The sequence below is a fragment of the Methanosarcina sp. 1.H.T.1A.1 genome (genome assembly GCF_000979295.1).
Lineage (GTDB): Archaea > Halobacteriota > Methanosarcinia > Methanosarcinales > Methanosarcinaceae > Methanosarcina.
This window is the reverse complement of the sequence record NZ_JJQY01000157.1, coordinates 1-41,050: the sequence shown is the minus strand read 5'-3', so window position 1 is coordinate 41,050 and position 41,050 is coordinate 1. Positions and strand designations below refer to the sequence as shown.

The 41,050-nt window shown below is 46.4% G+C and carries 31 protein-coding genes and 3 tRNA genes; 23 read left to right on the top strand and 11 right to left on the bottom strand.

Going from position 1 to position 41,050, the window contains the following annotated elements:
* The first annotated feature begins 162 nt into the window (after positions 1 to 162).
* The 9 genes from EO95_RS16270 (at position 163) to rpsJ (ending at position 10,345) form a co-directional block, all read left to right on the top strand.
* Positions 163 to 2,805: a DNA-directed RNA polymerase subunit A' gene (locus EO95_RS16270; RefSeq protein WP_048136455.1), complete on the top strand. Its 2,643-nt coding sequence runs from the start codon at positions 163 to 165 to the stop codon at positions 2,803 to 2,805.
* Positions 2,805 to 4,004, top strand: a complete 1,200-nt coding sequence (gene rpoA2 / locus EO95_RS16265) for a DNA-directed RNA polymerase subunit A'' (protein ID WP_048136454.1) — start codon at positions 2,805 to 2,807, stop codon at positions 4,002 to 4,004. The genes EO95_RS16270 and rpoA2 overlap by 1 nt, the downstream gene beginning before the upstream one ends.
* A 255-nt stretch (positions 4,005 to 4,259) precedes the next feature.
* Complete coding sequence (locus EO95_RS16260; RefSeq protein ID WP_082106093.1) at positions 4,260 to 4,556, top strand: 50S ribosomal protein L30e; 297 nt, start codon at positions 4,260 to 4,262, stop codon at positions 4,554 to 4,556.
* 20 nt (positions 4,557 to 4,576) lie between these two features.
* Positions 4,577 to 5,002: a NusA-like transcription termination signal-binding factor gene (locus EO95_RS16255; RefSeq protein WP_048136452.1), complete on the top strand. Its 426-nt coding sequence runs from the start codon at positions 4,577 to 4,579 to the stop codon at positions 5,000 to 5,002.
* A 107-nt stretch (positions 5,003 to 5,109) separates the two neighbouring features.
* Complete coding sequence (locus EO95_RS16250) at positions 5,110 to 5,538, top strand: 30S ribosomal protein S12 (protein WP_048136451.1); 429 nt, start codon at positions 5,110 to 5,112, stop codon at positions 5,536 to 5,538.
* Positions 5,535 to 6,104, top strand: a complete 570-nt coding sequence (locus tag EO95_RS16245) for a 30S ribosomal protein S7 (protein WP_048136450.1) — start codon at positions 5,535 to 5,537, stop codon at positions 6,102 to 6,104. Before EO95_RS16250 ends, EO95_RS16245 begins: the two co-directional genes overlap by 4 nt.
* 72 nt (positions 6,105 to 6,176) lie before the next feature.
* Positions 6,177 to 8,369, top strand: coding sequence for an elongation factor EF-2 (locus tag EO95_RS16240; RefSeq protein WP_048136449.1), 2,193 nt, complete (start codon positions 6,177 to 6,179; stop codon positions 8,367 to 8,369).
* A gap of 360 nt (positions 8,370 to 8,729) precedes the next feature.
* On the top strand, positions 8,730 to 9,998 hold the full coding sequence (gene tuf, locus EO95_RS16235; RefSeq protein ID WP_048136448.1) for a translation elongation factor EF-1 subunit alpha: 1,269 nt from the start codon (positions 8,730 to 8,732) through the stop codon (positions 9,996 to 9,998).
* A gap of 38 nt (positions 9,999 to 10,036) precedes the next feature.
* A complete protein-coding gene (gene rpsJ, locus EO95_RS16230; protein ID WP_048136447.1) occupies positions 10,037 to 10,345 on the top strand; it encodes a 30S ribosomal protein S10 in 309 nt (102 codons plus the stop codon).
* Positions 10,346 to 10,657: 312 nt separating this feature from the next.
* Here the strand turns inward: rpsJ and EO95_RS16220 are convergent, their stop codons facing one another.
* Entirely contained in the window at positions 10,658 to 12,148 is a 1,491-nt protein-coding gene (locus EO95_RS16220; RefSeq protein WP_052733614.1) for a DUF4139 domain-containing protein, read from the bottom strand.
* Between the two features lie 235 nt (positions 12,149 to 12,383).
* On the bottom strand, positions 12,384 to 13,883 hold the full coding sequence (locus tag EO95_RS16215; RefSeq protein WP_048136445.1) for a DUF4139 domain-containing protein: 1,500 nt from the start codon (positions 13,881 to 13,883) through the stop codon (positions 12,384 to 12,386).
* A 252-nt stretch (positions 13,884 to 14,135) separates the two neighbouring features.
* Here EO95_RS16215 and EO95_RS16210 point away from each other — a divergent pair, with 252 nt between their 5' ends.
* A complete protein-coding gene (locus EO95_RS16210; protein ID WP_048136458.1) occupies positions 14,136 to 15,632 on the top strand; it encodes a PGF-pre-PGF domain-containing protein in 1,497 nt (498 codons plus the stop codon).
* Positions 15,633 to 15,867: 235 nt separating this feature from the next.
* On the opposite strand, the gene EO95_RS16205 is transcribed toward EO95_RS16210, so the two are convergent.
* Positions 15,868 to 16,809, bottom strand: a complete 942-nt coding sequence (locus EO95_RS16205; protein WP_048136444.1) for a nucleotidyltransferase domain-containing protein — start codon at positions 16,807 to 16,809, stop codon at positions 15,868 to 15,870.
* A gap of 471 nt (positions 16,810 to 17,280) precedes the next feature.
* Here EO95_RS16205 and EO95_RS16200 point away from each other — a divergent pair, with 471 nt between their 5' ends.
* Entirely contained in the window at positions 17,281 to 18,540 is a 1,260-nt protein-coding gene (locus EO95_RS16200) for a M20 family metallopeptidase (RefSeq protein WP_394297382.1), read from the top strand.
* A 146-nt stretch (positions 18,541 to 18,686) separates the two neighbouring features.
* Entirely contained in the window at positions 18,687 to 19,124 is a 438-nt protein-coding gene (locus EO95_RS16195) for a GNAT family N-acetyltransferase (protein ID WP_048136442.1), read from the top strand.
* Positions 19,125 to 19,365: 241 nt separating this feature from the next.
* Here the strand turns inward: EO95_RS16195 and EO95_RS16190 are convergent, their stop codons facing one another.
* Both EO95_RS16190 and wrbA read right to left on the bottom strand, forming a co-directional pair.
* On the bottom strand, positions 19,366 to 20,985 hold the full coding sequence (locus EO95_RS16190) for a glycoside hydrolase family 15 protein (RefSeq protein ID WP_235283068.1): 1,620 nt from the start codon (positions 20,983 to 20,985) through the stop codon (positions 19,366 to 19,368).
* Positions 20,986 to 22,187: 1,202 nt separating this feature from the next.
* A complete protein-coding gene (gene wrbA, locus EO95_RS16185; RefSeq protein ID WP_048136440.1) occupies positions 22,188 to 22,817 on the bottom strand; it encodes an NAD(P)H:quinone oxidoreductase type IV in 630 nt (209 codons plus the stop codon).
* A 335-nt stretch (positions 22,818 to 23,152) separates the two neighbouring features.
* Between wrbA and EO95_RS16180 the strand changes: the two genes are divergently transcribed.
* The 11 genes from EO95_RS16180 (at position 23,153) to EO95_RS16130 (ending at position 31,066) form a co-directional block, all read left to right on the top strand.
* Positions 23,153 to 24,280 carry a glycosyltransferase family 2 protein gene (locus tag EO95_RS16180; protein WP_048136439.1) on the top strand — a complete coding sequence of 376 codons (1,128 nt, stop codon included), beginning with the start codon at positions 23,153 to 23,155 and terminating at the stop codon, positions 24,278 to 24,280.
* Between the two features lie 645 nt (positions 24,281 to 24,925).
* On the top strand, positions 24,926 to 25,546 hold the full coding sequence (locus EO95_RS16175; RefSeq protein ID WP_048136438.1) for a DUF106 domain-containing protein: 621 nt from the start codon (positions 24,926 to 24,928) through the stop codon (positions 25,544 to 25,546).
* Positions 25,546 to 26,088 (top strand): (d)CMP kinase, encoded by a 543-nt coding sequence (cmk, locus tag EO95_RS16170; protein ID WP_048136437.1) that lies wholly within the window; start codon positions 25,546 to 25,548, stop codon positions 26,086 to 26,088. The genes EO95_RS16175 and cmk overlap by 1 nt, the downstream gene beginning before the upstream one ends.
* A 428-nt stretch (positions 26,089 to 26,516) precedes the next feature.
* Complete coding sequence (locus EO95_RS16165; RefSeq protein ID WP_048136436.1) at positions 26,517 to 27,533, top strand: RNA-guided pseudouridylation complex pseudouridine synthase subunit Cbf5; 1,017 nt, start codon at positions 26,517 to 26,519, stop codon at positions 27,531 to 27,533.
* 90 nt (positions 27,534 to 27,623) lie between these two features.
* A tRNA-Ser gene (locus tag EO95_RS16160) sits at positions 27,624 to 27,706 on the top strand.
* 406 nt (positions 27,707 to 28,112) lie between these two features.
* Entirely contained in the window at positions 28,113 to 28,601 is a 489-nt protein-coding gene (locus tag EO95_RS16155) for a 30S ribosomal protein S13 (RefSeq protein WP_082098585.1), read from the top strand.
* Between the two features lie 22 nt (positions 28,602 to 28,623).
* Positions 28,624 to 29,289 carry a 30S ribosomal protein S4 gene (locus EO95_RS16150; protein WP_048136435.1) on the top strand — a complete coding sequence of 222 codons (666 nt, stop codon included), beginning with the start codon at positions 28,624 to 28,626 and terminating at the stop codon, positions 29,287 to 29,289.
* A gap of 2 nt (positions 29,290 to 29,291) precedes the next feature.
* Positions 29,292 to 29,672, top strand: a complete 381-nt coding sequence (locus EO95_RS16145; protein WP_048136434.1) for a 30S ribosomal protein S11 — start codon at positions 29,292 to 29,294, stop codon at positions 29,670 to 29,672.
* Between the two features lie 72 nt (positions 29,673 to 29,744).
* Positions 29,745 to 30,545 carry a DNA-directed RNA polymerase subunit D gene (locus tag EO95_RS16140; protein ID WP_048136433.1) on the top strand — a complete coding sequence of 267 codons (801 nt, stop codon included), beginning with the start codon at positions 29,745 to 29,747 and terminating at the stop codon, positions 30,543 to 30,545.
* A 234-nt stretch (positions 30,546 to 30,779) separates the two neighbouring features.
* Positions 30,780 to 30,867 (top strand) — tRNA-Leu (locus EO95_RS16135).
* A gap of 111 nt (positions 30,868 to 30,978) precedes the next feature.
* A tRNA-Leu gene (locus EO95_RS16130) sits at positions 30,979 to 31,066 on the top strand.
* Between the two features lie 300 nt (positions 31,067 to 31,366).
* Here the strand turns inward: EO95_RS16130 and EO95_RS16125 are convergent.
* The 6 genes from EO95_RS16125 to EO95_RS16100 form a co-directional block, all read right to left on the bottom strand.
* Positions 31,367 to 33,028, bottom strand: a complete 1,662-nt coding sequence (locus tag EO95_RS16125; RefSeq protein ID WP_048136432.1) for a bifunctional UDP-sugar hydrolase/5'-nucleotidase — start codon at positions 33,026 to 33,028, stop codon at positions 31,367 to 31,369.
* A gap of 524 nt (positions 33,029 to 33,552) precedes the next feature.
* Positions 33,553 to 34,098, bottom strand: coding sequence for a gamma carbonic anhydrase family protein (locus EO95_RS16120; RefSeq protein WP_048136431.1), 546 nt, complete (start codon positions 34,096 to 34,098; stop codon positions 33,553 to 33,555).
* Between the two features lie 152 nt (positions 34,099 to 34,250).
* Positions 34,251 to 34,601 carry a hypothetical protein gene (locus tag EO95_RS16115; RefSeq protein WP_048136430.1) on the bottom strand — a complete coding sequence of 117 codons (351 nt, stop codon included), beginning with the start codon at positions 34,599 to 34,601 and terminating at the stop codon, positions 34,251 to 34,253.
* Positions 34,602 to 35,117: 516 nt separating this feature from the next.
* Entirely contained in the window at positions 35,118 to 37,010 is a 1,893-nt protein-coding gene (locus tag EO95_RS16110; RefSeq protein ID WP_235283067.1) for a uroporphyrinogen decarboxylase family protein, read from the bottom strand.
* A 264-nt stretch (positions 37,011 to 37,274) separates the two neighbouring features.
* Positions 37,275 to 38,930: a TCP-1/cpn60 chaperonin family protein gene (locus EO95_RS16105; RefSeq protein ID WP_082106092.1), complete on the bottom strand. Its 1,656-nt coding sequence runs from the start codon at positions 38,928 to 38,930 to the stop codon at positions 37,275 to 37,277.
* Positions 38,931 to 40,859 (bottom strand): hydantoinase/oxoprolinase family protein, encoded by a 1,929-nt coding sequence (locus tag EO95_RS16100; protein ID WP_048136428.1) that lies wholly within the window; start codon positions 40,857 to 40,859, stop codon positions 38,931 to 38,933.
* Between the last annotated feature and the right edge of the window lie 191 nt (positions 40,860 to 41,050).

Genomic DNA, 41,050 nt, shown 5'->3' with positions numbered 1-41,050 from the left:
TACACCTCTCTATTCGTCGGCAGCGTCAGATGTGTATAAGAGACAGGATATATACCCCGTTGAGATGAGCTACGCGTTCAAACTATTACTTGATGAGATTAAGTCCCTCGGGGTTGCTCCCAGGCTCAATCTTGAAGATGCTGTATAAGGTGAGGTGGACATATGGCAAACGTACCTCCTATTCCAAAAAGAATCGCTTCTATCAAATTCGGCTTATTGTCCCCGAAAGAGATCCGTAAGATGAGCTCAACGCCCATCATTACGGCCGACACTTACGATGACGACGGATTTCCAATTGACATGGGGCTTATGGACACGAAACTCGGGGTTATCGACCCCGGGCTTCGCTGCAAGACATGCTCCGGCAGGGCAGGCGAATGTCCCGGACACTTCGGGCACATTGAACTTGTTGCCCCTGTTGTCCACGTTGGCTTTAACAAAGTAATCCGAAAACTCCTCAGGGCAACCTGCAGAAAATGCAGCAAGATTCTGCTGGACCCGACCCAGAAACAGAAGTTTCTGGATCAACTCGTTGCAGTTGAAGAAATCGGGCACATGCCTGATGACCTCATTAATGAGGCATATAAAGAAGCCAGCAAGGTAAAGACCTGCCCCTACTGTAATGAAGAACAGCTCGATATCAAATTCGAAAAGCCCACCGAATACCTGGAAAACGGAGAAAAGCTGACCCCTACCGAGATTAGGGACCGCTTTGAAAACATCCCGGACGAGGACATAAGGGTTGTCGGGATGGACCCGAAGAATGCAAGGCCAGAGTGGATGATCCTTACAGTCCTGCCTGTGCCTCCTGTTACGGTGCGCCCTTCGATCACTCTGGAATCCGGGCAGCGCAGTGAAGACGACCTGACCCACAAGCTGGTAGACATTATCAGGATCAACCAGAGATTCCAGGAAAACAGGGAAGCAGGAGCTCCACAGCTTATCATTGAGGACCTGTGGGAGCTACTTCAATATCACGCTACTACATTCTTTGACAACTCGGTTTCAGGAATACCCCCTGCAAGACATAGATCAGGCAGACCTCTTAAGACCCTTTCCCAGCGTTTAAAAGGTAAGGAAGGAAGGTTCAGGGGAAGCTTGTCAGGTAAGCGTGTTAATTTCTCTGCCCGTACCGTTATCTCTCCTGACCCGAACCTTAGTATAAATGAAGTCGGTGTCCCCATACCCATTGCACGGATTCTGACAATGCCAGCAGTGGTGACCCAGAGGAACATCGAACATCTCAAGGTCTATGTAAGGAACGGCGAAGATGTTCACCCCGGAGCAAACTATGTGCTCAGGTCCGACGGCAGGCGCATAAAGGTAACCAATATGAACAAGGACGACCTTGCCGATAAACTGGAATTCGGCTGGGTTGTGGAACGACAGTTAAAAGACGGCGACATCGTGCTCTTCAACAGGCAGCCTTCTCTGCACAAGATGAGTATCATGGCCCATTCCGTAAAGGTTCTGCCTAACAAAACCTTCAGGCTGAACCCTGCAGTCTGTCCTCCTTACAACGCTGACTTTGACGGGGACGAAATGAACATGCATGCCCTCCAGACCGAAGAGTCAAGGGCCGAGGCAAAGATCCTCATGCAGGTTCAGGAAAACATCCTTTCTCCACGTTTCGGAGGTCCCATTATCGGTGGGATCCACGACCACATTTCAGGGCTTTTCCTTCTGACCCGTTTTGAAAACCATATTACCAGTTACGAGGCTTACGACCTTCTGAGGAAGAGCCGTGCACGCAACCTGCCCGAACCTGCAGGCCACGACGAGGACGGGAAACCTTACTGGACAGGAAAACAGATTTTCAGCCAGATCCTGCCTGAAGGCCTTAACATGGAGTTCACGGCTCAGGTCTGCTCACACTGTGATACCTGTAAGAAAGGAGAATGCCCGAACGATGCCTATGTGGTAATTCGGAACAGTGACCTCCTTGTGGGCACGATAGACGAAGCGGCCATTGGGGCATTCAAAGGAAAAGTTCAGGACCGTATTATCAAGGAAATCGGTCCCGAAGCCGGGTCCAAGTTTATAGATGATATGACCAAGCTTGCAATCCGGGCGATCATGAGGACAGGCCTGAGTTTCGGGATAGCTGACGAAGATATTCCGAAAGAAGCCAGGATCCAGATCAATGAGGTTCTCGCTAAAGCTGAAGAAGCCGTGCAGAACCTTATCAAATCTTATCAGAATAAAGAGCTTGAACCCCTCCCCGGAAGAACCCTTGATGAAACAATTGAAATGAGCATCATGCAGAAGCTCGGAAAGGCCAGAGACGAGACCGGTGGAATTGCAGACAGCCACATGGGGCTTGAAAATTCAGCAGTTATCATGGCGCGTTCAGGAGCAAGAGGTTCAATCCTGAACCTTACCCAGATGGCAGCCTGTGTTGGCCAGCAGGCAGTGCGTGGAGAGCGCATTCGCAGAGGATACTCAGGCAGGACTCTGACCCACTTCCAGGAAGGTGACCTGGGATCGGATGCCCACGGGTTCGTCAAGGCAAGTTACAAGAGCGGGTTAAACCCGACAGAGTATTTCTTCCACGCAATCGGTGGTAGAGAAGGTCTTGTGGACACTGCAGTCAGGACATCACAGTCAGGGTACCTGCAGAGGAGACTTGTCAATGCTCTCCAGGACCTTGAAGTCCAGTATGACCTCACGGTAAGGGACACCAGGGGTGTGCTTGTGCAGTTCAAGTACGGAGAAGATGGGATTAACCCAACAAAAAGCGACTTCAGCAAACCCGAGACCATCCACAGGATCGTCCGTTCCGTGATAAACAAGAAGGTGGCATGATGAGTATTAGCGAAGCTACAATCGATAGCATGATAAAAGATCTGCCTTTTCCTTCTAATATATTAAGTGCCCTGAGGGAAGATGTTCTCAAAGCCGGGGTAAGCAAGAAGGAAATGGAAGAGATCATAGAAAAGGCAATGGAAGAATATGAGGTCTCATGTATCGAACCCTGTGACGCTGCAGGTGTGGTTGCAGCCCAGTCCATAGGGGAGCCAGGTACTCAGATGACCATGCGTACCTTTCACTACGCCGGTGTGGCCGAGATTAACGTTACTCTCGGTCTGCCCCGTCTGATCGAAATCGTGGATGCCCGGAAAATTCCGAGCACTCCAATGATGACAATCGCCCTTTCCAAAGAGAATCCTGAAGATTACGCTTACAACAGGGAAAAAACAAGAGCCCTTGCCTGGGAAATTGAAGCGACAAAAATCGATCATATCGCTGACGTGACCACTGACCTTTCCCAGATGAAGCTTATAATAGACCTGCACGAAAAAGCAATGGAAGGCAGGAATATTACAATAGACCAGGTGAAAGAGAAGTTCAACGAAGAACTGAACGTGCTGGTCAACATCTCTCCTGACATAGATAACCAGATTGTTATCACCCCGGGAGAGCCTTCTTACAGAGAGCTGCTCCAGCTTGCAAAAAGCATCCACAATGTAACCCTCAAAGGAATAGAAGGGATCAAGCGAGTGGTGGTCAGAAAGGAGGGTGAAGAGTACACTCTCTATACAGAAGGCTCAGCTCTGCGTGACGTACTTCAGTTTGAAGGAGTGGACAGGACCCGAACCAGCACAAACAACATTAATGAAATCTATGAAGTGCTGGGAGTCGAGGCTGCAAGAAATGCAATTATCAAGGAAGCCACAGATACCCTGCGTGAACAGGGTCTTACCGTGGATATCCGGCATATTATGCTTGTAGCAGACATCATGACCTGCGACGGGGAAGTAAAACAGATCGGTAGACACGGAATTTCAGGTGAAAAAGCCAGTGTATTTGCCCGTGCAGCTTTCGAAGTTACTGTCAATCACCTTCTGGATGCAGGAATGCGGGGAGATGTGGACAAGTTGGAGGGTGTCACAGAAAATATCATTGTCGGTCAGCCTATTCGCATGGGTACCGGAGATGTGCACCTTGTAAGCAGAAAGACGGGAAGAATTGAAGCTGAGGAAATCGAAGCCGAAGAAGAATGAAGTTATGCCGGGAAAAACTCCGGGTTTAACCTATAATTATTTAAATATATAACCTGATAGAAGACCAAGTTCAGATCAGGTATACATTACCTTAATAGACTTCATCAAATCCTGCTGCAGAAACTTGAGTCCGCGAGGCTCATAACCAGAAAATTGATATAAGGCATCAGGTATTTAGAGTACCATATACTCACCACGCTTGGAATCTTTATTTAGAAAGAGATAGAGTAGATGAGCTAATTTGAGACAGAGTTGATGAAAATGAAGATCAATGTTGATAAATCTCTTATCAAGGCTGTGAAAACAGGAAAAGTAATAGTTGGAGCCAATCGGACCATGGATGCAGCAGCAGACGGCTCTGCAAAAATGGTGGTCCTGGCATCAAACTGCCCCGAAGACGTTAAAATGAAAATACAGGCAACAAATGTTCCGATCCTGGAATACGGTGGCACAAGTGTAGAACTCGGGCCCGTATGCGGAAAGCCCTTCACGATTGCAGCCATGGCAATCCTCGATGCAGGAGAATCGGATATCCTGGCAGCTACAGCTTGATAAAAAGGAGTTGCAACGTCTTGGGTGAAATAAGACTTACTGCAGAAAGCATCCAGTACATTGCATTGTTTGAAAACATGACCCGAGCCAAAATACTTGACTGTATTCCGGAAGAGGAAAGGCTCGTTTATGTTGTAAAGCAGGGTGATATGGGGCTTGCAATAGGCAAAAACGGAGAAAATATAAACCGTGTTAAAAAAGCCCTGGACAAACCTATTGAGCTTGTGGAATATTCAGAGGATCCTATAACTTTTATAAAGAATGCCTTCGGACCGGTATCCGTAAGTTCAGTAAATCTTACAACCAAAAATGGCAAGCGATTAGCTTATGTAGAGGTACCCAATAAAGAGAAGGGGCTTGCCATCGGTCGCAACGGCAAGAACATAGAGAAAGTGAAGATGCTTGCCCGTCGTCACCACACTATAGAAGATGTGATCCTGCAGTAATATCCCATTAATTTATGTTGATCCATTAATCCGGCGTTGAAGGACAATTCTGGCATTTAATGCCACAATAGGAAACTGTGATCAATTTTTAACAGGAGAAATTTACAATGGCTAAAGGAAAATATGCAGCTAATATACTCAAACAAACCAGGAAAGATGCCCGCTGGAAAGATAACTACTACTGCAGGCGTGTTCTTGGTCTGAACGTAAAAGCTGACCCTCTTGGTGGCGCACCGCAGGGTCGGGGTATAGTATTAGAGAAGGTAGGAGTTGAAGCAAAACAGCCGAACTCCGCAATCCGAAAATGTGTAAGGATCCAGCTCATTAAAAACGGGCGTCAGGTAACCGCATTCTGTCCTGGAGACGGTGCAGTAAACTTCATTGATGAACACGATGAAGTTACCGTGGAAAGGATCGGAGGCCGTATGGGTGGTGCTATGGGTGATATTCCCGGCGTACGTTTTAAGGTAATTGCCGTAAACAACGTGTCTCTGAACCAGCTGGTTATTGGCAGATTGGAAAAACCCAGGAGATGATTTTTGTGTACAAAATTTTCGGCAAATGGGACCCAACAGAAGTTGAAGTAAGAGACCTTGGAATCAAGCGTTACGTCAGCCTTACTCCTGTAATCGTCCCCCACAGCAGCGGAAAGCATGCCAGGCAGCAGTTTAACAAATCCGAAATTTCCATTGTTGAACGTCTGGCAAACAACCTGATGAGGACTGAAATCAACAGCGGAAAGAAACAGGTAACCCTCCGTGCAGTTGAGGAAGCTCTGGACATTATAAACAAGAAGACCCAGCAGAACCCTATCCAGGTTCTCGTGGAAGCCATTTCCAATGCCGGCCCCAGAGAAGAAGTGGTCAGGCTGAAGTACGGCGGTATCTCCGTTCCAAAAGCAGTTGATACTGCACCCCAGAGACGTGTGGACACTGCTCTGCGGTACATCAGCATGGGAACAAATGCCGCATCTTTCAAATCCAGACGCACAGTCGCAGAATGCCTGGCAACCGAAATCATAGGCGCTGCAAACCGCGATACGAAATCCTTCTCTATCAACAGAAAGGATGCAAAGGAAAGAGTTGCAAAGGCAGCACGCTAATCAATTTTGCGGGTTGCACCGATTTAAAAATACATATTATAACTAAATTATATTTTTTTAAAAGGTATCAGCATGGGACGAAGGAAGAAAATGGTCGAGCGCGTAACGACGCTCATGAATGAACCAGAGAAAATCCGAAATATCGGTATCGTTGCGCACATTGACCACGGAAAAACCACATTATCGGACAACCTGTTAGCAGGCGCCGGCATGATTTCAAAGGAACTTGCCGGAAGACAGTTGTTCATGGACTCCGATGAAGAGGAACAGGCAAGAGGTATTACAATCGATGCCTCGAACGTTTCCATGGTTCACACTTACGACAATGAAGACTACCTGATCAATCTGATTGACACTCCAGGGCACGTTGACTTTGGTGGAGACGTTACCCGTGCCATGAGAGCCGTAGACGGTGCAGTTGTGGTCGTGGACGCAGTCGAAGGTACGATGCCCCAGACTGAAACCGTGCTCAGGCAGGCCCTCAGGGAACACGTCAGGCCCGTGCTTTTTGTCAACAAGGTAGACAGATTAATCAATGAGCTGCAGGTTGATTCTCAGGAAATGCAGGTTCGCCTTGGCAAAGTAATTGACCACGTGAACAAGCTCATCAAGAACATGAATCCGGAGAAGTTCAAGGCAGGCTGGAAAGTAGATGCAGCAGCCGGAACTGTCGCATTCGGTTCAGCTCTTTATAACTGGGCAATCAGTGTGCCTATGATGCAGAAGACCGGGATTTCATTCAAGGAAGTCTATGACTACTGTAAGGCCGAAGACATGAAGGCTCTGGCAGAAAAATGTCCTCTTCATTCAACTGTTCTTGATATGGTCATCAGGTACCTTCCAAACCCTCTTGAAGCCCAGAAGGGAAGAGTACCTGCTATCTGGCACGGAGACGCTAACTCTGAAGTTGGCAAATCCATGGCTGCTGCAGATGCAGCCGGTCACCTTGCTTTCATGGTAACGGACATTTCCATAGACCCTCATGCAGGAGAAGTCGCAACCGGAAGGCTGTTCAGTGGATCTTTTACTCGTGGAATGGAAGTTTATACATCCGGGACTGCAAAAAAGAGCAGAGTCCAGCAGGTAGGCATCTTCATGGGCCCCGAAAGGCTCGAAGTGGAGAAAATCCCTGCAGGAAACATTGCTGCAGTTACGGGCTTAAAAGATGCAATCGTAGGGTCCACAGTTACAACCCTTGATGGCATGACACCTTTCGAAAGCATCAGGCACGTAAGCGAACCTGTGGTGACTGTGGCTGTAGAAGCCAAGCACACCAAGGACCTTCCCAAACTGGTTGAAGTCCTCAGGCAGGTCGCAAAGGAAGACCCGACTCTCCAGATCACCCTGGACGAGGAAACAGGGGAACACCTGATGGCCGGGATGGGAGAACTTCACCTGGAAGTCATTGCCCACAGGATCGAAAGGGACAAAAACGTGGAAATTACCACGAGCAAGCCTATTGTGGTCTACAGGGAAACTATCAGGAGAAAGATTGAACCTGTAGAAGGAAAGTCCCCTAACAGGCACAACAGGTTCTATATCTATGTGGAACCCCTTGACACTGCAATTGTCGATCTGATCAAGTCCGGTGACATCAGCATGAACATGCCCGAGCTTGAGCGCAGGCAGAAGCTCATGGAACTCGGCATGGGGAAAGAAGAAGCAAAAGGCATTGTGGGCATCCTCAATTCCAACATCTTCATAGACATAACCAAGGGTATCCAGTATCTGAACGAGACAATGGAACTGGTGCTTGACGGGTTTGAAGAAGTCATGAAAGCAGGTCCTCTCACAAGAGAACCCGTGGCAAACGTGAAGTGCGTGCTTGTAGATGCAAAACTTCACGAAGACGCAATTCACAGAGGTCCGGCTCAGGTCATCCCCGCAGCAAGGCAGGCCATCCAGGCAGGGATGCTTATGGCAGAAGACAGCCTTCTCGAACCTTATCAGAAGGTATTTATCCAGGTGCCCCAGCTCACAATGGGCGGTGCAACAAAGGAAATTCAGGGCCGCCGTGGAATTATCCTTAACATGTCCACAGAAGGAGACCTGGCAATTATCGAAGCCAGAGTGCCTGTGGCCGAGATGTTTGGATTTGCAGGAGAGATCAGGTCAGCAACCGAAGGACGTGCTATGTGGAGCACTGAATTCGGAGGCTTTGATATCGTACCAACCAGCATCCAGACTGAAGTAGTAGGTCAGATCAGAGAGAGGAAGGGTCTCAAGAAAGAACTTCCGAAGTCTGCTGATTACCTTTCAATGTAAGCGGAATTTATTCCGCTTTTCCTTAATATTTTAAAAGTAATACCTATTTCCTTTGGAATGAAGAAAAAAAGATCTCGACTGACCTGGAAGGGAAAAGAATCCCTATCGGTTCGAGGATAAGGCCAATCGGAAAGCTTTAAGTCAAGGTATACCTATATTGGGGAAAATAGTCCAGGCCGCTGGATATTCATACAGTACCAGTTCAAGAAAAAAGGCCGGAAAAAGGGAAACTGACAATATTGATTTAACAAAATAATATCGGAAGTGGATGAATCAATATTGAGATTTGCCCTAATCTTAATATAGTAAATATTTGATATACGGATTAAACTCATCCAGAATTACAGGAGAATTATAAATATGGCAGCAGAAAAACCACACATGAATTTAGCAGTGATTGGTCACATTGACCACGGAAAGTCAACTTTCGTAGGACGCTTAATGTACGATGCAGGGGCTGTAGCTCCACACATCATTGACAAGTTTAGAGAAGAAGCAAAGCAGAAGGGTAAGGAATCCTTTGCCTTCGCCTGGGTTATGGACTCTCTTAAGGAAGAGCGTGAAAGAGGTATCACAATTGACATCGCTCACAAGAGATTCGACACAGACAAATTCTATTTCACAGTTGTAGACTGCCCTGGCCACCGTGACTTCGTAAAGAACATGATCACAGGTGCTTCTCAGGCTGATGCTGCTGTCCTTGTAGTTGCAGCCCCTGATGGTGTCATGGCCCAGACCAAGGAACACATCTTCCTTTCCAGGACCCTCGGTATCAGCCAGCTTATTGTTGCAATCAACAAGATGGATGCAGTAGAATACAGCGAAGCCAGGTACAAGGAAGTTATCGAGCAGGTATCCGGTATCCTTAAAATGATCGGGTTCAAGCCAAGCGAAATCCCCTTCATCCCGACCTCCGCATTCCAGGGCGACAACATCATCAAAAACAGTGCAAACACTCCCTGGTATAAGGGTCCCTCCATCATGGAAGCCCTCAACAACCTCAAAGAGCCTGAAAAGCCCTCCACTCTCCCTCTCAGGATCCCTGTGGAAGACGCATACACCATCTCCGGTATCGGAACTGTGCCTGTAGGCAGAGTAGAAACCGGTGTCATGAAGAAAGGTGACAAGGTTGTTTTCATGCCCGGAGGCATAAGCGGTGAAGTAAAGTCCATTGAAATGCACCACGAAGAAATTCCACAGGCATTCCCTGGAGACAACATCGGATGGAACGTCCGCGGTATCGGCAAGAATGACGTCCGCAGAGGAGACGTTTGTGGCCCTGTTGACAACCCACCAAAGGTTGCTGAAGAGTTTGTAGGACAGGTAGTGGTCCTCCAGCACCCCTCCGCAATTACTGCAGGTTACACCCCTGTATTCCACTCCCACACCACTCAGGTCGCATGCCAGCTGATTTCACTTGACAAGAAGCTGGACCCGAAGAGTGGCCAGGTTAAGGAAGAAAACCCGACCTTCCTTAAGGCCGGAGACGCAGCAATCGTTACCATCAGACCAACAAAGCCGATGGTTATCGAGCCCGTAAAAGAAATTCCACAGCTCGGCAGGTTCGCTATCCGTGATATGGGTATGACAATTGCCGCCGGTATGTGCATGAGTGTTAAGCAGAAATAACACTCTCCTTTTTTCATTTTGTAAGGAGAAAAAAGGTTATGCAAAAAGCTAGAATAAGATTGTCAGGCATCAGTCCCAAGGATCTGGATGGAGTCTGTAACCAGGTAAAGTTAATTGCAGAAAGGACAGGAGTAAGCATTTCAGGGCCTGTTCCGCTTCCAACAAAGAAACTTGTAGTTCCCACAAGGAAAAGCCCCAGCGGGGATGGAACTGCAACCTGGGACCACTGGGAAATGCGCGTACACAAGAGGCTCATCGACATCGCAGCCGATGAAAGAGCACTCCGTCAGCTCATGAGAATCCAGGTTCCCAAAGACATAAACATCGAGATTGTACTCGAAGGATAAATGCAAAAAAAGACAGGTTACAGAAATCCTCTGTATCCGGTCTTGCAAATTCCTTTTAACTTCGTTATTTCAGAATATTTACTCATCCACTTTTTGAGAATTTACCGGCAGCTGCCTGCTTCAGGGATTTTCAGTCCGCCGGAATATTCTGCAAATCTGTTCTGTCTTTTGTTCTGCGCTTTTACTTCAGATTTTTAACTTCACCTTTCACTTTCAACTTTACTTCAGATTTTTAACTTCACCTTTCACTTTCAACTTTACTTCAGATTTTTATTTCAGATTTTTAACTTCAATTTCTTCTGCGAACCCTGCTTAAAAGCGATTCTCTGCGGTGTAGGTAATAGTTTTTGTGCCATTTGCAGAAACCGTCACTCTGAACTCAATGGTAAAAGCATCAGTTTTTCGGTACTCGTCTGAAGTTTCCAGGATTTTCCATTCTCCGTAGAGATGTTCCACGACAATCACGTCCTGAGGTTCGGACTTGCTGTTGTTAATTTGTATCTCGTAGCTGACTCTCTCTACGTTATCACTTATGCGCTGGTAATCGGTCTGGTTTCGTGTGACTGTAAGGTCGAAGGCCGAACCGACAGTCAGTTTGAGTTCCTCGCCCAGAGGAGTATGCCCTATACTGTCTTCACCCAGGAACTGGAGTTCGCCTGCAGAGTCGGTTTTATAAACTCTTACGACACCTGCCGGAAGAGGCATACCAGGCCCGGTTTCCTTTGAGTTTTCAAAGGTAAGGAAAATTCGGACCCTCTTACTCAGAGAATTATCATAGATGAGCTCCTTTTCCACAGGCACGGAGTCTATAGAAAAAAGTGATATCTGCTTTTCCTGATTATTTTTCAGAGTTGCCGGCCTGTCGAGAGTATAGAGGTGATATTCGGAAAGGGTCTCTTCGGTAAAGGATGGCACTGATTCTTCAGCTACAGCTCCTTCGGCACGTTCTGGCAGAGGCCGTACAGGGGGAAACGCACGGTTTAGTTCTCCGGAGACAAGTTTCAGGACTGCATTTTCATAGGTAATCCCTGCCCTGTTGTCAATATTAGCCCAGCCCCTGATATCAGCTTCAGTGTCATCGGCATTACTTTTCAGGACATAATTTGCTTTCCAGCTTAGACCTTCTGTCAGGTAGGACGTAAGGAGTTTGCGCGTTCCCGAAACAGGGGAATAAATCTGCCAGATAATAGTCGGTTTTGTTGAAAGTTCCGACGCATTCTGCAGTTCTATCCTGGAGACATCCTGAAGCACTATAGCTTCACCAGTTTCAGTTTCCAGGACGACACTCCCGCCCTCATGGCTGAGCAGCCTGCCTGTGTAGACATCACCGTTTGTGCCCGTTACTGTTATCTCCCTGCCAAGGTACTTTTCAAGTAACCCGGAACTGCTCGCAAGGTCATATTCATAGTTCTGTTCAAGCACCGTCACCTCCCCGCCCTCAGGGTCTTCGACCAGAACCGAGGAAGGGATAATTCCGGAAGCAATGTCCGTATATTCCACCCTGTTGGTCCCGCTTTCAAGCTCTATATCTCGCCTTTCTTTTACAAGGGCAAGCCCCTGTTCATAAATTGTAAGATCCAGATTCCCTCCGGCTTCAACTGCTCCTGAAGCCAGAATTCCCGGAGGATCTGCGGCTGGAATTTCCTCGGAAATTCCCGGATCTGATCCGGTTTGATTTTTTTCACTGCCGGACACATTTGCCTGAGCAATACTATCCGGATAGTGAGGCACATAAGCTGAAAAAAGTAATACGAATGCGATAAACACTAAAAAGAGCCATAGAATATGTTTCTTCACTCCCATAGTATAATCATTGGGGGTTCGGATTTATATAGATATGATTTTATAGAAAACTATAGAAGATTGACTGAAAAGAGTAGAAAACCGGATTTCTTAAACGGACTCTTGAAAAAAGCAAATTATAAAGTAAGAAGTCAAAAAGTGATAGAATGAGAGGGCTAAAAGCCCCCTTAAATAAGTATTCATATTTCTTTCGTTAAGCGGGAGTCCGGAATATTTTCACGCATTTCATTCCGGCTCAATATCTGTGTCCCACTGTGAGAGAGACTTTTTTCGAACCGTCTGCGGGCACGGTCACTTCCCATTCGGCAGTGTAAGCATCCGTCTTTTCATAAGTATCGGAACTGGCGGTAATCTCCCAGTCTCCGTAGAAATGTTCCACGATCCTGATTTTCTGTGCTTCAGGCTTATGGTTATTTAATTCAATCTCATAGCTTTCCCGCCAGACATTAGTGCCTACCTTTTTGTAGTCGGTCTGGGTTCTGGTGCCGGTTACATCAAAAGCGCTTCCGACAACAACTTTGACCTCCTCATCTTTTGGGGTGTGGTCTATACTATCTTCTCCGAGGAACTGGAGCTGCCCTTCGGAATCTGCTTTATATACCCTCAAAACTCCGGCAGGGAGAGGCATTCCAAGACCTTTTTCCTTTGAGTTATTCAGGTTCAGGACTACCTGCACTTTATCACTTTTTGAAACATCAAAGATAAGTTCCTTTTCCACGGGCACGGAATCTGCAGAGAGCAGGGAGAGCTGCTTGACCTGGTTATTTTTCAGAGTAGCCGGCCTTTCCAGGGTGTAGAGATGATACTCAAAGAGGGATTCCTCAACAAAGCTGTCCTTTGCACTTTCATACATTACTTCCTCCTCTGCAACCTCCTCAGTATAACGAATCGGCTGCGGTACAGCTATACGGTGAACTTCACCTGCAACGAGCTTCAATTTGGCATCCTCATAGGTGGTCCCTGCCCCATTGTCGACACTGACCCAGCCCTGGATATCAGCCTTTGTATCATCCGCATTCGTCTTTACGATGTAGTCTGCCCTCCAGCTCATGCCGTCCGTAAGATAGGAAGTAAGGACATCCCGGCTGCCTGCTACAGGAGAATAGACCTGCCAGACCAGAGTGGGTTTTGTAAGCAAGTTTGCAGAGTCAGGGAATTCCACTCTTGATACCTCGGAAAGAGTTACAACCTTCCCATCACTTAACCTGAGCACTATCCCGCCGTCATAGCTGAGAAGAATTCCTGTATATGTATTTCCTTCTTTTTCGGTTACAGTAATCTCCTTGTCCAGGAATTTTCCCAGAAGCTTCTGACTACTCACAAGATCGTACTCATAGTTCTGTTCAAGCACAGCAGTATTTTTGTTCTTTGTGTCCTCAAACATTACAGAAGTCGGGTCAATGAGAGCTGCAACATCCGTATACTCAACCCTGTTGACCCCGATCTTTAAATCGAGTTCCCTGCGTTCTTTTACAAGGGCAAGGTTGTCATTATAAACCGTAACCTCGGTAGCTGCATCTGTCGCCGCAGCCCCTGCCGTAAGCAACTCCAGAGGATTTGAAGGTTTGATACTGGATATTGCACTGGAAGAGGATTCAATACCATTAGCAGCGATTTCATGCTCATCAACCTGAACCGTGACTTCAGCAGCTCCAGGGTATCCAAGCGCTGCAGCTGTGGCTACAACCCCGATAAAAGCCAGAAAAATCCATAGATAACTTTTTCTTGTTCTCATAACAGTAAAATAAGCAACTGTGTTATATATATGTGACTTTGACTACGGATTCATTCGAAGTCATCCCTCTAAACCCCTAACTTTTCGAAGCTATAAGGTGCAAGAAGTCCCTCAGAACACTGGAAATTAAATAATCCCTCCGGATTTAATAAAAATAAGTCTGAGAACAGTTATAATAATATATACCAGTACAGCGTATAGAATTTAAGACAGATGACCACTAAGCCCGAAAAAACTAAAGGACTTGTTTTCATGAAAACTATTGAGACCCTTAAAGTAAAAAACCGGATCAAAATCTCAAATTTTATCTCCGGTTTTATACTTATCTTATTTTTTGCAGTAACCATACTTCCAGTTTCAGCTTCTGGAATCGAGGCTAGCAGGGAGATTTCTGCAGGAACGGTTTATGCAGGCGGAACTTTCACAGTAACCGTGCACATACAGACAGACCAGTATATTGAAGCTCCCACCCTTGATGAAAACCTTCCAGAGGGATTGTCCATAAGCATAGTTGAAAATGCCGGGGCTACGTTCCAGAATACCGACACTTTCAAAGAGTCTACCCTGGAATGGATCTGGGTAGAGAGCCTTCAGGCAGGCGGAGAAAAAACTGTTGTGTACAGGGTTACAGTGCCTTCAACTGCGGAACCTGGAAATGTCACAATTTCGGGTAATGTTTCTGCGTATTCAATCTCCGCTGTTCCTGTTACAGGAGCTTCGGAAATAATAGTCACATACCCTCCTCCTGAAGCTAAATTTTCCGCAAGCCCTCTCTCCGGCACAGCGCCTCTTACAGTCCAGTTCACGGATTTATGTACAGGCAACCCGGATTCCTGGGAGTGGGACTTTGATGGAAACGGAAGCATAGACTCTTCAGAAAAAAATCCGGCATGGACCTATGAAATCCCGGGTACCTATACTGTCATCCTCAGGGCAGCTAACACTACCTACGGAAATGATACTGAGACAAAAGAAGGTTACATCCGGGTTATGGAGAAAACCGCGTCTTCCGGAGGAAGCGGAAGAAGCAGTGGAGGAGGGGGCGGGGGCGGAGGTGGAGGCTCTCCGGAATCAAGCAGAAACATAGAGCTCAAGGAGCTTTCAAATGAGCAGGTCTTCAAAGGAGTCCACGCCTGCTATACCTTCAAAGGAGAGACAAACGAAATAGTTGCTGTGGAGTTTGACCCGAAAAAGAACTTCGGCAAAACAACCACAATTGTGGAGATGCTAAAGAACACGTCCGCAATAGTGAAAGAGCCTGCCCCCGGAACCGTTTATAAGAACCTGAATATCTGGGTTGGAAACAGCGGATTTTCAAGCTCTGAAAACCTTGAAAATGCCCGGATAAGCTTCAGAGTAAAACGGACCTGGCTTTCCGAAAATGACATAAGTGAAAACACAATGACCCTTTACCGGCACAATGAAAATACGTGGAACGCGCTGCCCACAACCCTGACCGGAGAAGATGAAGATTTCTTCTACTTTACAGCAGAAACCCCGGGATTTTCGCCTTTTGCGATTGCAAGCCCTGAAAAGAATACAAAACGGATTGAAATCACCCCTATTAGAAATAAAGAAAGTAATGTCATGAGCACAGGAGAAATATCCGAAGAAGAAAGTGAAGAAAATCTGGCTTCGGATAAAGAAAAAGAAGATAAAGATACTCCGGGAGCTGGAGTTTCATTTACGGCAGCCGGGCTTCTGGCATCATACGCAGCCATGAAGAAAAAGAAAGAAAGCCGCAAGTAAAACGACCAGGGGCACCTGTAAGAAACTAACAGATAGAAATGACCAGCGAAGCAGTAAGAAACCAACAAAAACAAACGAACAAACAAACAAACAAACAAACAAACGAACAAACAAACAAACAAATAAAGTGGATGGCCAGACAAGCTGGCGTAGGCATCCTATAATAGACGAATTAAAAAGCTGCTCCCGGAGTCAGGAGAAATATTTTCCAGTCCGGGAGGAGATTCTACTAATATCAAATATATCCGCACTTCTCAAGCCAGGTAAGGGACCTTATCCATTCCCCTTTCGGCTCCCTTGAAGTGCCAACGACAAGCCGCTTCATATCCCCGAATTCTTCAACCACGCCGCGGGCTTCTATGATCTCCCCTGGGAGAGCCTGGCCTGCATAGGTGTGGGTATAGGAGAGCACATGGTCGATTTCGTCGTGTTCTACTTTGTAGTAAGAAGGGCTGTCAAAGGCAAAGTCAGCGTTTTTGACCTCGGCTTCGATTTTCATTTTGACCGTATCTTTTCCCCGCTGGAGAGGCTCTTTAATCTGATCCCATTCCCGCACGAAAAGGAGGTCGAAATACGTGCCCTCAACCATGCCACGGTTGCCTTTTCTGGACTCATGTAACATGAATTCGTCAAAAGAAATCTCAGGGATTCTTTTCCTGTAGATCCTCTGCCACATGTCTTCATCGATTTCTTCGATAGGTCCCTCCTGCTTTTTTGCGGCAGTTATGGCGTCCCTTGCCCTGAACCACATAGGACCGTAGACAACAAAATCGACATCCGAGCTCTCATTCTGCAGGCCTGCAAGCATTGAACCCGTAACTCCCATACTTGTCCTGGGAATTCCTGCCATATCAAGCACCTTTACGATTGCCCTTACACGGCTGTCAGAATTCACAAGCTCCGGGATGCAGTCAGAGGGACGAAGCACCTGCTTTACCTCGGACTCCGGGACAACGTGCACGTCCTGCACCCATTCAGGCCTGTTTTGCGTCATGAATTCGAAAGCCGGACCAAAATCGTATTTTTTGTACCGTTTCCCGTTTAATTCTCTCTCCCCGTTTTCATCAGGAACATAACGGAGTGTAGATCTTATCCCATCGTTACGGAAATAGTCAGAAACCGCAAAAAGCCAGTCATCGTTTGTAAGAAGAAAATCTCTGAGGCGTGTTTTAAGCATTTTATATCATCCCTGGAGCCTGTGAAGAGTACTCGAATTTAACTGAACTTAACTGCCGCCGATCGACCTTCAGTTAAGAATGACTTAATAATGACTTAATAATGACTTTATAATGACTTTATAATGACTTTATAATGACTTTATAATGACTTTATAATGACTTAATAATGACTTTATAATAACTTAATAATAACTTAATAATGACTTTATAATGACCTTAATAGCGGCCTTAAAAATGACAGATTAATAACACTTTAACTGCCATTATTTTAAAATAAACAGCAGGATAAAATGTATTGTACCATTCATGTATTTAACTGTCAGTATTTAAATTCTTAATTAATGGGTAAGAAAATGGAGTAATATATACCTGGAGTAATATATACTGAAGGAGTAAAAATAAAGGAACTGAAAATTATCGAAAAAATAAACGGAATAAACTGCATGTGCAGAAAATCCGAGGTAATATTTTTGAGAAATGATCCGAGTGCAGAAGCGCTTGAAGCCTGGATTATCCGGCTAAGGCGAGAATTTCACCGATACCCCGAACTCAGTTTCAAAGAACATGAAACCCAGAAGAGAATCCTGAAAATTCTTGGAGAACTGGGAATAGAAGCCAGGAAGATTGCGGATACTGGCGTGCTTGCAAGCATCCGGGGCACAATGCCCGGCCCCTGCATTGCCCTGAGGACGGATACTGACGGCCTGCAGGTCCAGGAAGAACTCACAGAAAGAAACGAGGATTATATTTCCGGAAACGATGGAGTAATGCATGCCTGTGGACACGATGGTCACATGGCAATGCTTTTTGGGGCTGCACGGCTCTTTTTAGAAAACAGAGACTTTCCAGGGGAAGTCCGCCTGATCTTCCAGCCTGCAGAAGAGATCCCTCCAGGCGGCTCGGAGAGGGTTATTGCCGAAGGAGGGCTAAAAGGCGTGGATGCAGTTATGGGTATGCACATCTTTACCAACCATGAATCCGGAAGCGTGGGTTTTCGCCCCGGGCCTTTTATGGCAAGCACAAACCGTTTTGAAATCACCCTTAAAGGGAAAGGGGGCCATATCTCAAAACCTGCAAGCTGCATTGACCCTGTCAGGATGGCAACGGACTTCATAAGCAGCATCTATCCAGCCCTCGAAAAACGGCTTGAACCGGATAAATATGTTCTGGGGGTCGGAAGAATCCAGGGTGGAGCCCAGTTCAACAGGACTCCTGACAGTGTAGAGATTCTGGGAAGCTATCGGACATTTGACAGCGAGACTACAGAAATTATCGACATGACAATAAGAGAGTGCCTTGATAGGGTTAAGGAAATATATGCAAAACCCGGGGAGGAGTTTACAGGGCTTCCGGATTACGCACTTGACATCCTGCATGGGTATCCGGTCCTGGTAAATGACCCTGATTTCACAGGTGCGGTTAACTTAAAACTTCAGGAAAGTTTCCCTGAGCTTACAGTCTATCCGGAACTGGAAAAGACCTTTGCTGCCGAAGACTTTGCAAGCTATCTTCAAAAGGTGCCAGGAATCTTTATTTCACTCGGCACCCGAAACCAGGAAAAAGGGATCGTGGAGATCAACCATTCATGCACGTTCGATATTGATGAAGATATCCTGCTCACAGGTACTGAAATTTTCTACACCATTTCCCTGGATTTCCTGAAGCATCCGGAAAAATATATTGACCTTCAAAAATATAATGGCCCTCAGGAGTATCTCGAAAAAGCCTGAAATTGGAAAAAACCTGAAATCCTGGAGGAGCAGGTAAAAAGGAACAGGTAAGAAGAGGCAGGTAAGAAGAGGCAGGTAAGAAGGAGCAGGTAAGGAGGGGCAGATAAATACAGGAAACTGCCCATTTAAAATAAAGGAGAAAAAACATGATCGTCCAGAGGTACGATGAATCCAGAAAGGAAGAAGTTCGCGACGTCGTCCTGGAAGTCCTGCTTGAACACGGCTTTGAGTACGACAGGCTTAAAGATTCGGACCTGAAAGACATCAAAGGTTATTATTTCGCAAAAGGAGGCACCTTTTTTGTAGGTATGGCCGACGACCGAGTAGTGGGTACTGCAGGGGTCCGTAAACTTGATGGGAACCTCTGCGAAATCAGGCGCATCTACCTTAAAAGGGGCTTCAGGGGAAAAGGTAATGGAGAAAAACTTTTTCTGGCTGCTATGGATTTTGCCGAGAAAAACTGTTCGGGTGCCGTGCTTAAAACCGATTCAACCCTTAAAAAAGCGATAGGCATGTATCTCAAGCACGGTTTTACTTTCGTAAAAGAGGAAGAAGGATACCTGTACTATGAGAAACGGTTTTAACAGAAACGGTTTTAACAGAAACGGTTTTTTATCAACCGTTTTACAGAAACGGTTTTTTATCAACCGTTTTACAGAAACGGTTTTTTATCAACCGTTTTACAGAAACCGTTTTTTATCAACCGTTTTACAGAAACCGTTTTACAGAAACCGTTTTTTATCAACCGTTTTACAGAAACCGTTTTACAGAAACCGTTTTTTATCAACCGTTTTACAGAAACCGTTTTACTTAAGAAATTGAGTTTTATTTTCCCGGGAAACTGCAGGTTCCGCCCTCTCTTTTCTCAAGAGCCTGAAGATATTCAAGCACAGCAAGCACAAAAGCTGAGTGAGACCAGGCAAGCGGCAGGACTGAAATGGATCTGCCTTTATCGTCCACCTGTTCTGACATAAGGCCTGTCGGGTGGGTATGAGCTGCACACCACTCCAGAAGCTCAAGGGCTCGTTCCAGGTTTCCGGTTGCGGAGTGCCACTGAGACAGCCAGAGAGTACAGATTATCCAGCTGTTCATGTAGCCGTAGTAACTGTCATGGAGATATCGGGCGATTCCGCCTGAGGGGCGCAGAAGTTCACGTTCGATGGCTTCCATTGTCCGGACAACCTTCGGGTCATCTGGCGGGAGGAGCCCGAAATACCAGACCGCAAACACCGAGGAATCAAGAGTAGGGTCATCGAGGGAACGCCGGAAACGCTTGAGTTTATCATCATAAAGCCTCTCGAGGATTGCCTGTTTAATGCGGTTTGCTGCTTCCCCCCAGACTTCTGCATTGTCATAATCTCCAAGGGAACGGGAGAGTTCACATGCCCCGTAGAGGCCGGCATAGACGGTGCATGCGCTGTAAGTATGCACGCCTTTTCGCTCTTCCCAGAGGTCAAAGCTCGAAATGGGAAGCCCGGTTTCCCTGTCCAGGGCTTTTGTAAGGTAATTGGCTGCGGGAAGGACAAGCCCTCTGTAATACCTGCCTGTAGTCCAGACACTCCTTGCAAGCTCCCAGTTGTTGTAGAGGGCATAGAGGGGAAGCCCGGTTTCATCAATCTGGACCATGGGCACGGGATGCCAGGTGCTCCCGAAATCTCCTGCGGGGGTATACTTGTGAAGGAAGTTTCCTCTATGTGTGATTGTCCTGGAGAAAAACTCAAATATCTCCGTACTCAGGTGATGGTACCTCGCTCTGTCGAGCGCAAGGCAGACCCAGGCTGCGTCTCTGGGCCAGCAGTAGGAGTAGAGGTCTGCCCCAAACTGCTTGATATCCGAGTCGCAGGAAGCTATCACCGAACCTGTAATATCCATGTGGGCAACAACTGCAAGGAGGCTGCGGTAAAAGCACTGTGAGACTCTTTCCGGAAGCTGCGGCATCCAGGCAAACTCCGGGAGGACGGAAGCCCTCTCGACAAAAGAGTTCCAGAAATTGAAGCTGTGGTGGAAAAGAGCGCTTCTTCCTGCTGCCTTTACTCTTTTATGAATCTTGAGCACATTGCAGTACTTTTTTCCAAAAACGACCCAGAAATGAACCCTTGTTGATTCTCCGGCTTTCAGTTCAGGCAAGGTCCAGCCAAGAGTTGAATCTACCGAGCCGTGGGCTACGGGGTTTCCACCGAGACTTGCATCATCTTCCATGTCTTTCCAGGTGCCTTCAAGCCCTTTCCACTCCGCAGTCCCTACAGCATGCTGGTCAAAGGGAGGGTCACTCGCATGCAGGAAATAACGATCGCGCTTGTAATGGATAAGGGTCTGTTTATCAATTACAGCGGTTTCTCCGATCTTGTTTTCAAGGATCCGGTAGTTCTGGTTGGAAAAAAGACGCAGGTGCTTGGGAGAATTCGAGATATTTTTGATTTCATAGGTCCTGTAAAAAATGTTCACAGACGGATGGACAGCCTCCCAGACCGTAACCTGGAGCCCGAGCTCAGGGTTTTCGAATACTGTTTCCCCTATATTTGAAACAACTTCTCTGCAGATTTCAGGCGTATTTTCATTAGCCGCCTCTTCTTTTTCTGCCCCGGGCTCCTCCCGCGTTCCTGAGAGATCAAAAACCCTGCTACAGAAATTTTCTTTGAAATCTGATTTGTACCGCTGCCGGATCTTCCAGTTTTCAAGCCAGCTACAGTAAAGGGAGTCGAGGTCGCATACACCGACCCTTATAGAGTTCCCGTGATTCTCAAGCCCTACATATGGGAAATAGACATCCCTTATAGTCCCTTTCTCATCTTCACAAATCAGGATTTTTCCATTTCCGAAAATCAGCGGCCTAATTTAGGACACCTCCGACTCGATATTCTGCTATTTCGCATTCTATTCTGTACTCTTCTTAGATCAGGTTCTATCATGGGAAATCAAAGCAAAAATGAAAAATCAAAGCAAACCGGTTGAACCATTTTTTTAAATTCTGCTGGTGTGCTGAGCATGCTCTGGGTTTAAATTCGAAAAGTGCAGGATGTGCCTCAGATGACCAGAGAAATCGAATCTATTATTGAACTTAAGTCCTTATAAGAATTGAATATATCGCTGAAATATTTAAGGGGAAGGAAAAATCTGTGAAAATAACAACTTTAGCCTTAAAATCTATCATCCTCAGGAGCGACAGTGTAAAATAGTTTAGATACATACTATGAAGATAGAAATTACATGCATTTGCTGCACACGATTTTTATCGATATAGCGTTATCAGCCCGTTGAGATGAATTTAATATCTTGTTAAAGATATATATAAAATTCATACGAAAGTTTATATTTAGTTGTGTTCTTGATAGTATGGCTTATAAAAACGAAGTCTTTAAAGAAAGTATCCACATACAAAAATGTGCGTGTCTACTATGGTTTACGTAAAAAAAATATGTCCCGTTTGTGGGAAAGAATTCTTTGTCCTCAAGAGTGCCGAGGAAAAGGCAATATACTGTACTCTGGCGTGCCTGACAACAGCTCAGGATAAGTTTGAACGCCGGGGCAAAGCCTTCCCAGGCTTTAGCTAAGCATTCTTATTTAAGACAAAAGAAGCAAAGAAGCTGAAAGGGAAAACACCCGCAAGAAGGGAACGTTTTTCCGTCCTTATTTATTTTTAAAATCTTTTATTTTCCAGCGACTTTTCTTGCGATCTGAGTTACATGTCTGCCCTGGTAACGGGCCATTGCAAGTTCATTTTCTGAAGGCTGGCGGCTTCCGCCATGTCCGGCAATTGTTGAAGCTCCATATGGGCTGCCACCTGTAATTTCATCCATTCGTGTCTGCCTTTTTTCAGCATATGGAAGCCCTACAATTATCATTCCAAGGTGAAGCAAGGTAACATGAAATGTGAGGATTGTGGATTCCTGCCCCCCATGCTGCGTTCCGCTGGAAGTAAAAACACTTCCTACCTTTCCCACAAAAGCATCCCGGCTCCACAGCCCTCCAACACCGTCAAGGACTGCACGCATCTGAGCTGCCATATTTCCGTAGCGCGTAGGAGTTCCGAATATCAATGCATCGGCTCCAGCCAGTACATCTTCATGCATTTCCCGGTTCAGGACGGGGATATTGGCAAAAAGCTTTTTCGTTTCTATTGCCCCCATCTTTTCCAGGACTTTATCCGGAAGGGTTTCAGGCACCTGGTAAATCCCTACCTCAGCCCCTTCAACCTCCCTTGCTCCAGCAGCAACAGTTTCTGCCATCCTGTAGACGTGCCCGTACATACTGTAAAATATTATATTTACCTTAACCATTCGATCCCTCTGTCAAAACCAATTAAAGATATCACCAGACTGTTTGAATTCCAGATATCAAGCGTTTTTGTATTCCAAAATGTGCTGATATGATCCGTAAGTTCTGGAAAACTCCAAACTCCCCACTTAAAAAGAGTTTTCTGATAGATTATATAGCTTGTTAACAGAAGCTATAGCTTGTTAATAGAAGTCCGGGTCCTTTTCTTTGCTTTATGTTCCAGCTCCTCCGATCCCCCTGTTCAAACGACACTACAGGAAATATGTGTTGATAATCTCTTCTTGATAACTGTGAAGTATCAAAATAGTTATTAGGAGATATGGTGTATTAGCTGGGCATGCCCTCTCTTTCTATCGTAATGCCTTCCATGAATGAGGAAGAAACTATCCGTATTTGCATACAGAAAGCTCAGTCTATATTCAAAAAATATGGTATAGAGGGAGAAATAATCGTTGCTGACAATTCTTCGGATAAAACCGCTGAGATTGCAGCATCCATGGGTGCAAAGGTCATAGGCCCGATAAAAGGGTACGGGAATGCTTACCTCAAAGGGCTGGCTGAAGCGAAGGGTGATTATATTGCCATTGCCGATGCAGACAACACATATGACCTCCTTGAGCTGGATAAATTTCTGGACCCCCTTCTGGCAGGAGACGCAGATTTCATAATGGGTTCCCGGCTTAAGGGTGAAATCAAACAAGGAGCTATGCCCTGGCTGCATCAGTATATTGGCAACCCTATCCTGACCGGCATGCTCAATTTTCTGTTCAAAACAAAAATTTCGGATGCACACTGCGGGATGAGGGCTTTTACTAAAGAAGCCCTTGAAAAAATGGACCTTAAAACTCATGGCATGGAACTTGCGTCCGAGATGATCATTGAAGCCGCAAAAAGCGGACTGAGGATCAAAGAAGTTCCCATAACCTATTACTCACGCAAAGCCCCCTCCAAACTGCGCTCTTTCCAGGACGGCTGGAGGCATGTCCGTTTCATGATGTTATACCGGCCAGCCCCTTTCCTCTATCTGCCCGGGGCTTTTGTGTTTATACTGGGTTTTCTCATAACAACCTCCCTTCTTCTCACGGGAAATGCTGCATATAACCGGCTGCACTCCTTTATTTTGGGCAGCGTGCTCTTAATCATTGGAGGGCAAATCCTTGCCACTGGAGGGTATATGAAAACCTATGGCCTGATCCACGGCATGTACAGGGATGACAGAAAAGGTAAGAAGTTGCTGAGCTACCATTCCCTTGAAAAAGAACTGCTTGGAGGCTCACTTATCCTGGGTTCAGGTCTCGTTCTTGGGCTAAAAGTCACCTACACATGGATCAGTTCAGGATATGGCTCTCTTGAAGAAATAGAATCCGCAGTTATTTCAATGGTGCTTGCAGCAGTTGGGATCCAGCTGATTTTTTCTGCAATCTTTGTAAGCGTAATGCTCCTGGAAGTTGATACAGACTGGTAAGGTGATGCAATGAAAATAGCCTTCGTATAAGATGCTGTATATCCCTGGGTCAAAGGGGGCGCAGAAATGCGCATTCATGAACCGGGGATGCGGCTTTCTTCACAGGGGCACGATGTGCACCTTTGCTAAGGAGTGAATTGAATGTACACTAATTCGTCCTTAATTTAAATTTAAAGATTTAGTTCCCGAATTTGGAACCAATGCACTAGTGTCGCGTCAATCCTCAAGGATTAAATGATTCAGAATAGTTGTAATCGATTATATCCGACATTTTACTGCTGATGCGATCCTGGCTTCTTCTGATTGTAATGTTTTTTCCTGTTTTTTCTGTTCCATATTCTATCTGCCGGCACTTGTCGAGGCACAAATGCAGCCTGAGTCTATCCGAATAGTTAGAATAGTATAACTTATATATACATCGAAACTTATTAACCAGAAAACCTATGTAAACGTCTTAAACCAGCTCTTGCAATCTGAGCTGATTTACTTTGACTAATCTACTAACTCTTCAAGCTTACTAACACTTCAAGCTTATTAAGACTCAATTCTTTGTCAGGACTTTATTTTGTCGAGCTTTATCTAATAAGATTCTTCAGCTTGAATGAATCTGAATTATATTTATTGAACCTTAATGGTGAGGACAACTTGGTTTCAGAGGTATTAAAAAAGCAAATAGACCGGTTCCTGCTGGCTTTCGGTTTTTCCCTTATGTTCGGGATAATGATTCTTGGACAGGACTTCAGGCAGGCTGTAGGAGAAGCAGTAGGGTTTTTAATGGACCCTGTGCTTATGCTGGTCGGACAGGAGAACTTCCACCTGGTTCTTTTAATTATGGCTGCTATCACTGCCATCTACGCATCCCTTATCCAGAAGTACACCATCGACTGGGAACTCATGAGGAACACTCAGGAGCGCATGAAGGTTTTTCAGAAAGAGTTTCGGGAGGCACAGCTTTCCCAGAATACCTATATGCTGAAAAAACTTGAAGACCAGCGCAAGGATATGATGGAAGATCAGATGAAGATGTCAAAGCAGCAGTTCAAGCCCATGGCTTATATCAGTATTATCTCCCTGCCTCTCTTCATGTGGGCTTATTATTACATTAGCGGGCACGGAGCTGCCACCATGGTCTTTCCCTTCTGGGGTGAACAACTGCTTACTTCAAAGGCTTTTGGTCCTTTCCAGCACTGGATCTACTGGTACTTTATCTCCTCTCTCGGGGTCAGCCAGCTTATCCGGAAGGCGCTGAATATCGGTGGGATCTGATGCAGATCACAGTGAGTGGGCTTCCCGGGAGCGGGACAACAACCCTCTCCAGGCTCCTGTCTGAATACTATGAGCTTGAGCTGATTTCCTCTGGTGAAATCTTCAGGAAGATGGCAAGGGGGAGAGGAATGAGCCTGTCTGAGTTCGGAGCCATGGCTGAAAAAGATCCCTCCATTGATCTTGATATCGATAAAAACCAGAAATCCATTATCCATACCCAGGACAACATCATTCTTGAAAGCCGGCTTGCAGGCCATATGGCTGAAGGGGTACCCAATGTGCTTAAAATCTGGATAAAAGCCCCACTACTGACAAGGGTTAAGCGTATCCAGAGGCGTGAGAAATCAATCTCCTTTGATGAAGAACTGGGAAAAACGGTTGAAAGGGAAAAATCCGAAGCCCTTCGTTATAAGAACTATTACGGCATTGATATTGCAGATCTATCAATCTACGACATTGTTATCGATTCTGAAAAATGGAACCAGTACCAGACTCTTGATATCCTCAGGGTCGCTATTGACTCTCTTGTCGGGCCTGAGTGATTTTTCACCAGCCCTCCGATTTACCGAGGTAGAGTTTTTATATCAAGCGTAGGGTTTTATCTGCCGAACCCTGATATTATGGATACCATATCTATACGGGACATTTATGTTGCTGCTGATGCCTGATGTTGCTGCTGATGCCTGATGTTGCTGCTGGATATCTTACCTATATATATGCCTGTTAACTCTCTGCGCCCGTTATGAAGGCTGCCTTACATTGATTGTCTCCATAGGGCATAACTATCTTTGCTGTAAATTCTTTACTGAAAATTACCTGTACTTTCTTGACACCTCATATTTACTACAGGTGTTTTAGATTTACTTGAATAACTCAGATTTAAAGAGTATCTCAGATTTAAAGAGTATTTCATATCTTTACACATTACCTATTTGAATCCATAACCACAACCCAGGAGTTTTGAAAAACCATGTCATCCGCCGGCAAACTGCCCGCAGAAGTTGAAAGAACCCTTGTCCGAAAGTCCGGCGCCTGGACAAATCCATCCTATGGCTGTTATCCGGAAAAGCGCCCTATCCTTGAATATATCGAAAAAGGAGTGGTGAATATTGACAAGCCCAGTGGACCTACAAGCCACGAAGTTGCGGCCTGGGTAAAAGCCATACTAGGTGTGAATACGGCAGGGCATGCAGGTTCTCTTGATCCGAAGGTTACAGGGCTTTTGCCTACCTTGCTGGGCAAAGCTACAAAAGCCGTACCTGCCCTGCGTCTCTCAGGAAAAGAGTATATCTGCCATCTGAAACTTCACAGGGCTATGCCTCCAAAGCTGGTTCGCCAGGTCTGCGAGGAATTTACAGGCCCTATTTACCAGATGCCTCCTATAAAATCAGCTGTTAAACGTGTCACAAGGGTAAGGACAATCTATTACCTGGAAGTGCTTGAAATTGAGGGCACGTCCGTACTCCTCCGCGTTGGGTGTGAGGCAGGGACTTATATTAGGAAACTCTGCCATGACATCGGGCTTGCTCTGGGCTGCAGAGGGCATATGCAGGGACTCCGCAGGACTAAAGCAGGGCCGTTTACGGAAAAAACCATTGTCACTCTCCATGAACTGAAAGACGCTTATGTGTTATGGAAGGAAGAGGGAGATGAGTCCGAACTGAGAAGGGTTATCCGACCAATGGAATCTGCCGTATCCCACCTTCCCAAAATTATCCTGCGGGACAGTGCAGTGGATGCGGTTTGTTCAGGCGCTTCCCTGGCAGTCCCTGGCATCACAAGTCTGGACTCCAATCTGACTAAAGGGGAACTTGCAGGGCTCTTTACCTTAAAAGGGGAATTTGTGGCTCTTGCAAAGGCTGAAATGAACACTGAAGAGATCCTCAAAGCTTCTGCCGGTATTGCAGCTTCTCCTATCCGCATACTTATGAACGCAGGAACTTATCCAAAAGGCTGGGCTAAAAAAGAGGAGCCTGTTCAGCTCTAACCTTTTAAATTCTTTTTTCCGTATACATTCCTAGAATAAGATTTATATACCACTATTCCGTTATGGTATAAGTCGTGTCATAAGCTCTGTGCCGAGGTAGTCTAGTGGTAGGGCGCAAGCCTGGAAAGCTTGTGGGGCTTAGCCCCTCGGGAGTTCGAATCTCCCCCTCGGCGTCAGATTTTTCTCATTCTGATGTCTTTACAAATTTTTCAGTATTTCTTTAAAGATTTCTTGTACTACTTCGACTTTCTTGTTCTACTCTACTATTCCTATGCTTTTTCTATCCAATTTCTGTACTTTTTCTATTAAACACGATTTCTGCACATTTCTGTACTATTCTGTGATGTTGTTTTTCTATATTTTTCTTCCACGTCTTTTCTTTATTCAGTAAATTTCCCATTATCATCTTTCAGTTCTTCCGAAAATTCACTTTCAGTGGGGGGCGGGCGCAGATATCCTTATATACTGGCAGTTGCATGTAAAAGAACTCATCAGTATATGCTGTAAAGAAGCTCCTTTAGAGAGCTGCTCCTGAGTTTTTCGTGTATTCTTTAAGGGTATTCGATCAGGGGCTACAGGATGCTGTATGCACTCCAATGGAGGAAGTATATGGTTGAAGCAAAAAATAACGAAGAACTAAGGCATCTTGTTCGGATTATGAATACCGACCTGAAGGGCGCAAAGCCCGTACAGTATGCTCTTACAGGTCTTCCCGGAATCGGGAGGCGTACTGCAATACTCATTGCAAAGGGCGCTGGGGTAAACCCTGCTGCTATACTTGGATATCTTCCGGATGAAGACGTAGCCAAACTCGACACTGCAATCGGAAGTTTTGAGGATCTCGTCCCTACCTGGATGCTTAACAGGCAGAATGACCTGGCCACCGGAGAAAACAAGCACCTGCTCGGAACAGATATCGTACTGACTTTCAGGGAAGACATTAACAACCTGAAGAAGGTCCGTGCCTACAGAGGTCTCAGGCACGAGAGAGGCCTTAAGGTCAGAGGACAGAGGACAAAATCCACAGGCCGCCGCGGATCAACTGTCGGTGTGAGCAGGAAGAAGTAATTTTTCGTTAAGGTGATTTGAAATGGCATATCCAGGTAAAAAAAGTAAAAGTTACGAGACTCCCAGGCACCCATGGCAGGAAGCCAGGATGGCTGCTGAAGTCCAGCTTGTGAAGGCATACGGCCTCAGAAACAAGAAAGAAGTCTGGAAAGCAGCTAGTATGCTCAGGATGTACAGATCCGAAGCCCGAAACCTGCTTGCAAACGTCGCTGGCGGTCAGGAAGGCGGACTTGAAGGTCACCTGAAGACTCAGTCCGAAGAAATTCTTGCCAAGCTCATTCGTTACGGTATTATCAAATCGGACGCTAACATTGACGATATTCTTTCTTTAAAGACTGAAAACATTCTTGAAAGAAGGCTCCAGACCCAGGTTCTCCGCCTCGGGCTTGCCAGGACAGTTGTTCAGGCACGCCAGTTCATCACTCACGGCCACATTGCAATTAACGGAAGAAAAGCTACAATTCCGGGAATGCTGGTCTCAAAGGAGGACGAGATGCATATCGGGTACTATGGAAACTCCCCTCTCATGAGTGAAGCCCACCCTGAAAGACCTGTCCAGGTAGCATCCTACCTTGCAGACAGCGCAACAACCCTTAAGGCTGCCGCTGAGGCAAAGCAGGCAAGAGAAAGACCTGCCGAAAGGAGAGGCGGTCCAGGTGGAAAGAAGAAGAGAGGAGGGAGGAGATAAACATGGCAGACATGAAATGGGCTGTGGCCCACATCAAATCCTCATTTAACAACACGATCATTACGATAACTGACATCACCGGAGCTGAAACTATTGCAAAGTCCTCTGGTGGTATGGTCGTAAAGGCTGCAAGGGACGAAAGCTCTCCTTATACTGCCATGCAGATGGCTGGCCAGCTTGCTGACCAACTCAGGGACAAGGGCATCCACGGCATCCACATCCAGGTAAGAGCTCCCGGAGGAAACAAGCAGAGAAGCCCCGGACCCGGTGCACAGGCTGCAATCAGGGCTTTTGCAAGAGCAGGAATCCGCATTGGCAGGATTGAAGATGTTACTCCTGTCCCGCACGACGGCACCCGTCCGAAAGGCGGAAGGCGTGTATAAAGAGAATTATTCAGAGAATTCTTCAAAATTCTCTTTTTTTAAGGTATTCAAAATTAAGGGGAATTAAGGTATATGACGATGGAAGTAGACATTCTGGAGTTATCGGACAGATCTGCAAAGTTTGTGCTGTCCAGGGTAAGCACGGCGTTTGCTAACGGCATCCGGCGTGCCATGGTCGCTGATGTACCCACTCTTGCAATCGAGTATGTAAACCTTTACGACAACACCTCCGTACTCTATGATGAACAGCTGGCTCTCCGTCTCTCCTTAATACCGCTTGTAACGGATATAGAGACGTACAGGCCTCAGGCTGAGTGCGACGTCTGCGAAGGAGAAGGTTGCCCTGCCTGCGAGGTCTCCCTGACCCTCAGTGCAGAAGGCCCTGGTATCGTTCATTCGCGGGACCTTATCTCCGCTGATCCCAAGATCCAGCCAGCAGATCCGAATGTACCGATTGTTGAGCTGAAAAAGGGACAGAAGCTTGTACTCGAGGCCATTGCCCATATGGGCTACGGTAGAGACAGCGTTAGATGGCAGGCAGGCGTTGCATGCGGCTACAAAAACGTGCCTGTTATAACCATTGAAAACTGCGATGCCTGCGGGCACTGTGCAGCAGAATGTCCCAAGGGCATTATCAGGGTTGAAGAGGCCGGAGCAAAGATTGCCGAGGATGACGTCATAAGGTGTTCCCTCTGCAGGCTCTGTGAGAAGGTCTGTGACATCAATGCGATAAAGGTGAACTATGATGAGAGCGCTTTTGTTTTCACCATGGAGTCCGATGGTTCATATACAGCTAAAGACCTTGTCCTTAACGCCGCACATGTGGTTAAAGGCAAAGCCGAAGGCCTGATGACAATTCTGGACCAGCTCTGAATCCCGGTTTAGCCTGGGTTCAAGCACCATTTTTCCGACCGTATTCTGGCCTGAAAACCCTCCTTACAGGGGATTTCCTGCGCCCGGATACTTCAGGAATTATTCCGTTTACTGCGGGATCTTTCAAAAATTATTGCCAGTGCCCCTCACGGCTCGAAACGTTTATATATTATCCATGATATTGTGAGGAAGTGCAAGGCGTAAAGCGCGCCGGAATTTAACAGGAAACAAGATGCGAGGGTTGCCCAGCCAGGTCAAAGGCGCTAGGTTGAGGGCCTAGTCTTGTAGGAGTTCGTGGGTTCGAATCCCATCCCTCGCACCAAATTTCTTAATATTATTAACTTTAAATTCAATACGTTTTTACATAAAAAAATTATAATAAAGTTCTTGAAGCCAAAAATTCTTTAAGCCTATTCATTTGCTACATCAAAATGCGAGGGTTGCCCAGCCAGGTCAAAGGCGCTAGGTTGAGGGCCTAGTCTTGTAGGAGTTCGTGGGTTCGAATCCCATCCCTCGCACCAGGCTTTTTCTCTTTACTCATAGGATATTATACTATTTCTTATACTATTTTTCAGCTTTTTCTGTTTTTTCTTTTACTTTCACTATCAAAGCTTAAAATTCAAGCTGTTTGTACAGTTGATTATAGGCAGTCTCAGCTTTAAATTGAAACAGAATTATTTCATTTGTTATTTTTCAGTAATATTAGCCCGTTTTTTCAGGGCGGGAAGAAAGTTGCCTGCTAAAAAAATATTTCGGCAGTATCACCTGCCGGAAGGATATATACTCGCGATAGATTCTTACGATAGATTCTCACGATACTCTTATTTCACCAAAGCGATGCGATTATCGGGTCCGGGAGCTACCGGAGAGAAAGTCCTTAGATAATTTATGAGAGCATCTGTATCTATGGATCCTCCCGTCCTATCGACTCCTGCCTTCAGGACAGAGAAATGATCTCCTCCGTCGGCCAGGTAACCATTCACTGTTACGCGATAATAGCTGTTCGGATCGATAGAAGTGCCGTTGATCTTTATACTTGAGATCTCTACCTTTTCACCTGTGGGGGCACTTTCATTCCAGGCATAGCTAAAACCTTTTGAGACTTTCAGTATACGATTTCTTTTAGGAGAAGGGTTGTCGAACTGCTGCTCCAGCAAAGCGTCGATCTGAGCTCCGTTCAAGGTCATTGTGACCAGGCTGTTTCCAAAGGGCTGGACGCTGAAGGCTTCACCATAGGTAACCTCACCGGGAAGTTCACCTCCGCTTACCTGATCATATGTCAGATTAGCACGAATACCACCCGGGTTCATAAAAGCTATCACAGCGCCGCCATAGTTTGGGTTAGAGGTGGCATAGAGCTGAGCATCGGCTATGACATCGCCAAGAGCTGATTCACCTGAATCACTATCTGATGTTGTAATATTGCCAGTAATGTTTCCGATCACCCTGTTTTCAAGGGGTGCAGCCAGTGATTTGCATTCCTTGACTATCTCGGTTACTCCGGAATCTTTTGGAACATCTCTGGATACTATGATGTTTCTTGAACTGCCTTTGACCACATCATAAGTCTCATTGCTTATTACAAGATCAATATCTGTGAGCACACTGCCTGTTGAGCCAGCTTCTGTCACTATGCGGCCGTCAATAACTGCATTGTAGGCTTTGTGAGTGTGGCCGGTGATGAATACATCTACTTCATTGTCAGTGGCTTTAACAACATCTACGATGGGACCAGTCATATTCACACTCTCGTTATATAGTCCCTGCTGGAAGCCTCCATCATGGATGATTACCACTATGGTTTTTACACCCATACTTTTCAGCTTTCCGACATACCTGTTAATGGTCTCAGCTTCATCCAGGAACTTGAGCCCCTCCACTCCAGAAGGTACCACTATGGACGGTGTATCTTTCAAGGCTATTCCAATAAACCCGATGGGTACTCCCTGGATGCAGGTAACATTGTATGCCGGGAATATTGTAGCGTTAGTGCTCTCGTTGACTATGTTAGCGGCCAGGAACTGGAACTCTGCCCCTTCAAAGGATGAGTTACCAGAGCGTCCATCCTTCGGGTGGCAGCCGCCGTTTTGAATGCGCATGAGCTCATCTGGCCCTTCATCCAGGTCATTGTTGCCCACGGCCGAAAAATCGAATCCCATCATGTTGAGGGCCTTTATTGTTGGCTCGTCGTGGAATAGGGCTGATGCAAGCGGGCTAGCACCTGTAGAATCTCCAGCTGAAACCACAAATGTATTGGGGTTCTTAGAACTGAGATCCTTTATGTGGGTTGCCAGGTACTCCATACCCCCTGTATCGACACTTATGGGAGCCCCTGTCTCATTATATCCTGTAATAATCTTGCTCGTGGGTGGCTCAAGCTGACCGTGGAGATCGTTGACGGCCAGGATCTGGACTTCTATTGTACCCTTATCAGGCTCTGAAACTTCCAGGCAGCCCGATGAGGCCAGAAAGACCAGTATCATTAGGCCTAACTGAAGGGCAAAATACCGATTGACTTTGTTTATTGCACGATCACAGTTCTTTGACAGTATTAATCCCTCTTTAGTGCTGAATTAAAGCGATTTAAAAGCTCTCAAATTGATAGAGCCTATTGCAAAATCGACTTTATATAAATCTTTAATTATAATGTGTACTTGTTTGCATTTTTTATATATGTTAGTATGTCCCCTCCTCGGCCATCATTTTTCTTTCCAGTAAAATAAGTAGAAAATAAGGGATACTCAAAATAGAGAAAATCAGATAGTTCATTCTTCAGATATCATTTTTATAATCTGAACTTTTCATAAGCACTTTCAAAGGTAAAAAAGATGAAAGTAAGCAAGAAGATAGTTTCAAAAACTTCTGTAAAAATATTGTGCTTATCTTTAAACTATTTTTTATAAATCTCCCCGCGTTTTTAAACTAACACATCCCCACACCCGGCGAGCATAATCAGTTAATATTCTACCGTCTATGACTGTATTCTACCGTTTGATTGCCTGCCTGTTCAGGTCATTGAACTTGATTTTGTGAAAGCATATCTCTTCATCTCTTCTCTATACTCTCCGGCTATCTCAACGTATTCATCTGCATTTTCTTTTATTGCCTCAACCTCTGCCTCGTTTGTCTCCCTTTTTACCGTCCCCGGAACTCCGATGATAAGGCTGTTAGCCGGGAACTTCTTTCCCTGAGGCACAAGCGCATTTGCCCCCACAATGGAATTTTTCCCAATCACAGCTCCGTTGAGCACAGTTGAGTTCATGCCGATAAGCACATTATCTTCTATTTTGCATCCGTGAAGCACGGCCCCGTGCCCGATTGACACATTATCTCCAACCTGAACCCCATTTTCGGGGTCTGCATGAATCACCACGCCGTCCTGGATACTTGTCCTGTTTCCGATCTTTATTTTGTTCTGATCTCCCCGAAGCACGGCATTAAACCATACGCTTGAAAAATCCCCTACCTCAACATCTCCTATTATGTCGGCAGAATCCGCAACAAAAGCCATTTCCGAGATTTTCGGGCTTTTGCCTTTAAAATCCATTATCATCTTTATCCTCCGATTTTCAAGGTGCTATTTTTTCTTTATTTATCTTATTTCTCGCGTCTTTTATGTAGTTTTTCGATTTTAGCTCCTGCTATGCGTGGAGTCTTCTTTCTACAATTCTCAAAAATATCTCCGGGTTCAAACCTCATAACGGTTCAGATTGCATAACGATACACAAGGTATGCGATGACAAGTATTGTCAGGACGGGACGGAAGTTCGGGGTCAATTCCTTGTAGCCTGTATTTCTTCCTTCAGGTTTCTGTCGCTTAAGCATGTGGCCTATTATTGAACTGATTGAAGGGTTTGTCAAATGTTCCTTTTTCCTGTACCGGACCATGAGCTTAAAGTGTGTTACTGTCACAATAAAGGCCAGGACGAAAATTGCAAAGCCGGCGATTTGGAGGTATCCTGCATAATCCAGTAGTGTTCCAATGGCCAAAAAAGAAACAAAATATACCGGGATTGAGCGCAAAAGTTCTTGTTCCACAATGGGATCCCGTTTCAAGCCTTATCTCCTTATTCTCCTCTCAGTCTATGTTTTTTTGTTACGTGATTACTTCTGACCATGAGTTTAAATATGTTGCGTCTCCCGAATTGCGATTCGGGATCGCAGGAAATCGGAGATTTTCTGGGAGTTGCGATGTAATCGCAACAGCCCGCTGTCCGTTTCACTCGCTTCGCTCGCTCAAGCAGACTAACTTATGGATTTTAGCTTATATTCGCTTAAGTGGACGAATTTATGGGTTATAACGGTTCATCAGAGATGATGATGGAATATTATGCCTTAAAAATATGATATATTCTGAATTCATTGCAAAACTTGAATTGAATTAGATAGTTCAGCCGTCAAGAGTTTTTCCAAAGAATCAAAGGGATAAATAAAAAAGTGGAAGACTGTTGAGACTAAGATTTTTTTCAGTTGATGAGTGCATAATAATCATTAATGGAATAATTGCATTTTATGGAAAAAAGGAAGATGAGACTATTTGAGAAACATAGTCTCAACCATTTTCATGCTAAATCAGGCACACTGCCTGATGATTCTCTTCTGGAGTTCCGGCCCTTTCTCGGCAACCAGGTATGTTTCCGCGGTAACGGAATCGCATGGAGCGCCAGGCGGGACTTCACAGCCCGTGGAGATCACGTACTTGGACTGCATTCCATTGTCCTTCAGAGTATTCAGGACGCCTTCCATGAGCTGCATGGTGTTTTCCTGGATGTTCTTGATGCCTTCGGGCGAGTTGTCCAGGAACATGATGGGGCTCGTCTGTCCCATGAACATTGTTTCCTTGCCGTGGTTGGTGATGAGGTACCTGTAGTCCCTAGAGCCTTTGTCAGCTTCGTGCGGGTAGTAGGTGTAGCTGTAAGCTTTGGTGTCCCACTTGTGGATGAGGTCCCAGTGCGGGGCATCGGAACAGTTGTGGATCACGACAGGCTTGTTGTACTTCTTGTAGAGAGGCGCGATCCTGTTCTGCATGACCGCACCTTCGGTCATCAGGTATTCATCTGCACTCAGGATGAAGTTGTTTGTCCAGAGGGTGACCATACAGAGGTTGTCCGGCTGGGCTTCCTCAAACATCATTTTCATGATGTTCTCCACATATTCGGTAGTCTTTTCAAGCCCCTTTTTCACGACATCCGGATTTGTCTTGATATCGGCAAGGACGCGGGATGCACCCATGATCTGGGTAAGGGCGACCATCGGGCCTTCGATAAGAGCGGTCATCGTGGCATTCAGGCTGTGGGCTTTTTCGGTTGCAAGCTTGTTGCCCATGACCAGGTTATAGGCACGGGTGCCCTCCTTAAGGTCGGGGACCTCCAGTTTTTCATAGTCCTCAAGGTGTCCCTTTGCAGCCGGGGTGTCCTCTTCCGGGTACCTGACATCTGCACCGAAGTCGGCTGCGTCCACACATAGGTCGGTCAGGCCCACGAAAGTGTCTAGATTGAAGTACTTGATACCTGTATGGACACACTCAGCGTATTTCTGGGCATTTGTTGAGTAATCCTTGTAGGTGCAGGGCACAAACTTCCTTGATACGCCGCAGGCAAGAGGTGCTATTGGCAGTCTGTCGACGTTCTTATCCTGGAAGGCGGCCGTGAACCTCTCAGCCTTAGTCATGGTTGATACGAATTTCGGTACAACTGAGTCGAATTCTTTCATGACCTTTTCAGCCGTCACCCTGCCAATATCCACAGCGGCTTTCGGAACCTTTGCGGCAAGGATCTTTCTGTATTTGGTTCTGGCAAGCGCAATCTGCTGGTCGCTCCACCTTTCTTCAGTCGGTGGGAGTGTCTTTACCGCTTCAAGCGCCCACTCGGTTGCCGAGCTTGCGTCATGCCTCATTGCATCGGCCCCGATTTTCTCTGCAAAATCTTCAGAGATCGGGGCTCCGCCCACAATGACCTTTACGGCATCCCTGAGCCCTTCTTCCTGAAGCATTTCTATGACCTCTTCCATGCCTGTCATGGTGGTGGTCATAAGCGAACTCATGGAAATGATATCAGCCTTGTTCTCTTTTGCAGCTTCGACAAACTGTTCCAGGGGCGCGTCAGCCCCAAGGTCAATCACCTTAAAACCGGCAGCAGACATCAATGTTTTTACAAGGTTCTTCCCGATGTCGTGCACGTCTCCTTCAACTGAACCGATCACAAGGACCGCCGGTTTTTCCGCTCCCTCAACCTTCACATGAGGGGTCAGGATATCCATCCCTGCATACATTGCAGTGGAAGCGATTAGCAGTTGTGGAACATAAGCTTCTCCTTTTTCATACTGCTCACTAACAATTAACATCCCCCTGGAAAGCCCATGAATAATCGCATCATAGGCGTCTACCCCTTCATCGAGAGCTTTTTGTGCCAGTTCTTCTGCGAGTTCATCGTCTCCTTCGACGACAGCATCCGCTAACCCTTTCAATATTTCTTCCTTTGTCAGTATATAACCCCCTTAAGTTAGATATTTAAGATTTCCATTACTCCCCTTCCGCAATAACGAAAAAAAAAACCGTCATCAAACGGGAAGAGTCGACAATCATTCATTGCCGGAATATAAATTATCTATAAAAATATAAAATATTATCATAATAAATAATCGGAGCGGAAAATACTAAATCAAAAGCAGTAGAATGGGGAAAATCTCAAGAAAAAGCAGAAAAAGAGACCGGGTTTTATTTTTTGGCATCTACTTTTTTAGCCTGATCTCATCAACCCGCAGCACGCTGCAGGCAGTTTCGGTAGCAGAAATGATTGCCAGCTTTTTGATGCTCGCAAGGTCGTAGACAAAAGGTGCGTCTGCCCGGACTTTGCCTGATAGGTCGATTCTGGCTTCCTCCCCCCTGCTGTAGCGGGCAGCCATTTCGTTCATAGCGTCCAGCACGTTCATTCCTGCGTTTCGGGCCAGAGCCTTTGGGATTTCTTCAAGGGCATTTGCATACTCGAGCACGGCAAGCTGTTCCTTGCCTGCAAGGGTAAACGCATAAAGCCTGAGCATCTGTGCGAGGTCGAACTCGGTCCCCCCTCCGCCTGTGACGATCATTCTGTTCTTGAAAAGGAAAGCCGCATTGTTCAGTGCATCGTCCACGGCTTCCTCTACCTTCCCCAGGTCATATTTGACAGGTTCCCAGACCAGGATGCTCGTAATTGGCTGGTCCCTGACCCGGATAAACACGAAGTTTTCATAGCACTTCTTTTTGACCTCCAGGCTGTCCGCCCTGCCCAGCCTTTCGGGGACAAGCTCGTCGCTGATGGCCATGATCTGAGTCCCTGTGGCTTTTGAGAGTTTTTCCAGGTCTTTGAGTTTGAGTTTTTTAAAGAGCAGGATATCTTCCCGTGCCAGGGCCTCCTCTATGAACGGGTCAACATCCCCTTCACAGAAGACCACATCTGCCTTGCTTCCTATGATTTTTCCCGCAAAGCCCCGCATAACTTCTTTTTGCTTATCCCTGAAGCTGTAGGCAGTCTCAAGGTCCAGAGCCCTCTTGTCATGCCTGGGGCTGAGGTACTCGCTTTTGAATTTAAGGTCATAGTTCAGGATCAGGATGGAAGGTCCGCTGAAAGCCCTGGGCATATCAGGCCTTGCAGGAGACTCGTCCATGATCACACCTTCAAGGTAATCGACCTCAGGCCCCCCGGATTTTTTGAGGACCTTGACATTTTCGTTCAGGTCCAGGCGCCCCTCTGGAGAGAGGCTGTTGAGGCGTTCGACCACCTTGAGGACCACATGTGTGAGTTCTTTTGCAAGCCCAGGCTGCATGCCCTTGCCAAGAGCAGCCCCCAGCACGGCAGCATAGCTTTCTTCATACGACTTTGCAGGCCTGCTGCTGTATTCCAGCAGCTCGTAAGCCTTGTAAAACGCAAGCTGATACCCCCTGACAACCGTATTCGGGTGAACCCCGTGCCTGATAAGTTTGACCCCATTTGTGATCAGGGCCGCCGCCAGGATCACCGCAGTCTTGGTCCCGTCCCCGCAGGCTTTGTCCATTGACTTTGCCAGGTTTTTCAACGCCGTTACGGCTGGGTGCAGGATATCGATTTCTTCCAGGATGGTCTTTCCGTCACTGGTCACAACGATCTCGTTTACGGGATTGATGATGAGCTTGTCAAAACCTTTCGGGCCAAACGAAGAGCGAAGAAGCCTGTTAACCTCCCCGCACACCAGTTCAAGGTGTTCGGCCAGTTCCTCTCCTTTCACGGGCCCTTTGATCCCTATTTTTTCCCTGACGCTTTCAGCTAGCTGATCAAAAGCAGTGCCTGGAACTGTCTGTGACGTTTTTCCGGCTGCTTTATTAGACGCAGACTTGATAGCTGTTTGCGGGGCAGGCCTGATGTTCGATGCCATTTATTCCAACCTCAGAAGTGTTCCGATTCCAATTGCCGATAATCTCGTTTCAACAGGCTGGCCAAGGGTCGGCCCGATATTATCCTTTTTCAGATCAAAGTGAACCCTGTCAGGCCCCAGCCTGTAGGCAGCCATATGTTCCTCCACAAGGCTTCGCGTAAGCCCGAGCCCATACTCAAGCGCCTCCTTGTAGTCTCCGAATACCATCCGCTCTTTTTCCGAAAACACAGCGTACTCGCGGCTTCCGGCTTCAAGCTGCCGGATCAGGATTTCAACCCTTTTGATAACGTTTCCCACCAGAGCCCCAATTGCATTTCCGACTTCATGGTGCTCGGGAACCCGGATCTCTGCATCAATTATTTGCTTCAATTCGCTCACATAGGCTTTTACAGGCGCCCCGATCAGGACAACAGGCACGTTTATCCTGAACCTGATGTACTCTGGCTGATCCATCACTTTTTCAAGATCGGTTTTCTTGAGTCCTTCTACAAAAAAGGAGACAAGGTTCAGGGCAATATTTTTTGCAACCTGCTGTTTCACCCTGGAAGCAAAAGCCTCCCTGTCCAGCTTCAAATACCTGGCAAGAATCCCTGCTCCCTTTAAGGCTGCCTCCCGGTCCCAGGCGGTGTATTCCCCTAGCACGTGCAGGGCATCAGTCGGCGTAAATCCTATCTGGCTTATGGCCCGCCTTTGAAGGAGCGCCTTTAAGCTGTCTGAAAAGATAATAGGATGGCTTCCGATCTTCTCGGAGATTTCAAAAATCGAGGCCGGCTCTTCCCCTATGATCTTTAAAAGCTCCTCTTCGGCAGGGCTGAAGTCCGCAGCCTTCAAACCTGCAGGCCCCCTATGCCTTACAAAAAAGTTTGTGGGCTGAATGACCTCTGTCATAATCCGGGGCTGGAAAGTCTCTACCCTGTCCAGCTTTTCAAGGAGCGCCGGATAGTGGGAAGCGGTAAGGCACAGGGGTATGACCCTCTGAGGCCCGATAAAGGCCTTTCTTTGCACCCAGACATGGCTGTCCCCTCCCATGGCCGAGGTCTTCATTCTGATCGCCTTGACCATTGTCTTCCAGTCCCCTACAACGGCTCCGGAATCACTGATCTCGGGGATCCCTTCGGAGATCAGGGCGATATCCGTGCTCGTCCCCCCCACATCGACTGTGGCACAGGTCCTGAGCCGGGTTATGTGAGCAGCCCCTACCAGGCTTGCCGCAGGCCCGGAAAAGATAGACTCCACAGGCCTTTCCAGGGCATCCTCGATTCGCACGAGGGAGCCGTCACATTTCATCATCATAAGCCGTGCATCGATGTTTTTTTCCTGCATCACGGCCTTGACCGATTTTATGAAGCTTTCATTGATGGGGATCAGCTGGGCATTTAAAAGGGCAGTTACCGCCCTTTCATAGGCCCCCAGGCCCTGGGAAAGCTCATGCCCGCAGACCACAGGAAGGTCAGTCAGGTTCTGGATGATTTCTTTTACTTTAAGTTCGTGTTCCGGGTTTCTGACCCCGAAGTAGGAAGAAACGGCAAAGGCCGCAACCCTGCTTTGAGTCTGTATCACAAAATTCCTGACGGTCTCGGTGTCAAGATCATCTATTTCATTTCCAGAGGTATCATGCCCCCCGTTTACGGAAACCATGTGCCGTGTAGAAAGCTGCCGGGGAATTGAGTACCCTACCAGAATCAACCCTGCAGGGTACCCTTTGCCTTCGAGGGTGGAATTGGTGGCCAGGGTTGTGGAAACCGATACCAGATGTACTTCTTTCAGGTACTCCGGATTAAGGCCTGAAATTACATTCTTTATCCCTATTATCAGGTCAGAATAGGTTGTCAAAGCTTTATTCGAATCAAGAATTTCCCCGGTTGAAAGATCCATTACAGCGGCATCAGTATAAGTCCCACCAGTATCGATGCCAAGCCCCAGATTCATATTGCCCCCCAGAACCAGGATTAATATTGTCCCTAATTTCTATTGTTTTTTACTGCTTTATACCCTTACTTTCCCAATTTTCTTAAAAATCAGAAAAAAGAAATGGGGTGTCCGATTACCCCATGATCTGCTTCTGGAGGTCAGGCCCAAGCTCCTTTACCACGTTTACCATGGCTTGCACAGTATCCAGG

Bases quoted from the DNA above. Each gene is read 5' to 3' on its own strand.
- EO95_RS16180 (WP_048136439.1), top strand. From the start codon at position 23,153: ATGCCCTCTCTTTCTATCGTAATGCCTTCCATGAATGAGGAAGAAACT.
- EO95_RS16145 (WP_048136434.1), top strand. From the start codon at position 29,292: ATGGCAGACATGAAATGGGCTGTGGCCCACATCAAATCCTCATTTAAC.
- EO95_RS16100 (WP_048136428.1), bottom strand. From the start codon at position 40,859: ATGAATCTGGGGCTTGGCATCGATACTGGTGGGACTTATACTGATGCC.
- EO95_RS16165 (WP_048136436.1), top strand. From the start codon at position 26,517: ATGTCATCCGCCGGCAAACTGCCCGCAGAAGTTGAAAGAACCCTTGTC.
- EO95_RS16250 (WP_048136451.1), top strand. From the start codon at position 5,110: ATGGCTAAAGGAAAATATGCAGCTAATATACTCAAACAAACCAGGAAA.
- rpoA2 (WP_048136454.1), top strand. From the start codon at position 2,805: ATGAGTATTAGCGAAGCTACAATCGATAGCATGATAAAAGATCTGCCT.
- cmk (WP_048136437.1), top strand. From the start codon at position 25,546: ATGCAGATCACAGTGAGTGGGCTTCCCGGGAGCGGGACAACAACCCTC.
- EO95_RS16215 (WP_048136445.1), bottom strand. From the start codon at position 13,883: ATGAGAACAAGAAAAAGTTATCTATGGATTTTTCTGGCTTTTATCGGG.
- EO95_RS16260 (WP_082106093.1), top strand. From the start codon at position 4,260: ATGAAAATGAAGATCAATGTTGATAAATCTCTTATCAAGGCTGTGAAA.
- EO95_RS16150 (WP_048136435.1), top strand. From the start codon at position 28,624: ATGGCATATCCAGGTAAAAAAAGTAAAAGTTACGAGACTCCCAGGCAC.
- EO95_RS16210 (WP_048136458.1), top strand. From the start codon at position 14,136: ATGAAAACTATTGAGACCCTTAAAGTAAAAAACCGGATCAAAATCTCA.
- EO95_RS16240 (WP_048136449.1), top strand. From the start codon at position 6,177: ATGGGACGAAGGAAGAAAATGGTCGAGCGCGTAACGACGCTCATGAAT.
- EO95_RS16245 (WP_048136450.1), top strand. From the start codon at position 5,535: ATGATTTTTGTGTACAAAATTTTCGGCAAATGGGACCCAACAGAAGTT.
- tuf (WP_048136448.1), top strand. From the start codon at position 8,730: ATGGCAGCAGAAAAACCACACATGAATTTAGCAGTGATTGGTCACATT.
- rpsJ (WP_048136447.1), top strand. From the start codon at position 10,037: ATGCAAAAAGCTAGAATAAGATTGTCAGGCATCAGTCCCAAGGATCTG.
- EO95_RS16120 (WP_048136431.1), bottom strand. From the start codon at position 34,098: ATGATAATGGATTTTAAAGGCAAAAGCCCGAAAATCTCGGAAATGGCT.
- EO95_RS16155 (WP_082098585.1), top strand. From the start codon at position 28,113: ATGCTGTATGCACTCCAATGGAGGAAGTATATGGTTGAAGCAAAAAAT.
- EO95_RS16140 (WP_048136433.1), top strand. From the start codon at position 29,745: ATGACGATGGAAGTAGACATTCTGGAGTTATCGGACAGATCTGCAAAG.
- EO95_RS16195 (WP_048136442.1), top strand. From the start codon at position 18,687: ATGATCGTCCAGAGGTACGATGAATCCAGAAAGGAAGAAGTTCGCGAC.
- EO95_RS16205 (WP_048136444.1), bottom strand. From the start codon at position 16,809: ATGCTTAAAACACGCCTCAGAGATTTTCTTCTTACAAACGATGACTGG.
- EO95_RS16220 (WP_052733614.1), bottom strand. From the start codon at position 12,148: ATGGGAGTGAAGAAACATATTCTATGGCTCTTTTTAGTGTTTATCGCA.
- EO95_RS16125 (WP_048136432.1), bottom strand. From the start codon at position 33,028: ATGATACTGGTCTTTCTGGCCTCATCGGGCTGCCTGGAAGTTTCAGAG.
- wrbA (WP_048136440.1), bottom strand. From the start codon at position 22,817: ATGGTTAAGGTAAATATAATATTTTACAGTATGTACGGGCACGTCTAC.
- EO95_RS16270 (WP_048136455.1), top strand. From the start codon at position 163: ATGGCAAACGTACCTCCTATTCCAAAAAGAATCGCTTCTATCAAATTC.
- EO95_RS16105 (WP_082106092.1), bottom strand. From the start codon at position 38,930: ATGGCATCGAACATCAGGCCTGCCCCGCAAACAGCTATCAAGTCTGCG.